Raw genomic sequence first — 57671 nt, forward strand, 5'->3', positions numbered from 1 at the left:
AGCTAATCCGAAATTTATTTTGCTGGATGAGCCTTTCGCCGGCGTAGATCCTATCTCAGTCATCGATATCAAGAAAATCATTCAGCATTTGAGAGATTATGGACTAGGGGTCCTTATCACAGACCACAATGTCCGTGAAACATTGGATGTATGCGAACGTGCTTATATTGTCAGCCAAGGGCATCTGATTGCTCACGGCACACCTAATGATATTCTTAATAATGAACAGGTGAAGCGCGTTTATTTAGGCGAAGGTTTCCGGCTCTAATTCGGCCAGGAGAATTGATTTAACGCTATGAAGCAAAGTTTGCAACTCAGGCTTAGTCAGCAACTGGCTATGACACCACAGCTCCAACAAGCTATTCGTTTGTTGCAACTTTCTACGCTTGAACTCCAACAGGAAATACAACAAGCGTTAGAAATGAATCCTTTGCTTGAACAGGATGAAGAACATCAGGAAATTGGCAATCAGGAACTTCCCGATAACGAAACGGAAGCTATGGATACGCTTGATGCCTTGCAACAAAAGGATATGCCAGATGAGTTACCCCTGGATGTCAGTTGGGATGAAATTTACACCGCTGGCACACCTTCCGGGACACGCAATGACTATAACGACGACGGCGAACTGCCACTTTACCAAGGTGAAACCGTTCAAACCCTGCAAGACTATTTGATGTGGCAGGCAAAGTTGACCCCTTTCACGGAAATAGATGCGGCGATTGCGACATCAATCATTGATGCCGTAGATGACACTGGCTATCTCACTGTACCACTAGAAGATATCCTTGCCAGCCTCGGCGACAACCAACTCACTCTGGCAGAAGTGGAAACTGTGCTCAAGCAGATACAGCATTTCGATCCTATCGGTGTCGCCGCTCGTGATCTAAAAGATTGTCTACTCGTCCAGCTATCAATGTTTCCGCCAGAAACACCTTACCTGAAAGAGGCAAAACTGATCGTTTGCAACCATTTGGAGCTATTAGGTCATTGGGATTTCCGCAATTTAATCCGTCTGAGCCACTTGACAGAAGATACTCTGAAAGAGGCCATAAGTTTAATCCAGTCACTTGCACCAAAGCCTGGCCTGGCAATAAACACTGGCGAATCAGAATATGTCATCCCCGATGTACTGGTTCGAAAAGAAAGTGAACACTGGCAAGTAGAATTGAATACAGATAGTATCCCCCGTTTACACATTAATCAGCATTATGCAGAGCTTGGGCAACATACGCGCAATGAAAGTGACAGTCAGTTTATCCGCAATAACCTACAAGAGGCCAAGTGGCTTATCAAAAGCCTGGAAAGCCGAAATGATACTCTGCTGAAAGTTGCGCGTTGTATTGTAGAACAGCAACAGGAATTTTTTGAACATGGTGAAGAATATATGAAACCGATGGTCTTGGCAGACATTGCTTTCCAGGTTGATATGCATGAATCCACCATTTCCAGGGTGACTACCCAGAAATTCCTGCACAGCCCACGTGGTATTTTTGAATTGAAGTATTTTTTCTCCAGCCATGTCAATACAGAAAGTGGAGGCGAAGCCTCTTCAACTGCAATACGGGCTTTGGTGAAAAAACTGGTAGCAGCGGAGAACTCCGCCAAACCATTAAGTGACAGCAAACTGACGAGCATGCTAGCCGATCAAGGCATCATGGTTGCCCGACGAACTGTCGCAAAATATCGAGAGTCGTTATCCATTCCGCCATCAAACCAACGTAGGCGTCTGGTTTGAAATGAACAGAGAAGGAAGACAATATGCAACTCAAAATAACCGGCCACAATATTGAAATTACTGATGCATTACGCGACATTATCACTGCAAAATGCAGCAAACTGGATCAATATTTCGACAGGATCAACCTGACTCAGGTAATCCTCCGAGTGGAAAAGGTACAACAAATCGCCGAAGCTACTGTACACATTAACGGAGGTGAGTTGCACGCATCATCAGAACATGAAGATATGTATGCAGCAATTGATGGACTGGTCGATAAACTGGCGCGTCAATTAACCAAGCATAAAGACAAACTGAAACATCATTAACAGTTATTTAACAAAAAATGTAGTAACAACAGCAGAGTATTGCTGTAAAACAGTGCGCAAATACAGGATGCCACAGATAACCTATGGCATCCTGTATCAATAAGCACCTAAGTGAATAGGAAAATGAATAATCAAGCAGATTTACTACTAAGTTCGGTGCTTTCCCTCGCATGTACGCGCAATAATGTACATTGTTCGAGCAAAAAACGGGCTTTAGAGATTATCAGTGAGCTAGCATCTCAGCAGCTTAAGTTACCAGAAAATGTCGTATTCGAAGCAATATTGACCCGAGAAAAAGTAGGTACTACTGGAATTGGCAGTGGTATTGCCATCCCCCACGGTAAGTTAGATGAAGAAAGCTCAGATCAAGCGGTTGGCGTTTTCCTAAATCTGGAACAACCTATTGCTTTCGATGCCATTGATAATCAACCAGTCGATTTGCTGTTTGCTTTACTGGTTCCAAACGATCAATGCCAAACACACCTACACACATTGTCATTGATTGCCAAACGTCTTGCAGATAAAAATCTCTGCCGTCGTTTAAGATCGGCACAAAGTGATGAAGAACTATACACAATTATCACTGAATAACTGTTGCAATGCATGGATAGCAATAGAAGCAATAGATAAGAGTGGCTCATAATAACCACTAAAAAATTAAGGGGAGTTGCCTCATGGTGCTGATGATAGTCAGTGGCCGTTCCGGTTCAGGTAAATCCGTTGCCTTACGCGCACTGGAAGATATGGGTTTTTATTGTGTAGACAACTTGCCGGTAGTATTACTACCGGAATTAGCAAATACGCTAGCTGACCGCGATATTTCTGCTGCGGTTAGTATTGATGTAAGAAACATGCCGGAATCACCTGAAGTTTTCGAAGAAGCTCTGACTAAACTACCAGCGAGTTTCTCACCGCAATTATTATTCCTCGATGCTGAACGTAATACATTGATCCGCCGTTATAGCGACACTCGCCGTCTGCATCCGCTATCAAGCAAAAATCTTTCTCTGGAAAGCGCGATTGATCAAGAAAGTGATCTGCTGGAACCCCTTCGTTCAAGAGCTGACCTGATTATCGACACTTCCGAAATGTCAGTCCATGAATTGGCTGAGATGCTAAGAACGCGTCTGCTCGGCAAACGGGAACGTGAGTTGACAATGGTCTTTGAGTCTTTCGGCTTCAAGCATGGCATTCCAATTGATGCCGACTATGTTTTTGACGTACGTTTCCTGCCAAACCCACACTGGGACCCCAAATTACGGCCAATGACCGGTCTTGATCGTCCTGTAGCCGCTTTCCTCGACCGTCATACGGAAGTGCATAACTTCATCTATCAAACCCGCAGTTATCTTGAACTCTGGCTACCCATGCTTGAAACCAATAACCGCAGCTATCTGACCGTTGCTATTGGCTGTACCGGCGGTAAACACCGTTCTGTTTATGTGGCAGAACAGTTGGCCGATTATTTTCGTTCCAGAGGAAAAAACGTACAGTCGCGCCACCGTACTCTCGAAAAGCGAAAATAATGACTGTCAAGCAGAGACTTGAAATCAAAAATCGGCTGGGAATGCACGCCCGGCCAGCAATGAAGCTGTATGATCTAGTACAGCTCTTTGAATCTCATGTCATTTTACGCAATGATAGCCATGTTGAAGCCGAGGCCAGCAGCGTAATTGCTATGCTAATGCTGGATTCAGAAAAAGGCAGCTATATTGAAGTTGAAGCCAGTGGCCCAGATGAAGAGCAAGCTCTCGCAGCTATTATTGATCTATTTAATTCGGGATTTGACGAAGAATAACGTTGCTCACTCACCTGAGGATTATCATGTCCTTCACTGTTTTCATTAGCAGCACAAAACAGTTCGTGATCATGATCTCTTTATTTTCCAGTAAGAACAGCCTACTATCAGGTTAATCATTTTAAATAACACCCCCCTCCTCATGGTGCGGGGTGTTATTTTGTATTGGAATCCATTTGGAGTGTGGTATGACTAAACCAGCAATTATCATCAACGAATTAGACGCAGAACGTTTAGATTCCCTGTTGGAACAGCCAGCGTTTGCAGATACTAGTATCGCTGACGCTTTGAATGAGGAGCTGGATCGTGCAGAGATTGTACCGCCAGCAGAAATTCCATCAGATGTTGTGACGATGAACAGCCGGGTTCGTTTTATTGATCTGACAAGCAATGAAGAACGGGTACGTACTTTAGTTTATCCAGCGTCACTGCAAGACAGTTCAGATCAGCTTTCTGTTATGGCTCCTTTAGGCGCTGCATTATTGGGCCTTCGTATCGGTGACGAAATCAGTTGGGAATTACCAAACGGCGAAGAAACCCGCGTCAAAGTATTAGAATTACTTTACCAACCAGAAGCTGCCGGTGAATATCACAGATAAAACCCTATTAAATCAATACAAAAAACCACTATCGCACAAGTGGTTTTTTGTCTTTGATAACCAAATAGCGACAAAATGGCGACAGGAATTTTATATCTTCAATTACTTTTCAACTAACCACTATACATTATGAGGTAATTATAATGTTCGAAAATAATAACAATCTGTCAATTCTTAAAGAAATAAGAGACACTTAAATATTCATTGGCTCTGATATAGATGAATCAATATCTTCAAGGAGGTTGGATAATACTTTCTGCTACAAGTGGTACAAATCCAGATAACTATCCTATTCACTCAGTTTTATTAGGTTTCATTCCTTAACAACTAATTTCAGCTCTATGTGTTCAGTAAGGCCGCGTCCTACTTGAATTCTTAAAATCAGCGCGGCTTCTGGTCATGATCCTATCTCCCACGTAAAATAGAATTTTTCCTTTAATATCATTATATTGATATTTTTCCCGTGATCCTCTTTTGATCCGAAAACTGAAATTTCCTGAAAATCTTTTCAATCATTTCAGTTTGTGATTCCTCTCACTTCTCCGGTGCTGGCACGGTTTGGCAGCTTGCCTTGTAGGATTTTAAAACTGAAAAAATTTTTTGATCCAAAGCATGCAGGCGGGTGCGGTGTAGTGCCGTTTTCGCCATAAGTTCATTTATTTCGTCATAAGCGCAGCGAGACAAACCGCCACCAGGGTGTTTATTTGATTCTTGCCACCATCAAAGAGGGAAGCAGGAATATGAAAAAAGACTGGCATACCGCCGATATTATCGCTGCGATACGTAAGAAGAATAAAACGCTGGCATCATTATCCAGAGAGCACGGTTTAAGCTCTTCAACATTAGCAAATGCTTTAACGCGCCCCTAGCCTAAAGGGGAATTACTGATTGCTCAGGAAATTGGTGTCACCCCTGCTGAAATATGGCCCAGTCGGTACTTCGACGAAAATAAGCAGCCTATCAAACGAACCGTCCGAAATGATTTACCAAACAATTCTGATATCACATAAGTTATTTCTATATCCAAAAAAGTAACGACAACTTTTAAACCACTAAGCTAATATAACACGCTGAATTATCATTTTTTTATTACACTTACTGCCCATTCTTTAATATCAGAATTGTATTCAAGCTCTATGAAAGTATAAAAAAGCCCGCATGTTGCGGGCGAGATAATTGTATTTCAGACCATCAGAACACGAACCCGTAGCGCTGATTGATACCACATTTAAAAAGGCGTCCTAGCGTTATTATGTGTATGACTCGCGGTAAACTATACTAATCTGTTGTCTATTTCCCCATACTACCGGAACAATAATCGCTTGAACACAGGTTAAAGTCCAATAGGGATTACCAAATTTGAGCTTTTAGATCAGTATCTAAGCCCACTTAAACAAAAGTGGCTTACTTGATCAAAGGCGGTAAATGTTAAAGGCCACCGGGAGGTTACCCCGATGGCCTTAGCTACGTTTCCGTTATCTATTTCAGAAATGCACGGATCAGCTCTAAAAGCGCGATTAACGCTTTGAGAACGATGATAGCAGTGTCAATAAATGCTTTCACCCGCTTGCTCCCGTTAGGAGCACGACTTAACCAGCCATTGCCTTTACGCTGCCTGTCCGGCTGGCCCTCATCTGTGTTAGCAGGAGAATATCGCGCTCTGACCGAGGCACTGAATCAGCACCACCTGTACTCAGCCAGGACTTAAGAAAACTTGCGTCAAAGATACACAGGCCAGAACGCTACCCCAAACTAACAGCCGTTGATTATAGGTTTATTTTCAAATGATTCAATCAATTAAAATGATGAGTAGATAAAAATAAAAAACCAACTGGTGAGGTTGGTTTTTTATTTTAACCCTTGGATAGGGCAGTTTGTCTTTGTGCTATACGAGATTGGTAGCCTCGGTTCTAGCGCGACATTCTCCTGCTAACATAATCAGTCTACACCTTAAAAAAGGTGTTATCAACCTATGTCATAGCGTAAAAAAGCTCATACAAATGGAATGATATTCACCCAATCACAGGCGAATACTTCTGTTTCAGCCCATCCGATTTATAGCCCGTGTTCCTTATCGCGCTGGCGTTCTCCGGTGCACCTGTGTTGTGGTGCGTATGGGCGGCAGTCTGTTCCGCCAGTGCTTTAACCACATCCAACGTCTCTAACATCAAGGTCATGACATTGATTTGCTGGCTGCCCACCCAAACCACGGGCGCGATGATTTCTTGCCTGGCACCGGCGATACTCTGCTTAAGCAGACCCATCTTCTCTATCAGCTTTTGTCCGATTTCGATACTGGCCTCTTTCCCTACGCTGGCAACGAAATTTGATGAGGTCGCCATACTATAGTCACCGTCTGCAATTTGCCGGACAGCGCCCGCCAATAGCGTAGACGTGCCCAAAACCGTGGTTTTATCCGTGGCCTGTATCGTGGTTTCCCGTGCGACTACGTTACGTGTTTCCGTGTCTGCCCTGACTTCACGGTGCATAGACGATTCATTAATGGTCTGGTCAGTCTGACGAATCCAGTTTCCTTCCTGAGTTACCCTCTGAGAAACTTCCGCCCGCTGTTGCTGCAATTGTTCGCCTGGCTTGATATCGGGCAAGGTATTGCCCTGGCTTAATGTCTGCCGGATAAAGGGCTTATCCGGTCTGCCTGCCTCAAAGGCGATTTCAACCACCGTTCCGACTGGCGGATATTGAAACATACCGGATTCACTGCCCGCCATCGGCAAAGGCAGCGGGACAGCATGATAAACAGGAACCGCGGCATCCTGACCATCATCAGCCAATAATTGCACATCAACCGCATAGCGTGGCCGGAATGAGTCGGAGATATCGCCGCTGACCGTATTTTCAGGGTGTGCCTCAATGCGGGCAAATTTGGGTAAATGCAGCCCTGCCGATAATTCGGGGTAGGCGGCATCAATCTGACGCTGCATTGGCGTTTTGGTCTGCGACTGACCGGTCAGTTTGTTGACGGCTTCCCATGTAATGACCATGTTTTCATTGTTCAGATTGACCTTGTTCAGCCGGTACTGATTGATCACTACACCTGGACGCAACGATGGGATCATGGGAATGGTCATCGCATTGCCTGCGGACTGGCACTGGCTAAATGCATTGGGGATCTCTACCGGTTTCCCCGCAAACATCGAATGCGCCCCGCTGCCCACATAAACCGAACCCTCCGGCAACTGATGCCAGAGATAATCCTCAATCGAAAAAACCTGCCCAAGATTAGCCAGCAACTGATAGCCGGTCCCATGATGAGTAAAATGCGGGATGGGTGTCTCCGTATAAGGGGCATCCGGCAATATGAAGGTCAGTCCGCTGTGCTCCTGCAACCAGTCCGCAATCTGGCTCAGTGTTGGATGCTGAAATGAACACGACCATAATCGGTCAAACACACCAACCAGTTCACGCACAAAAAGACGCTGATAACCGTTTTGGGCTGGCTGTGAGCGTGCCACATAACCCGTAAACCAGCGTAATACCAAATCCGTGTAACCCACGTCCAGCCGCACCAGTTTTCCGGTGTAGTCCGTTGTCGTCTCCGCCGTGATAAAGCCACGACCACAGGATGCCAGCTCCAGCATAATATTGGCGTCAACCAGGTGAATTTCATCACCGGAAAGATAGAGCCGGTTAATCGGTGTCATTATTTAGCCGGTCCTATTGTGTCATTAATCGGTTTCAATACTTTGCTTTCAAACCAGCTTAATTTTTCCGGCGCTTCTTTTGCGGCGGCGGCCCCCTGACCTGTTTGCTTTCTGGCCTGAATATTATCGGCAGCACGGGCATCACGTTTCTCAGCAACAGATAAATGTTCACGTAAAGTAAATGTGACCTGCCATGCCTGTTTACCGTCGATCTTACTGGCATCAATGGTATGGGTGAATGTCCCGATGCGAAAGTTGATAGCACCTGCGGTCAGGTTAGCGACACGATAACGTTTCAGACTTCCCTTATCTTTGGCCTCCGCCAGTGCAAACAGGCGTGACAGCGTTTTTTGCTCAGTAAACGGAATGATCCCCGTAACACGTAACTCCTTGGGCTTAATACCTTGCTCCGCTACGGCGGTACTGGATGACTGGCCGCTTTGGTCTGTGTCCTGAAATACCACCGATGGGGTTACGGTCAGACTTTTTAATGGGATGGCCTCGCCATCAAGGGCCAGTGTGATAATTTGGCTCATTGTGTAGCATCCTTTCTAATGCGCGAATATCGTCCCCGGCAAATAATGTCGCCAGCGTGTAAACGGCGTCCTGTTCAGGGATATCCTGACGCAGTTTTTCGGCCAGTAATGCGCCATTCCCTTTCCCTGAGAATGCCCAGACACAGGCCGATTTGTTCCTGACGCCATTCAGAGCGGCAGTCACTTGTTGTAAGGCGTTCTGTCTTACCGTCGTGAAGTTTGTTAATTGTGATTTCAATCCCGCAATGCTGCTGCCGGCGCTAACCTGTGTTTCAGCCTGTGCAATCAATCGCGCATTCACGGCCATGCGGCTGGTTGATGTTGAAAACGGTTGAAATGGAGGCAAACCGCTGTCCGGTTTCCCAGGCAATTGCATTTTGGTGATCGCCAGACGTTCCGCTGTCTTTGCCATACGAGTGACCTGAGAAAATACCGACAACGGCAACACCGCCGAAAATGGGGTTAAATGCTGGATAAATTCATTATGCGTCTTCGCGCAGATCATGAGTACCACGGCGCTCATGTTTCCCGTTCCCCGGATTTTATTTGCCAGATAATTGATGGCGTTTGCCGGACTCAGGTAGTGACCGCTGTCTGCTTTCTGACCGATACCGTATACGAACGGATGGACGGGTAGCATCGAGCAATGCATCCCCGTCATATTCGGGGAGATGCGCATCAATTTCCGTTGCCAATTCATCACGCGGGTTGCTCAGGCCAGTTGATATCGGGGGCAGTAGAAAGGTCCACTCTGTTCACCCGCACACGATATTTTTTCCATTCCACGAGTGCTGATTTTTCGGCATCCGTGGCGATATCCAGATCAATGGCATCCTGTAAGGGTTTAATTGCTGCATCTGCCTGCTGCTGTCGCGCGATATTTTGCTGTTCAGCCTGTTCAGTTTGATGAGATTTTAGGGCTGATTTATCTGTGACCCATTGCTTACTCTCCCACTTATCAAAGGGGGTTTGGGGTGATTGCAGGGTAAGATTATCTGGCAACGCGCCGATGGCGGTAATATTGATCGGCTGGCCTGTATCGGTTACATACGCCGTTTTACCCCGATAGTCAGGCACATGTCGCCAGGATTTTTTATGCTACGACAAATCGCAACATCATGCGTGTCAGGTAATTCAGGCGCATCCAGATACGCATTAGCCGCAACAGAAAAACCGCGGGGCACGCTATCCATATCGGCCCCAATATATTCCCGTGTTTCAGGATGACAACGATAAACCGCAACCCATCCGCTAACAATAGCTAACCCATCCTCATCAAACCGGGCCATTTGAATATTTGCACTATATTTAGACATTATTTTACCCTCGTAATATAAATCACTGATTTGTTAACAGGCCGGTTTTCATTTGCGGTCGGCACCACTCTGGATGCGTCAAATGTCCATGCAATCACCCCACCACCGGCACCGGCTGCCCGACCGCCTGCCTTATACTGGTAGCTGAATGCACCAGACGCGTTGCTCCCGCTCTCAATAGTGGGCTTACCTAATGATCCCGTGATATTTCTGATCGCGTCCCCCTGAACACTCCCTAGCGAACGACCCGAGTCCAGCCCCCGCCCTCTATCTAAACCACGCTTAAACAGCCCCCTGTCATCGGGTAATTTCAGATCGGGAAAAATTTTGGCGAGTTCAGGGTAATCTGCCGCACGGAATGCGCGTCCCTCATTGGGTTCATATCCGGCGGGTATCGGCGCAGTCGAATGCCATTCGATAGTGGCGCCAATCGGGACACCAACCGTAATCTTTTGCTCTACGGCACCGTTAGCATTGAGAAATCTGGTGTGCAACTGTGCATCGGCATCAATCCAAATTTGCCCCGTGTCACCCCCTACACCGATACTCACCCCTTTGGCCCATCCATTTTCCCGACCACAAGAAAATGGCCCAGAATAATGTCTGCCGGGTAGCTCAGTCATATAGGTAGTCTGGTGATAGGCACCAACATCACTCGCCATCAAACTGATATCAGACGATAGCGATTTCCCGTTAATTCTCCTGTCATTCGGTACAGCATTCATTGCCTGTTCGACGGTTTCCACTAAGCCGATGTTTTTGACAAATTCATTTTTATTGGGAATATCTGCGCCGTTCTGGTTTTTAGCCAGGCGACTATCGGCGTTTTCCCTGACAACGGTTAATGCCGCATTAACAGCATAATCCCCTTTCGGCTGTTTCCCATGCAGGCCGCTTTCCAATGCCTGCTGAGTCACATATTCCCGTTTCACGCTATCAATCTCTTGATGAATAGCGGAAATATTACGGTCATTCAATGACCCTTTAATACGCAAATCCATCACATCACCGTGACCATCAACCCCCGCAACCGCAAAGACATAATGCGGATACCCTGCCGCATCGATGTAGTTTTTAAGATCATTGACGGCGACGATATGAACGACGGTTTTCCACTGATTCACCAAATTGCCTTGATAGCTAAAATCCGCATAAACGCGGGTATCGCGCAGGCGGTTAAGTGTTTGGTCAAACGCCAGCTCACCCCGCAACCCGCCGATATAAGCCAGCCCCTTTTTGATCGTGTACCGGTCATCACGACGAACCACGGAAAACCCATCACCGAAAAAAGCCGCCTCACCGTAACTGTCGGTATTCATCAGACGCTGCATTTCATCGATGCCAGATAAACGGGCGGTAAAATCAATCTGCCAGGTTTCCGCCGTGGTCATAATAGCGGCCTCTTTGGCTGCCCCTTCAAACTCCAGTAAAAAAGAGCGCGTCAGCACATTTCCCTGTAATCCGTTCGCGGTCTTAATTTTTTTCTGAGCTGGGGCATGGGTAATCATGCCAATAATGCCAGAAGCCTTATTTATCAGGCCAATCCAGTTAAAATCAAAATGACCGACTTCCGTTCCCAATGTGACACTGTAGGCTACCGCGTTTTCACTCGCTAACCCTGTTTTGTTCACAGCCTGACGATGCACAATATGACTTTCTGCGGGTAATGTCTCATCGCGATTGATGGCAAGAGTGGGATCTAAATCCGGCACATAAGCAAAAACAAACTCATCCAACACCACGGGCTTTCCCGCCGCGGCCTGCTGTGCTTTCCATTTTTCAAAGTCTACTGTAATCACTGACGCCATATTATTTCCTTATAATGATGCACCGTAGGTCATATTAGGTACGGTAATCGCCTTTAAACTGGCGCTATCAAAAACGGACTCACCCGACATGTAACCCACTTTTAATAGCAAAGGCGGCGAGGACATGGCCGCGTAATAACAGCAATATTCCGCGCCCAAACTGCCCACACGCATAAACAGTTTATTATTCGCCATCACTTCAAAACGGTAGCGGCGGCAAGTGCGGCCATACTGACGAATGATGCTCATCAGCAAATCAGGGTTTTCAGCGACTTGTCCGTCACTGACGCGCAAAATAATCACATCCCAATCTATCGCCGGTTGTCGTTCCAATACTTCAACATGGCCGACACCTAAACGTTCAAAGATAGCGATAAATCCCGCGACACTGCCCGCCTCTCTGGCATTAATAAACGCGTATTTCACCCGTTTACGAAATAATGTCAGCGGTTCACCGTTAAAGCGCTGGATATCCCGCTGATAGGCCAACATCGGCAGTAATTCCGCCGAACAAGTTTCCGCGTCCAATTGGGCTAACGGCCATGTCAGCCAGCGGTAAATCATTAACTAGAACTCACGCACGGCCCAAAGCAGTTTGGCGGGTTCTCCCTTATCCATCCATGACGGCAAGGCCAGCCGCTTGAGTCGTTCCCTGAACTCAGACATGCTTCACCTCAATTATCAGTGATTGCAGCCTGGGCACACTTAAATCACTCAAAATGTCACCCAATGAAAAAGTCAGTGATTCAATCTCGGCAAATTCACGGTGTATTTCTCGCCCCAGGTTGGAAAAGGAAAATCGGGCATACGGCCAGGTTTTTTTCACGTGATATTCCCTATTTTCCCGAAAGGCGCAGCGGATCAGGTTTTCAACATCCGTTTTTAATGTTGTTACCTGTTCCTGGCTGTAGTTCGCCAAATTTGCCACAAACAGCGTGACCAATAATTCATGGTGCGTTTCGGGCATCGGCAGACACTGCATATCATCCCCATGCCCATGATGCCCCTGATGGGTGATGTAATCGTTCACCGCCTCAATAAAGGGCTGGCTGATAACCCCAGAATCCAGCAACAAATAGGCGTTTGCTGTTCCGGTGCCATCCTCTTAATCCCACAATACTGTATATTTATACAGTATATATAAATATAATTAACAAGTGAAGTAATTATGTTATGAAATAGTGTGTTATGTGACTTCTATCATTTCTGATTCCATTTTCTTCAACATGTTCAGATAATGGCCTTTTGGGTCACGAATAATTTCATTAGTATCAATCTTGATACCCAATTTTTCACTTAACCTACTCATTATCATTTTTGTTGTTTCAGTATGCGTTTTTTTAACTTTATGTAGATGACCGAACATAGATAAACAATAACGCTGTCCATCTATGGTCATACTCCCCCCCTCCAGTAACGAACGTGCCAGCACATCACTCATCGCCAAACTCTGTAATTTTGCCGATTCATGAACTCGCTGTATTTTTTCCTTCTCACTCATTTGATGCCAACCGTAATAGAATTCATCTAAATACAGATCACTTCCTTGACTAACCGTATTTCGTGCTTCCGTACAGTTATTGATAATTCATTGATAAATATGTATTTAATTGATTTTCTTATGGTATTCACAGGATTAGAATTACTTTACCAACCAGAAGCTGCCGGCGAGCTCCACCGTTAATTCAGCCAGCCCATTTGATCCGGGCTGACTAAAGTCATCGGAAACGAGTATCTCTTATTGACCAGCGATACTCATTTCCGGCAGTAAGACTGAACCACACTGGATATTACTCCGCGTTTCAATATCATTCCCAATAGTGACCATATTGGCCCACATATCCTTTAGATTGCCTGCAATAGTAATCTCGCTGACAGGATACTGAATCTCACCATTTTCTACCCAAAAACCAGCGGCACCACGGGAATAGTCGCCGGTTACTGCACTGACTCCCTGCCCCATCAGTTCAGTGACTACTAACCCAGTTCCCATCTGACGCAGTAAACCTGCAAAATCTTGACCTTGCCCTGCAATGCACCAGTTATGAATCCCTCCTGCATGGCCGGTGCTTGCCATTCCTAGCTTACGGGCAGAATAACTCGTCAGAAGCCAAGTCTGTAATATACCATCCTTGATAATATCCCGGTTGCAGGTAGAAACACCTTCACTATCAAATGGGGAAGATGCCAGCCCCGCCAGCAAGTGTGGCCGCTCTTCAATTGTCAGCCATGATGGCAGGATTTGTTTGCCCAAATGATCAAGCAGGAAAGAGGATTTCCGGTAAATACTGCTACCACTGATAGCACCAACCAAATGACCAAAAAGGCCCGTTGCAACCTCCGCAGCAAACAACACCGGTGCTTTCATAGTCGGTAATTTACGTGGCGACAAACGAGATAATGCACGACGAGCACACTCCTGCCCAACCCATTCTGGCGATTTTAAATCTTCAAAACGGCGATTAATGGTATACGCATAGTCACGCTCCATATCGCCATCAAGTTCAGCAATCACACAACTCGACATTGAATGACGGCTGGAGCAATAACTTTGCAACATACCATGGCTGTTACCAAACACTCTGATACCATAATGGCTGTTAAAACTACCACCTTCAGTATTGGTAATACGCTTATCGGCCTGTAATGCAGTTTGTTCCGCACGAGCAGCCAGTTCAATTGCTTTATCAGCATCCAACTCTGTTGGATGGAACAAATTAAGATCTGGCGCTTCAAATGCCAGTAGCGCTTTATCTGCCGGGCCAGCACATGGGTCCTGAGAGGTATAACGAGCGATATCAACCGCAGCCTGAACAGTGCGAGCAATAGCATCCGGGCTTAAATCTGTTGATGATGCACTACCTTTACGTTGCTGATGGTATACGGTAATCCCCAACGCACCATCACTGTTGAATTCTACATTTTCTATTTCACCAAAGCGGGTGCTGACACTAATACCCGTTGTTTTATTAACCGCAACCTCCGCAGCATCACAACCCGCTTTTGCCAGCTCTAGTGCCTGTGAAACTGCATTTTCCAGTTGTTTGCGTTGTTCCGCAATTTGATCCGTGATTTTCATTACTTACCCGTAATTTGATGAATAAAGGGAAAATCTGTCGGGAAAACAGGACCTTTTTATCCACACAGCCAATGCCGAGTGGTAATCCGGCGTTTTTCCCAGTTACAATACACAATATTAGGATGTTAACACCCACCGGGCTACAGGTCATGCACCAAAAATCAACCTGCCAGCTCCGGCCTTTTTAAAAGGAAAACCACTATGGCGAAGCAGCCTGAAGATTGGCTCAATGATTATCCTGCTGAAGAGGAAGAAGAAGAGATAATCTGGGTCAGTAAAAGCGAAATTAAACGTGATGCCGAAGCATTGAAAAAGCTGGGTACAGAATTGGTTGAGCTCAGCAAAAGTGCGCTTGAACGCGTTCCGTTAGATGAAGATCTGCTGGCCGCCATTGAACTTGCACAGAAGATAAAAAGAGAGGGGCGCCGTCGCCAATTACAATTTATTGGCAAACTGCTGCGTACCCGGGATGTCGAGCCAATTACCATTGCGCTTGATAAACTGAAAAATCGCCATAATCAGCAAATCACTCTGCTCCATAAACTGGAAGAATTACGTGATAAATTGATTGATGGCAATGACGATGTTATTGATGAGGTTGTGGCGTTATTCCCACAAACCGATCGCCAGCAATTGCGTACTTTGATCCGCAACGCCAAAAAAGAAAAGGCGGCAAATAAGCCACCTAAATCTTATCGTCAGATTTTCCAGTATCTTAAAGATATGGCTGAATCCGCTTAACGACCTAAAACCCGGAAGGTTCTAATTTCTGTTAGGGGAAAATATTAAAACTAAGTTCCCCTTCCAGTTCTTCTTCTGCTTCTTCAAACAAAAGCACTAACGAGGAGAAATCACGTTCTTTCTGCTGCGTAAAATGGATGAAATTGACCTCTACAGGTAACTCAATTCCGCCTGTCACAACATCCCACAGAGCATCCAAATTACTACCAAACTCGTCTCCTAACTCAAATTGTTCAGAAAACTGCTGATAGAACATTTTCAGATCAGGGATACGGTCAAAATCAAACTCCACTTTATGCATAGAATTACTCCATTAAGGTAAAACTTCTGTAATGATCCAACGTCAGATAAATCAGACCATCAGATGAATAAAGCAATCTGTCACTCCCTCGGTGCCCACAACGGTAGTTAACATCTGCTTCAAACCACTGACGTTTCGGTTTCATTGGTAGCTTTTTTTCACGATTAGTAAATTTGTCACCACCAATTGCTCTACCCGGCAGAACTTGACATAAATTTCCCTGTTTTGCATTCCAGCCAAGATCGCGGGCCTGCTTCTTAGTAATATAAATATCGGGCAATTTATTATTCTGTCGTAAGTAAGCCACCACATTATTCTGTTCAGTTAGCCCTTCAATCCGTTGTATTGCTGAGGTACTCCTACCTGTTTCTGGCTCCTGCAACAGTGTCTTATCAACACCTTTAGCAAAAGTACCACAAGTCACAGCCAAAACAGTCAGTAACACACCTGCTAGCCAAGTCTTCTTCATGACTATCCTTATAATGATCTATCTCAGATAAACAGCCAAAAATCAGGCTGTTCCTCCAACGGTCAAGTTGTCCAGTTTCAAAGTAGGCTGACCAACACCAACAGGTACGCTCTGGCCCTCTTTGCCACAAACCCCGACACCTTTATCTAGATCAAGATCGTTTCCTACCATAGAGATCTGCTGCATCGCCTCAATACCGGAACCGATAAGAGTTGCACCTTTCACTGGTTTGGTAATTTTACCGTTCTCAATCAGATAAGCCTCCGATGTCGAGAACACGAATTTACCGGAAGTGATATCCACTTGACCACCACCAAAATTTGGCGCATATAAACCATTTTCTACACTACTTATGATCTCTTCTGGCGTGGAATGACCCGCCAGCAAATAGGTATTAGTCATACGAGGCATTGGCAAATGGGCATAAGATTCACGGCGACCATTGCCAGTCGGCGCGACCCCCATCAGACGTGCATTCATTTTGTCCTGCATGTAACCTTTCAGAATGCCATTTTCAATCAATACATTGTATTGTCCAGGAACGCCTTCATCATCAATTGCCAATGACCCACGGCGACCTTTTATCGTGGCATCATCAACCACAGTACAGAGTTCTGACGCGACCTTCTCACCAATCTGACCAGAAAACACCGAAGTACCACGGCGGTTAAAATCACCTTCCAGCCCATGACCAACAGCTTCATGCAGCAATACTCCCGGCCAACCAGCCCCTAGAACAACCGGCATAGTACCAGCAGGTGCAGCAACAGCGGAAAGATTCACCAGTGCCATACGAACAGCTTCACGGGCAAATTGTTCTGCACGGATCTGACCACTAGCCACTTCCAGAAAATATTCATAACCGTAACGGCCACCACCACCGCTGGTGCCGTGTTCACGTTTGCCGTTATCTTCCACCAGTACCGTGACAGATAAGCGAACGAGAGGACGAATATCAGCAGCCAAGGTCCCATCGGTTGCCGCAACCAACACCCGTTCATAGATCCCTGTCAGGCTAGCATTGACTTCCTGTACTCTCGGATCTTCAGCACGAGCCACCTGATCCACACGCTGCAATAATGCGATCTTTTCTTCACGGGAAAAACTTTGCAGCGGATCAATTGCTGCATAAAGCTGAGAATAGGTCACTTCGCCAAAGGTATGAACTTTACCATTCCCATTTTCATGGACGATGCTACGGGCAGCCTGTGCACTTTGTTGCAGCGCATTCAACGTGATCTGGTCTGCATAAGCAAAACCCGTTTTTTCACCACTGATTGCCCTAACGCCAACCCCCTGATCAATATTATAGGAACCATCCTTAATAATCCGATCTTCCAACACCCAAGATTCATGGTAACTGGACTGAAAATAGAGATCGGCATAATCCAGTCGACGTTCAGCCAGTTGACCGAGTACTGAAAACAGATCTTGATGGCTTAATTTATTTGCAGCCAGTAAGTGTTCACTGACAGAAGTTAAACTCATAATTGCTACTCTTTAATTTGCGGTATTTTTTCAATCAAGGAAGTCAACTGCGGCCGGAAGCGGTTATGTTTCACCACTTTCATCTGCTCACGCATAATCTTCAAGCTATCTGCCCTGACATTCAGTTGTAGTGCACTGACTGCATCGGGATTTTTCTTAATCACTTTCCCCCAGCCATCCACTGCCATTGAGTGACCCCACGTCTGACGGGTTCCATGTACACCAACCTGAGCCGGCGCTAACAGAATACACTGGTTCTCAATAGCGCGAGCTCGTAACAGTGGCTCCCAGTGTGCTTTTCCTGTTAAGCGGGTAAATGCCGCAGGAACAGATATCAACTCAGCGCCTTGCTCACGTAGCGCCTGAAATAACCCTGGGAAGCGCAGATCATAACATATGGTCATTCCGAGACGACCAACAGGTGTATCTACAACGGTAATATGTTCCCCACGCTGGAAAACAGATGATTCATTATATGATCCATGTTCATCATTAATATTGACATCAAACATATGGATTTTGTCGTAACGGGCGCAAATCTTACCCTGATCATCAAACAACAGACTACTACTGGTAAGTCGTTCAGGATTTTCACGACTGATAAGCGGCATAGAACCGATTAATAACCAAACACCATAACGGCGAGCAATCTCACTGACAGCTTGCTGCAAAGGCCCATGCCCCTGCTGTTCTGCATGCCTACGATAGCTATCAGCATTAGCAAACAACAATGCATTTTCCGGGGTCATGACAAACTTGATAGTATCCGGCAACTGCTTAATTTGTTGTTCAATTTGCGCCAAATTATGTTTGATATTCTCACCGCTACATAACTGCAAGAGTGCAACATTAACGTTTCTCATGTTCCTCTATTCTCCTTAAGCTGACGCAGAACTTCATCAATTTTCGGTTGTTCAAGATTACCAGTAATCCGGTAACGAATAACGGATATCTTATTCCATAACGGCCCCAAAACCTTGGTCGCTGCGAATAATGCAGCACCTGCCATCGGATTGATGACAAAAGCCGTCGCTACTCCCACAGTAGCAGAAATCTCCGGCGTGACGATGGCTTCTATATTGATCTGTTGGCGAACAAGATCGATCTCACCTTTCGTTATTACATCCGCAATCAACCCATCGACTCGTAAATTTTCAGTCTTGAGTATCCCATTTTTTACTGAAACATCACCACGAATTGAATCAAATTCAAAATCCTGGCTAAAGGTATCGCTGAAATCGAGCTGTAATTTACGTAACAAAGCATCAAAACTGACTAATTTTAGTAATTGGCTAGCACTTCCCCCACCCAATTTTTCAATAGCACCTTTGCCTAAGTCACTCTTAAGATTGCCATTCAGCGTCTGAAAATTGGGTTTCCACGGTGTATCCCACCAATTAAAATCAAAACCGAAGGTAAACGGTGAATTAACAATCGGTACAACTATACCAAGGTAAGATGCCATCTCATCAAACTTTTCACCAGAAAATTGCCCCATAATACGAGTATTATTCCCTACAGCCCCTTCTTGCCAACGACCTGCCAAAGTTAATTTACTGACACTGTTTTCTACTATTCCATCTCTTAATACCAGCGAATTACCTTCTGGAATCAGGGAGCCAGACACCTTCCCAAGTTTCAATCCCATAATCCAACATTCAGAACAGATGATGTCTAATGAAGGCCATTGGTTCAACGAATAACGCAGAGTTGTGCCTGTCTGAGATTGCTTAGGTAAATCCGATTCAGCTTGCTGAGAGCTATGTTGCAGAGGACTATAGTACAGATGGCTCAAATTCATTTGCCAAGAGCCACTATTACGGATATTAAGTTTACCGTTGATTTCCCGACTATTAGCCGTGATCTGCGTTCCCCAAAGCTGTTTTTCCACATCCAACGATAACTGATTCCAACGTTGTCCCCCCGCATCCAATGATGGAAGTGATATATGCAGATGCTGTGGCAACATTGACATACCTGCCAATGAAGAACCAGAAGTCAGAGGCGCAATCAACCCTAACCACTCTTCCCCCTCAACTGCCGGAAGATTCAATTCCAATAGGGATTTTTCAGGCAATTCAGGAATTTTATCGCTGCCTTGTAAAATTCCACGTGACAGTTGAGTGCTTTTCCCTGCCAGACGCCATTGAGTATTAAATGCATACTGTTTATCCAAAGTGCCTTTTACTTGCAACTGCTCCATATCACCATCAGCCAGAATATGAAGAGCACGCGGTTCATCCGCTTTCAGGACAGATAAATAACTATCCACTTGTGATAAATCAACGTCGATTTTCATATCATATTGAGGCTTGCCCTGAAACGGCAAACTGACACCGACCTTCCCTTCCCAATCAACAGAGCCAGAAAACGCTTTAGCAATCGCTGGTGAAAATTTAGATAATTTTGCCACAGCCCAACGCGCATTCAGACCAACATCGACTCGGTAGTTTTTGGGTAAACTTTTAGTAGAAAAATCAACTGTAACAGGCTGCCCAAGCCATTGGGCCGATAATTTTCCGCTTTGTAAATTACCATTATCAAAGCGAAACCGGCCACTCACATTTTTCATTTCGCTATCTAGAGGCTTAATCAACAAGTGATTATTTTTTAAAGTCACCTCGCCACGGGCATCCACATTGCCACCATTGAGTGGAATATCCAAATGCAAATTACCCGCAATCTGACCACCAACCTGCAATATATCCAGCGTTTCACCAACAGAATTTGCTAACGGGCTACGGGTAAAATATTCATGAATATCTTTGCCATCTCCCAAAAGATCAGCGTCGATTAATAATTTCTTGCTACGATAATTAGGAATTACTGCTGAAAGATTACTCGCTTTCACTTCACCAAGTGCCGTTTGCGGAGCAAACATCCATAGACCGTTATTCTGGAAATTAAGATCAATATTGAAATCCAGCAGTGCCGGCCAGTTTGGTTGGTACTGAAAAGTCGCATGACGCAATGGAGCAAAAACTTGAAACTGGCCATTATTCTTTGCAAATGGGAAATCTTTTGGATTGCCTTGAAAAACAAAAGTCGCGTTTTCTATCTGCCCTTTAATAATTGAAGCTGTTAGATAGTCAGTCAGTGGTGTCCCCATCAAAGGTTCTGGAAAATATCTCCAGGCATCACCTGCGTCATAAACCCGTACTCCCGCCAGAATACTTAGCGCCGGAGGCTGTTCTTTAGGCTGTTGATAACGAAAATCACCATTGACCCACAATGATTTCGCCTGCAAATCCAATCCTTGACTCCAAAGTTGTAAACCTCGCCTACCTTGCCGCCAGAGTATTTCGCCATGACTTTGGGATATCTCAAACGGTGCCAGAAACATATCTCGATAATCAACGACACTATTCTTCAATGTAAAACTCAGTTTGCCTTGCCGCAAGCTGCCATTAAAAGCACCAGAAAAATTATCAATAGAAGGCAATTCCTGCCAACGCTGCCAACTGACATTCTGCCATTGCATACTGATTCGGGAATCATCTGCCATTTTAGGTGTAATATCGAGGGCAAGATACTTTACCAATCCTTGTGGCTGACGATGCTGCCAATCCTTCACAATATCAGGGGTCAAAAAAGAAAAAGTCGGTAAAATGCTACTTAGCCGTTCAAGTTGAATGTTTTTTGCCCGGACACGCCAATGATCATGACCATCAACTCTCTTGGCTTCCGGCAAATAGAGCACAGATACTTTTCCTGACGGCCATTGCTGACCATCAGTGATTAAATTTGCCAATTCAGGTGCATCAAACAACCAACCACCATCTTGGCGACGCATCCGTAACACCAGATCACTGACAGAAAGGTTGTGGGATTTGTTAGCAACTTTCCAATTAGCTTTTCCCTGACGGAGTTGCAGTTGACCACCATCAATCCGACCATCTTTCAGCATAATCCAACTAGACAAACTAAACTCAGCATCCTTCAGCCCAGTATTATCCTGCAACCAATGGCTTAACCACGGATGAACATCAACATTATCTGCCTGTAAATAAATAGTACCGTTATCCAATACGCCATTAGTGTCATGCAAATCAAATTTAACTTGTATATCCCCATGCTGATTATTGATCGAAGAGAGGCTAATTTTCCCTTGAGCTCGGTGACGATTATCTTTATTCAGCCAGGTTAATTGTGGTAATAGAAGATCAGCCCGTTCACCAGAAGGAGTAAGGAAAGTAAAACGGCTATCTTGCAGATTAAAATGATCAAACTGCTCCAGAAACAGATCAGAAAATAGATCCGATTGGGAAAACATATTACCGTTTTGATCATTAAACAGCGGTTGATAGTAATCTACTTGTAACTGATAAAAAGTAAGATCGCGGAAATTCCAACGCATTCTTAGTAAAGATAACCAGATATCCAATGCAACCGTGATCTTTTTGGCTTTCACATCTGCATTTGCGGTTTTTACACTGATATCACGTAATTCAAAAACAGGCCCGAAAGATTCCCATTCTCCCGCAATATATCCAGCATCAATAGGTACACCAATAATTGACTCAATTTTAGCGAATAATTGTGGGCGGTAATCATTAATATGTGGCAGGATAAAACGTAATCCACTAACAAGCAAAGCCACAATGATAATGACTATTGCGGCTGTCGCTAATAATACTCCCGGCAGTCGCCTCACACGCATCTCCTTGGTTACCAATGCTGTTATGTCAGCAAATCAGATGGTTACATCATAACTACGTCAAATTGTTCCTGACTGTAGAGCTGTTCTGTCTGAACTTTTACCTGCTTACCGACAAAAATCTCCACTTCCGCCAGTGCATGAGATTCCTCCCCTTTCAGCGCTTCGGACACTGCGGGTGAGGCATAAATAAGGAAACGATCTGCGTCAACGGCCCGGTGCACACGCACGATTTCACGCATAATCTCATAACAGACAGTTTCAACAGATTTCACGGTTCCCCTTCCTTTACAAGTAGGGCAATCGCCGCAAAGTATATGCTCGATACTTTCACGAGTCCGCTTACGAGTCATTTCCACCAGTCCGAGTTGTGAAAAACCATTAATCGTGGTTTTAACACGATCTTTACTCAGCACCTGCTCAAGAGAAGCCAATACCCGTCGGCGGTGTTCCTCGCTATTCATATCGATAAAATCGATAATAATAATACCCCCTAGATTACGCAGCCTTAATTGTCTGGCAATAGCTTGCGTCGCTTCAATATTGGTATTAAAAATAGTTTCTTCCAAATTGCGATGGCCGACAAATGCACCAGTATTAATATCAATTGTGGTCATCGCTTCAGTTTGGTCAATAATCAAATAACCACCTGATTTTAATTCAACTTTGCGATCGAGTGCTCGCTGAATTTCATTTTCTACATCAAACAGATCGAAAATAGGCTGATTACCGTTATAAAGTTCCAATCTGGCTGTCATTTTAGGAATATATTCGCGAATAAATTCCTGTAACTGAGTAAAGGTCAAACGAGAATCCACACGAATACGATCAAGGGCTGCTCCAGCGAAATCACGCAAAATACGATGAGCCAAAGCCAATTCGCCATAAAGTTTATTTTTAGTGACATTGCGCTTTTTACGCTCCATCACCTTACTCCACAATCGTTTCAAGAAAGCCGCATCCTGAGCTAATTCTTCGTCGCCAACGCCCTCGGCAGCCGTCCGAATAATGAAACCACCATGTTCATCACAATAGTCAGCAACAATATTTTTCAGGCGATTACGCTCTTCTTCACTTTCAATACGTTGTGAAACCCCGACATGAGATGCGCCGGGCATAAATACAAGATAGCGGGAAGGTAAGGTAATATCAGTCGTTAGCCGAGCACCTTTGGTGCCAAGGGGATCTTTCACTACTTGAACCATTAAATCTTGTCCCTGGCGAACCAACTCAGCAATATCTTTAACATGAAAGTTCTTTTGCTCCTCACCGGCAATACATTCCGTATGAGGCACAATATCTGAGGCATGAAGAAAGGCGGCTTTTTCCAGCCCAATATCAACAAAAGCAGCCTGCATTCCTGGTAATACCCGACTTACACGACCTTTATAAATATTGCCGACAATTCCCCTTTTGGCTTCCCTTTCTATATGGATTTCTTGCAAAATCCCACCATCAATGTAGGCAACGCGCGTTTCGGATGGTGTGATATTGACTAATAACTCTGCTGTCATGAGTTCCCCTTCCCATCAACTAACGCAAAAAACTTTGTGATTAATTCGTGTGTTTCCACCAATGGCAAACCAACAACTGAGTGATAACTACCATTCAGCGTTTTAACAAAGCAACCCGCTTTTCCCTGAATACCATAAGCCCCCGCTTTGTCCATCGGCTCACCGGTTGCTACATAATCCAAAATTTCCTGTGTGGATAATTGGCGAAAGGTTACATCTGTAATAACTATATCACTTAAAGTACGCTGACTATCTGATATAGCAATAGCTGTAATCACCTGATGACTCTGACCGGAAAGTGCACTGAGCATTGCAACGGCATGTTGCTCGCTACGTGGTTTTTCTAGAACCTTACCATTCAATACAACAACAGTATCCGCTCCCAACACCAGAAAATCCTCCGGTGCAATAGCCACTCCCGCTAGAGATTTATCTTTTGCTAATCGGCTGACATACTGACGCGGAGTTTCACCCTCTTGCCGTTGCTCCTTTACCTGAGGAGAAAGAATTTCAAATTTAAAGTCCAATAATTCAACCAGCTCACGCCGCCTTGGTGAGCCGGAAGCCAGATAAAGGGTTTTCATGATGATATCGTCCTTACTACTACCTATCTCATTAGGCTATTTCATTTGCCATTTTGAGGTTATATACACTACTCATATCCTCAAGTTATTTGGAAAGAATGGCCTGCATCAGTAACGCCTGCTGGAATAAGCTCTGTCAGGACATTAAAAACAGCAATCCGACCACTAATGTACATTAAACTGACGACGGATTTTTCGCATTAACAGGAACAACCACGGCCAAAGAATACCATTGACCAAACTGTTCCAGAACACTTCTGGATGAAAAGCAACATTTGATAACAAAAATTCTGCCCAAAAAACGCTGAAATCCATCAGTACCGATAAAGCAACGACAACCAAAGCCTGCTGCCAAAGTGCCATATTGCGAAATAATTGAAACTTAAATGACACCAAATAACTCACAAGGCTGTAAGCCAAAGCGTTAACACCCAGTGTCGCTCCCTGAATCAAATCTACGATGATCCCCAATATAAAACCGGTACCAACACTGACTCTATGCGGTAACGCCATCACCCAATAAATCAACAATAGTGCCGACCAAGTTGGCCGATACATATAAATTTGCTCCGGCCACGGCATAATTTGCAGCACCATTGCAATCAAGAAAGATAACCAAATGATCCAACGCCCATGACTCCGGTATTGATTCATTAACGATTTCCCGAATTTATAAATTTAGCCGACGTTATTGTCGATTCAGCATCTTTTACTCTTTCTGTTGTCTTGGTTGCTTCATCAGAAACAGACGATGGTGCTGGTGGCCCCATTTCATTTGCATGTGGCAATACCTGAGGCATCATTTGCATTAAACGTTCGTTGGCTACACGATAAACCTCTGATGGCGGCAATGGTTCAGATGGATTATTATCCGCCCCCCACAACAACAACAAATAACGCAAACGCTGTAATTCTGCCGTTGGCCGAGCATGAATCACAGTATAAGCCCGTTGATTATCGACTTTAACTGACGAAACCACAGCAACCGGATAACCTTCCGGGAAACGCCCCCCTAACCCAGAAGTCACCAACACATCCCCAACCCGAATATCTGTGTTGCTTGGTAATAACTCAAACTGCAAATCATCAGTACAACCTGCACCAGCAATAATAGCCCTGATATCATTACGTAAGACCTGGATTGGTAAAGCATGAGTCGTATCACAAATCAGTAATACCCGGCTAGTAAACTGACTGACAGCAACAACCTGACCAACAATGCCTTTATCACTGATAACAGGTTGCCCTTCATAAACACCTTCTCTTGATCCCTTATCGATGACGACCTGATCACTATAAGGATTAGCCCTACCGGAGATCACCTGCGTCACCATCATGTGTTCATCCTGACGTAAAGGTGATCCCAATAGCTCACGCAAGCGGGAATTTTCTTGCTTAAGTTGGCCTAACAACAGCATATCGCTATTTTTCATCAATAATTCTTGGCGTAAAGCACGATTTTCCAATCGAAGTTGTTCACGGGAAGCAAGGGTTTCTGACACACCATCAAGCACTTGACGCGGGCCATTGGCGAGAAAATAAAATGGACTGACTACCGTATCCATATAATTACGGACTTTACTGAGAGCATCAAGGCGGCTGTCTGCCACAACCAAAGCAATGGCAACAATAACAGCAAAGAAAAGTCGTAATTGCAGGGAAGGCCCTCTGCTAAAAATTGGCTTCATAAGCTGCGCTATTCCAAACTGTACTGTTTCATAAACAATGGAATTCCCAGACAGCAATCGCAAGGAGGTCTGAGCTGCCCGTCATTCCCCCCCTCACTTGCAAGTTAACACTCACTCCTCGCTGAAGAGTTCACCGCCATGCATGTCGATCATTTCAAGTGCTTTCCCGCCACCACGAGCAACACACGTCAATGGATCTTCCGCAACAATGACCGGAATACCAGTTTCCTCTATCAGTAAACGGTCAAGATTGCGCAATAATGCACCACCTCCGGTTAAGATCATACCTCGTTCTGAAATATCGGAAGCCAATTCTGGTGGACACTGCTCAAGAGCGACCATGACAGCACTGACAATACCCGTTAAAGGCTCTTGCAGAGCTTCAAGAATTTCATTGGAGTTAAGCGTAAAGCCACGTGGCACACCTTCAGCCAAGTTACGACCACGAACTTCAATCTCCAGCATCTCATCACCAGGATAAGCAGAACCGATCGTGTGCTTAATACGCTCAGCCGTTGCTTCACCAATCAGTGAACCATAATTACGACGAACGTAATTGATAATAGCCTCATCAAAGCGATCACCACCGATACGTACAGAAGATGAATAAACAACCCCGTTCAAAGAGATAACCGCCACTTCCGTAGTGCCACCACCAATATCCACAACCATTGAGCCCGTGGCTTCAGAAACAGGTAAGCCAGCACCAATCGCCGCAGCCATAGGTTCTTCAATCAAAAACACTTCACGAGCGCCAGCACTGAGTGCAGATTCACGGATTGCCCGACGCTCAACTTGCGTTGCACCAACCGGTACACAAACCAAAACTCGCGGGCTTGGACGCATGAAACTGTTGCTATGAACTTGCTTAATAAAGTGTTGCAGCATCTTCTCTGTAACATAAAAATCGGCAATCACCCCATCTTTCATCGGACGAATTGCAGCAATATTACCCGGTGTTCGACCCAGCATTTGCTTTGCTTCTTGCCCAACGGCAGCAACACTTTTCGATGAACCTGCACGATCCTGACGGATTGCGACGACAGAAGGTTCATTCAATACAATACCCTGACCTTTGACGTAAATAAGGGTATTGGCGGTACCCAAGTCAATAGACAAGTCGTTGGAAAACATGCCACGAAATTTTTTAAACATAGCGAAAGGATAATCCTGCAAGCTGGGGACGGAACGAAACCCGTCTACTCTACCAACCACATGAAGCAGCGACAAGGCGCACAAGCACCTGCTTCAATAAAAAAGTGGCTACGTTATTCATATCAACAACGTGATATTCTACGTTACTTCTCCCAAACGGAGCAGAAAAAAACTGCATAAAAATGGGTTAATTTTACCAATTACCGCTTTTTGACCAGTAGTTATTCCGGTAAGTTCACATCAGACCCATGCCTCTGCTCACGATGACCAACACTTAACTACAAGTATGTAGTCTGTGTAGTGAGCAAATTAATGATGTAATAAACTGCGACTAAAATACAATACTTTCTGCTAAAAAATAATAAAAAACAGAATTTTCTGAAATAGAGCGCCATATGCAACTAAACTGGAATATGACAACGAGACTACAGGTAAAAATGCGAATAAATTCTGTTTTATAATCCACCAACACTTTATTTTTTCTTATATACCTTATGTAAATTACCCATTTTTATCTATCCTTATTTAATGACAAAATCAATTACAGAGAACAGAACGATAATGAAAGCCTTGTTACTTAAGCAACAACAGAATCAATTATCAACGTCCATAGAAGAAGTTGATGCTTCTCATCTTCCCGTAGGAGACGTTACCGTCGATATTCACTGGTCAACCCTGAACTATAAAGATGCATTAGCCATCACAGGTAAAGGGAAAATTGTCCGCCAATTCCCAATGATACCGGGTATTGATTTCTCTGGTATTGTACACAGTACCGAAGATCCCCGTTTTCATATCGGTCAGCATGTATTATTAACCGGCTGGGGGGTAGGAGAAAATCATTGGGGTGGACTGGCAGAACAAGCCAGAGTTTCTGGCGAATGGTTGACACCTTTACCTGCCGGTTTGGATAGCAGACAAGCAATGATCATTGGTACTGCTGGCTTTACCGCAATGCTGTGCGTTATCGCCCTGGAACAAGGTGATGTTAAGCCAGAAAGTGGTGATGTTATTGTGACAGGTGCCAGTGGTGGTGTAGGAAGTACGGCGATAGCACTACTCTCACAACTTGGCTATTCCGTTGTTGCCGTTAGCGGTAGACAAGAAAATCATGAATATTTGTTATCCCTAGGGGCAAAAAAGGTTTTGCCACGCCATGAATTTAGCCAACCGCCTCGCCCATTGGAAAAACAACTTTGGGCCGGAGCCATTGACACTGTAGGCGGTAATGTATTGGCAACAATACTGGCCCAAACTCACTATAACGGTACTGTTGCCGCCTGTGGCCTCGCCGGTAATGCAAATCTGCCAACAACAGTGATGCCATTTATTTTACGTAACGTACGTCTGCAAGGCATAGAGTCCGTCACTGTTCCATCAGTCAAACGCCCCGCCGTGTGGCAACGCCTGCAAAAGCTATTACCCGCTTCTTTTTATCAGCAAGCAACCACAGAGATAACGCTGGAACAAACCGTGGAATACGCCAATAAATTGATAGCTAACCAGGTTACAGGACGTACATTGGTAAGAGTTCGTTAAGAATTGTGATTAGCCTCTAAAGTACAGTGGTTTTATTCTTGACATTTTTTCTGATAAGACCAGTATTTAGCTGCTAAATGCTACGATATCATTATAATGTCGCGCTTTGTCGCCGAAATGAACTTGTGGCTGTTATAAAAAGATGACAACTCGTTAATATAGGATTATGTTGGGGCAGTTGTTGACAAATTGCCGGAGATACCAGCACAATGGCAGGAAAGTTTCACATTTTACTCCTTAACGGCCCTAACTTGAATATGTTAGGAACCCGGGAACCTGATATCTATGGCAGCTTAACGCTTGATGATATCGTCAGCAAATTGTCTGAAGAAGCCCATCAATCAGGGGTTAAATTCAGCCATCTGCAATCCAACGCAGAATTTGAGCTGATAAATAGAATTCATTCTGCACAGGGTAATACTGATTTTATCTTGATTAACCCTGCTGCATTCACGCATACCAGCGTGGCACTGCGTGATGCATTGCTGACAGTAAAGATCCCATTTATTGAGATCCACCTCTCCAATGTTCACGCGCGCGAGCCATTTCGTCATCACTCATACCTTTCAGATCTTGCTGTTGGTGTAATCTGCGGTTTAGGAGTAGATGGCTATAGCTTTGCATTACAGGCAGCGGTAAACCGCTTGTCAAAATTCAACTAAATGAAACAGAAGAGTACGGAATCACACTCATGGATATTCGTAAGATAAAAAAACTGATCGAGCTGGTTGAAGAATCTGGCATTTCTGAACTGGAAATTTCTGAAGGGGAAGAGTCAGTGCGCATCAGCCGCGCATTAGCTCCCCAGAGTTTTCCGGCAGCTCAACAATATATTCCCGTTCAAGCACAACAACCTGCGCTGGCTAATGTTGTTGCGCCTTCTCAAGCTCTACCAGAAGCGATCAGCAGCAGATCGGCTGCAATCGACGGTCACGTTGTTCGTTCCCCAATGGTAGGTACCTTCTATCGTACACCTAGCCCAGATGCGAAACCATTTATCGAAATCGGCCAGCGTGTCAATGTGGGTGACACCCTATGCATCGTTGAAGCAATGAAAATGATGAATCAGATCGAAGCCGACAAAGCAGGTGTGGTTAAAAAGATTCTTGTGGAAAGCGGTCAACCCGTTGAATTTGACGAGCCATTAGTCGTCATCGAATAACGAGGCGTTCCCATGCTTGATAAAATTGTAATTGCTAACCGTGGTGAAATTGCCCTGCGTATCCTACGAGCTTGTAAAGAGTTGGGGATCAAAACCGTTGCGGTACATTCCTCCGCGGATCGTGACTTAAAACACGTACTGCTGGCAGACGAAACTATCTGTATTGGCCCGGCAGCTTCTGCAAAAAGCTACCTGAATATCCCGGCAATTATTTCTGCGGCAGAAATCACGGGTGCTGTGGCTATTCACCCTGGCTACGGTTTTCTATCTGAAAATGCAGATTTTGCTGAACAGGTTGAGCGTTCTGGCTTTATTTTTATCGGCCCAAAAGCAGAAACGATCCGCCTGATGGGTGATAAAGTTTCTGCTATCAATGCGATGAAAAAAGCAGGCGTTCCTTGTGTACCTGGCTCTGATGGCCCATTGTCTGATGACACGGAGAAAAACAAAGCCTTCGCTAAACGCATTGGCTATCCTGTCATCATCAAAGCATCCGGCGGCGGCGGCGGTCGCGGTATGCGCGTCGTCCGCAGTGATAAAGATCTGGAACAATCAATCAATATGACCCGTGCGGAAGCAAAAGCTGCTTTCAATAACGATATGGTTTACATGGAAAAATTCCTTGAGAATCCACGTCATATTGAGATCCAAGTATTGGCTGACGGCCAAGGTCAAGCAATTTATCTGGCTGAGCGTGATTGCTCCATGCAACGCCGTCACCAGAAAGTTGTCGAAGAAGCCCCTGCACCAGGAATCACGCCAGAAATGCGTCGCAGTATTGGTGAACGCTGTGCTAACGCATGTATCGAAATTGGCTATCGTGGTGCCGGTACTTTCGAATTCCTGTATGAAAACGGTGAATTCTATTTCATTGAGATGAATACCCGTATTCAGGTTGAACATCCAGTTACGGAAATGATTACCGGTGTTGATCTGATTAAAGAGCAGTTGCGGATTGCCGCAGGTATGCCACTTTCAATTAAGCAGAAAGATGTTGTTATTCGTGGTCACGCTATTGAATGTCGTATCAATGCCGAAGATCCGAACACATTCCTGCCAAGCCCAGGTAAAATTACCCGCTTCCACTCGCCGGGTGGATTTGGTGTGCGTTGGGAATCGCATATTTATGCTGGCTACACCGTTCCCCCTTACTATGATTCAATGATTGGTAAGCTGATTACTTACGGTGAAAATCGTGACAATGCCATTGCCCGCATGAAAAATGCATTGGCAGAATTGATCATTGATGGCATCAAGACAAATATCGAGCTTCAACAGGCGATAATGAATGATGAAAACTTTCAGAATGGCGGTACTAATATCCACTATCTGGAGAAAAAACTGGGGTTACAGGAAACTTAAAACCCGTTTAATAGCATCAATACCTTTGAAGGAGCGCTTAAACGCTCCTTCGGATTGCTGACAAAGTGCGGCTTTTTAGCCGACACTTTGTTTTAATCAAGTTCTGTTCTCCAAACGGAATTTACCACCACGTTAAAACCCACCTTGAGGTAAAATCAGTATGGTTTTAAAATCTGGAAAAAGGGCAAGCGCATCACGAAAAAACCGGTAAAAACGTTAGTCATTAAAGGTAAAACCGAAAGTGATTAAAGATTTTTTAAAGCAGGTAAAAAAACTCGGTACTATACTGATATTAGAAGAGAAAACATCAGGAAAAATGGCTTTTAAATCTATTAACCGCATTAAGAAAATTTTCTCAAACAAAAGATTTTGCATGACTGAAAGACGTTTTCCAAAAATGAAGATAATCGTTAAAAAAAGCTGAGAAGCTTTTAGATTAAACATGGAAAAAAGAACAAAAACGTTTATACCCGCTTAACTTGAAGATGCAGGATTCATAACCTGGAAGTTGTCATTAATACAGCACGACAGGTTCCCGGCAAGTTCCGGTAATATTTCCGTAAAAAAACGATGTATTGCCTGCCTGAATAAGGCCGTCAAGGCGAAATAATGGTTATTCCTGACCTGTTCATTCATCACCTTCCACAGCCTTTCTATCGGGTTCAGATTCGGGCTGTATGGCGGCAAGTAATGAAGCTCAATATTCATCACATAAGCCCAGTCTTTCACCTGCCTGCTTCGGTGGTAACCAGCTCCGTCAAGGATAATATGAACCTTCTGACTGACCGGATAGGTCTCACGGATGGCAATGAAGAACTCGGCGATGTGATAACTGTCGATACGGTCATACTCGCGTACTACCGTTTTGCTAATATCGGCCAGATTCAGGGCCCCCATCAGGTTCAGACGGGTACGGCTTCCCGTGGTTTTCACTGCGGTTTTCTGCCCTTTTCGCATCCAGCCATAAGCCAGTTTCGTCCCTTGCGTGGGATGGACGCCATCAATGAACAGGATAGGCTCATGGTCTCCGGCTTCCTGCTTGAGTTTCCCGTAGGTTTCCATAAAGGCCCGTTGCTGCTCCGCGTTGAACTTGTGTGGCACGCCGGTCGGTTTTTTATAACTAAATCCATTATGGTGCAGCCATTTATTCATGCCGGGAACAGTGTAACTGATATCCCACGCTTCTTTGACAAGGCGGATAACAGCCTGTGTGGTGGGCAGAAGATTCGCGGTCAGATAAGCGATAAGTTCCTGAGTCTGTGTTTCGCTGAGATGGCTCTGAGAGCCGCCATTTTCGGGCTTGATTTTGCGGTGATTAAGGTAATCACTGATATGACGATTAACGGTCGTTTCATGAAGACGCAGGGCCTGAGCGATCATCACTGAACTCCAGCCCTCAGAGGCCAGCAGGACCGCTTTGATGCGATCACACTCTCTCTTATCACGGCAGGTGTGATGGAGGTGTTCAAGTTCGGCTTTTTGTTCATCGGTAATGAATATTTTCATGACTGATACCATGAGCTTCATTTGGGCGAAAATCAAGCAGTTTCAATGAGCACAGGTATATACCCTATGGATTTCAAGATGCATCGCGACGGCAAGGGAGTGAATCCCCGGGAGCATAGGTAACTATGTGACCGGGGTGAGCGAGTGCAGCCAACAAAGAGGCAACTTGAAAGATGACGGGTATAAAAGCATTAAAGATGATTAACTCAGTTATCCATCAATTACCAAATCTGTCATGACCATTTAAAAGCGAAAATACAGAGATATTAAAGCTTTTATATAAAAGGCGGAGGCGGATTTAACTAAATACATGCAACTTTTCAAAAGGAGAGTTAATTATATTTAATCGAAGCCATCAACCATGAATAGAAAGTCGAAAAGAAATCAGCATGCAAAAGAATATTATCCGAACAGATGGGTATTAACGCGCTTTATCATCGTTATTTTATGAAGAAAACCATAAAAACAACGCAATAAAAGAATGGATAAAACGATTAATCTGGCAGGATTAACACCCTGAAAAAAAGGGGGATGATCTGAAAAAACATCAAGGGTAGTGATTTATTAAAACGACTCAGAATTGCCGGTAAAACAGCATCAATAAAGGGTATGATTAACGTTGGTTTAACGTAAAATAAGATATCCTATAGTGATTAAACTTAATAAAAATCAAGTGGTAAAAGTGTAGTGATCACAAACCGTCAAAACACTATACTGATTAAAATCCTAAATTAAAACAGTGACTTTAAATAACAGTTTAAAACCTGCTCATGATAAAACTCAAAGTGGAGCCTGTAATTTAAACTGGCTTTACACTATTTTAACTCGCCAATAATATGGCTTTTCTACAATTCGATTAAACCGTTCCTCTTTATAAAAACCATTGCCCGTCAATTTCACAAATGATTTGGATATTGCTATATCGTTTTTGAAAGCGCGAGCATGATTATGTTCTAGTGGTGTTGTAGTCAAATAATTTCAGCTAGTTTCATAGATCTTTGTTGCAACTTTCCATATTCAACCAACAACGGATAATTATCGTCTTCTCAGTCGATGAATCTAATATCTAATCCGGAGCCAACATCCGCAGTGGATTCAGTAAACAGATATCTCGGATGTGTTCTTCACCAAGGCCAGCGGTTTTAAACCAGCGTTCACTATCGTTCAACCATTGCTTAACATCTGGCTGAACTGGCTGTCCAAGATCGGAGCTATAGACAACATTATTCACCTCCGATAACACTTCAAAAAAATCCTCAGTTGTCTGATAACCAAGATAAACAGTTAATGCCGTTTGCTCCACATAAAGCCAATCATGTTTACCCAACGCCTTAAGATCTTTTGCTTTTAATCCTGTCATAGGACTGGCAGGTTGGTTCAGCATGAACTTACAACCACCAGCAGCGGTAATCGCATCAATAAGTTGCGTAACTTCATAACGTGAAGCATGGCCTGATGACAACACAACATTATGCTGCTGCGCAAAACTAATTAACTCATGGATCTCGTTATGCAACCGCCCATTGCTATCGACAACAGACAAAGGTTGCTGTGCTAAAGTTTGTGCGAAAGCATTTGCCCAAGTACGTTTCATTACACTTTTATGGCTTGTAGGGACAATAGTCGGCAGATGAACCAGCAACCGCGGAACTTTACAGAACTGGTACTGACTCAGTGACTGGATAACAGAGTTAATTGCCAGCCCTCCAGAGGTTGCATTCAATACTACCGAACCAAAAACCGGAAGTCCTGCTTCCTGAGCCAGTGACGACGAAGCAGTAACACTCCCCAAATGGTTTTTAAGTACAACTCCACCACCATGTCGGACATATTCCCTTCCAGCTTCAAGCACATTGTACCTCCGAATGTAACTATCGGGGCGAGCATGATAATGTACATCCAGAAAACGAAGTTTTCTCTCCCAGTATTCTATAAACATCTGACTCATTGCACAGTTTTCCAAGGTACGGCATATCCCAGTTTTTCGCGGGCGTTAACCAGATCTTCTCCGTTAGTTATAGCCTCAATAATAGCTTGTTCAGTTTTGTCAACATTTTCCGCACGCTCAATAACGGTGAGCAAATACTGCTGCGGGATGGCTAACGCACCATTATCATCAGCAAAAATCCAATCTCCTGGAGATATAACTACACCGCCAATATCTAAAGTGCATTGTGTTGCAGCAACCTTGGCACGATTCTTTCCGGATACCATATAAACCCCCGTCGTAAATAAGGGATATTCCAATCTGCGAACCTCAGACAAGTCTCTGGCTGACCCATAAATTACAGAGCCTGCGATTCCTTTTTGTACAGCTTTAAAAGTTAAGATATTACCCCAACTGGTACAATCCGTACGCCCCTGATTATCAACCACTATTACATATCCAGCAGGTACTTCATCAATGTAGTTTCCAGCATTAAGAAACTTGCCCTGTTCCGGAATGATAGGTTCATAACGTACAGTAAAAGCGGGTCCAGCCATTTTAATCCCGACATTACTACGTGGCATAATTCCAGCCAGTCCAGCAGGAATATGCAAACTATCCATTGCATCCGATATGGCCGCGCTGTCAAGCTCCATTAAACGCTTTTTAATTTGATCAATTTGTGTAGTTTGCATTACATTTCCTCTTTCGATGCACGTGCGCACAGGACACTCCAAGCGGCATATTCTGGTATAGATTGTTGCAGTAGCAATTTATTACATGGAAAATCCACCGAATGTTGTCGTCCTTCATCATCTATGGTTGTCAGGGTCATCTGCCCAAGCATTTCTTCACCAGACAAAAATGAACTTATAGAAGGAAACGCAGTAATATTCACCGAAAGAGACTTTGAAGGATTATTTACTGCATATGTTGTGTGTAGATATGTATTTAATTCATCATCATCTGTGAACCAGTTAATACGGTATTGCTCACTGAGTTTTTCCATAGCAGTCATCTGGCAATCACTAACCAATTTGTTTTCAAACATGGCACCAAAATTAACCAATTGCCGTACGGAAAGAGGGGCATCAGCAGGAGTAATAACTTGTACTACTACATAAGGCGCTTTCCACAGATAGTGAATATCACACTCAACACCATCAAAGAATGCGTTCACCATCGTACCGACTTTACTTTCACTAACGCCGATTAGTGTCCAATGGTAGTTTCGCTCTCTCATGCCAGCTACTGGAGGGATAGAATGTTCTTCCGACAACATTAATCGCATTTGGGACGGAGGTCCTGGCAACACAACTATTTTGCTACTATCAACATTAAGACTGAAGCCAGGTGCTGTACCTGTAACATTGGGAATAACCTTTGCTCCAGACGGAAACATGGCTTGGAATCGATTAGAGTGATCACAATATACTCCCAGTTTTTCCAATTGTTTCTGTATTTCCACCCAGACGTTATCACGTATTTCCAAAGGACTACCTGCCACTTTTGCTATCGCCTCACGAGTTTTATCATCCAGTGTCGGGCCAAGACCGCCACACACAACAATGAGAGTATCCTGCCCTAGCCTACGAACCACTGCGGTAGCAATCTGGTTAATATCATCAGCGCAAACCTGATGTTGCTTCACTTTATATCCCTGCTCCGTGAGATATTCACTAATATCCTGAAGATTAGTATTAGGATATTTTCCACTCAGGAGCTCATCACCAACAGTAATAACCGATGCAGAATAGCTAGTGCATTTTTTACTTAGAGTACTAATAATAGCCTGCGCCATTTGTTGGGTTGTTGCGCTACCACCCAGATCATAAGTAACAGTTCGTCCTTCACGTATCACATTATCTACTGCACAGTTAATTTGCTGTGCTGCATCAGCAAAGCCAAGATGTTCCAGTAGTAATGCTATTGTGTAAAACATCGCTGCCGGATTGGCTTTATTTTTACCTGCCATACCAGGCGCACTACCGTGTACAGGTTCAAAGTATGCAATATCACTACCAATATTAGCGCTAGGCGCTAAACCAAGACCTCCCATTACGCCCGCTGCCAAATCAGACAAAATATCACCGAACATATTCTCAGAGACAATGACACCAAATTCATGCGGTTTTTTTACCATCCATAAAGCTATTGCATCTACATTGTGGATATCCGCTTTTATTTCAGGGTAACCTGCCGCAACGGTATCGAAAATACCTTTTGCAAAGTGCCCACTTTCCCTCATTACATTTGGTTTATCCGCAAAGGTTACACGGGAGTAGTTATTTTCCTTTGCATACTCAAATGCAGTGATAAACAAACGTTCTAAACCAAAACGGGTTTGTAGACGGACTGTCCATGCAGCTTCTTCAGGACCATATTTATCTATATTTGGGTGCTGTAACCAAGTCGTTGCCGTAGCGGGAATTCCTTTAAAATCGAACCCTGCATATAGTCCTTCGCTGTTTTCCCTGATAACACAACAGCGAAATGGTTTACGGTCCCCTTCTACATAACGTACTGGGCGGATATTTGCATATAATCCCAAACGCTGGCGTAATTGGATAACAGGTGACACATAATTTCTCGTTTTCACACGCAGATGCGGTGGCAACGCTTGTTGTGCTTCTTCTTTACCTTTACTAGTAATAGCGCCGAGTAACACCGCATCTACTGAAGCTATTTTTTCCCAAGTATTGGCAGGCACTGGGTTACCTTCTCTTTCCCAACAAGTCCAACCAATATCCCCAATTTCCAATGTCACAGGAAGATTTAGAGCCTGAAAAACGGGAAGAGCGGCATCGCATACTTCCTGACCAATACCATCACCAGGTAAAATAAGAATTTTTTTATTCATAAGATTTTTAGCCAATCGTTAATTACATTGTTAATAAATAACGGCTTATCTTCCCAAGGCCGCATTCCTGCTCCATCCACGACAACAAAACAGTGCGTAGGATTAGTATTGACCACCTGATTACATTCTGTGGCTAATTGCGAACGTCCGCCAACTATGCTCAGAAATTTTCCTTTGTAATTGCACAATATTGCTCTGGCATCCAGTTGTAGCAACAGTGAAAATCCCACTATCATACGTTCCCGAGCAGTATTTCTTAAATGACCAGGTATCGCAGGCATTTTAGGAAGTGGAGTCCCACCTTCAGGAATAACAAAGTCATGTAACACAGAAATCGCTTCATCTAGCTGATTTCTATTCAGTAATGCTATTAATTGTTCCAGCTTATTAGTCAGTAACGAATCAGCATACCCAGGACCACTCACTGAGATTACTCCCGTGAGGTTTTTCAGGCGCGACGCAAGCAATTGCGCCAGAGTACCTGACATCGCAAAACCGATAAGCAAATAAGGCTGGAAAAAACGTTGATTAAGTTCAGATTCAATAATATTAATAGCGTAGTCAGGATCAGATGAATTAATTAAGGATAATGTATCAATAATAGACACCTGATATCCCATTTTCTGTAATAATATGCGCAATGGAGTGCAAAAATCGCCATGATCCCAAAACGGCATCACAGGTGCGAGAATTACCGCTTCAAGGCTGAAACATCCAGCATGGTTATTATGCTGTATCATGTCGTTGCTCCTCGCAAAGATTTAACAACCTGAAACGCATAATTAATACCATTTCGTAACCCTTCTTCGAGAGCTGTTTTATTCTCCACACTCAAATTGTACATACCCATCATTATATCGATAAGATCGCGCCTGGAGGCGGCAAAAAAACAATGGGATTGCAGTTCATTGAGTTGATTAAATACTCGTTCAAGGTCATATTGTTTACTATTTTGGCTCAGATTGAGAAATGATAGCCAGCTTTCCAAATTGAGATTTCCGGCACCTTTTCCCATCCCTGATAGAGAACTATCAATAAAATTGACTCCAGCTCTCATAGCTTCAATACTGTTCGCTGTGGCAAGACCCAAATTATCATGAGGATGGAATCCCAATTGCAATTGCGTGGCAGACTTTAACCTATAAAACATCTGCGCTACCTGTTCAGGGAGCAAACTACCATTTGAATCCGCCAGGTAAATAATATCAGCACCCGCTTGTTCACACTGTTTGGCAACTTCAATAATTTTACTGATAGAGAGCTGACTCACTCGTGTAAAATTAATACCCACAGCCATTCCAGTAGTTCGAGCAATCTCGCACAACCCTAAGCATGGCTGCGGGTTATCAGCTTTAATACATAACCTAAGCAAACTAACGCCATTCATCTTCATTGCATAAATATCATCAGCATTGATATTGTGAGGATGAGCAATGACTACCAATCTTGCCTCAGGTACCGATTGATGAATATCTCGGATATAACTATCCGGAGACATACCTGTTAGGCCAATATTAGAGATAGGTTTGAAACCTTCATTCCGCACCTAATTCAGGAATAAACCGCTTTATATTGTGCACCTAATAAACTCAAAAGCTCATGGTGGTAAGATTGCATTCCTGTCACCATTTTATGTTCTTGAAATTCAAAGGTGCTGATCCCTTCAAAGGCCAGAAATACCCAACGCGCGGTGGGGGATTGTGTCGGTTTGTTCTTCATATCGGGGAAAAACGGCACATTTTGTTTCAATTCATGGCGAATTTTATGTTCCAGCGCCGCATAAACCATGAGACAACATGTCATCACCATTAACAGCGCTTCTATCCGCTCCGGTTTTTTCAGGAAAATGGCAGACGTCAGGAATTCCGGACTTTTCAGGAAGCGAAAACCCCGCTCCACCTTTTGTTGTGCCTTATAATTAGCCAGTAACGCCGCCATATCAAGCCGTCCTTCATCCCGTTCATTGGTCGCTAAAATAAACCTCCCGACCCGCAATCTGGCCTGCTTCACCTTGTCTAACCGGGTATAAGCCTGACCGGCTAATTGATAATGAACCGATTTGGGGGGTTGATGCTTGCCGGGTTTCCCGCGCCCCGCATACGCGGTAATCGCCTGAATTTCCGGCGAGGCGATGCCGATAAACTGGCATTGAGACTCAAAATCATGCAGTGCCTGTAAGGCATCCTCCCGGCAGGCAAAGGGCTTTTTGCCCAGTTTGTCGAACTGTTTAGACTCGTTTTCTGTTTCCCTGAGTGTGTTTTTCCGGAAAGTCTGGTTTTCACGTTTTTCTGCCGCCGTACTGTTCACCAGTAACCAACGCTGAGGAACGCCGCCATATGATGACGTCACCCAGCAGCCTGAATAGCCCTCACTGATGGGGCTGAATTGCTCCGCTGTCACGTTCAGGAGAGACTGTTTAGCTTCCTTGATCGTCAGGGGAACACGCGTAATAAATCGTTGTTTTTGCTGATGAAGCGAAGCGATCGCGGCTTCAGTATAAAGGGCGGCATCGGCCACAAAGTAGCGGCTGTTTTGTGCTGCTTTCAGGCATTGAATATGGGTTTTGATCGTCTGGGCAAAGGCTTTGGCATCATTCGTATTCCCGCTCATAGCCTGCATATAGACAGGGATACCTGCCTGATTTTCGCAAATCAGTTCAAGGACAACCTGGTTCAGTTCAGGCCGGTGATCCCGGCTATAACCCGGCACCAGTGCAATACGTTTTGTGTCATCTCCCAATGCGCTGTCATAGTCACCATCGACATGAAAACTCGTGATATCCAAATGAACGGAATCGGGATTTAACCCTAATTTATCAACCACTTGCTCAGCAAGCACCTGATAAACTTCCGACACCCCCGCTTCATATAAGGCATCCAGTGTACGGCCGAGCACATCATCATTAAGGTGTTCAGCTTCAATGTCAGCACCAATTAAACGCGCAATCGGCTTATGTTGAAAAAAGCCGGAAAACATGTGCAATGTCCGGCTGTGAAACCCCAGCCCGTTAAGGATCATCGCCAGAAAAGCGTCGCCGTGAGAGACAGTATGCGATGAATATTTTGGGATAATGGCATCAATCATGCGGGGTAAACCGGCTTCATGACAAAAAGCGGCGATAAGGCCAAGATGATCGAGACGTTTAATGGCAGGTATAGGTGTGGACATATTCGCTTTCCGGCAAATAAAAGTAATAGATCAAAATTGGCGATTACCGTCAACCCCACCGATGTCATCAATACAAAAAACCTGTGTAAGATCACATTATTTTTAAATCAGAAATACGGTGCGGAATGACGGTTGAAAGAACCATTGCGATAACCGATTTCAAACCATTCCACGCCACTTTTAGTCAACGCTTCAACATGCTTTATAGCGTATTCTGTTGTAAAATTAAAATTATTCAGGTATCCACCATCACGTAATGTGACATCTATATTATTAACCATTTTTCATTCCTATTTTAGTTTCTATTATTTGTTTTTACTTACTTATTTTCTTTACCGCCTCTATTACCCGTTATATAAATAATACTACCGACCAAAGAAACAACTGTGATGATAGATGCCACTTTAATAGGTTCATGGTGAGATATATAACCAATAAACAATGATGCCAGTCCTGCACTACCTAATTGCAATGTTCCCATTACGCCGGAAGCTGTCCCAGCCGCTTGAGAATGCGTGGCAATTGCCGATGCAGTACCTAGTGGCAATAAAAAACCATTACCGAAAGTCAATACTGATATTGTTAGCACAGAAGTTATCAATGGGTAGGAACTAAAAAACATTTGTATCGTGAAAGCAATACCTCCAACAACAAAGATGAGATAACCATGAGAAATTGTCTTTCTCACGCCCTGACGACGACTTAATTTTTTAGCAATAAGATTACCCAACACATAACTTAAAGAGAGCATTATATAGGTGTAACCAACATATTTTTCTGGTAATCCCATAGCGGTAAGAATAAATGGAGATTCAATCAAATAAGAAAAATATGCCGTATAAGCGAAGCAAGGTATTGCTGCATAGTAAAGAAATTCTTTATTTATTATCACTTGGTAAGTACTAACCAATACATTTTTAATACTTAATTTTTGGCGTTTATTTATTGGTAGTGATTCTTTCAGAACTAGCAAGCACAATATAAGCGTGACTGTTATAAATAAAGTAAGAAATAAAAAACAGGATCTCCAGCCATAATATTCACTTAACATACCGCCGATCATGGGTGCGATAGCGGGTGACATTCCCACAAAAGGGAAAATAATCAGATACAAATTGGCTGCCTCTTCTTTCTCCATCAGATCACTAATAATGGCACGACTTAATGTAATACCAGCACAAGCGCCTATTCCCTGAAATAAACGCAATAATAGTAACTCACTAATATGTGTACTGTAAAAAATACCGATTGTTGAAATCAACCATATAATCATCCCAGAAATAAGAACCGTTTTTCTTCCTAAACAATCACTTAATGGCCCATAAATAAGTTGAGAAAAGGCTATACCAAATAGAAATATAGTTATTGTACTTTGTATACTAGATTCGCTAACGTGATAATAGTTTCCCATCTTACTCAAGGCGGGTAGAAATATATCCGATGAAACCAACCCCCCCATAGAAAGAAAAGCCATTAAAACGATAAATAATAAAGATTTATTTTTCATGGACCATAACCAATCAATATAATAAATATTATCCCTGAATAAATTCCGTATAAAATAAAAGTCATGTACCAGTTAAATTTACATTAAATGCACACAATCACTTATTTAATGAAAAAACCAATACCTTGCATGTAAGAACAACAAATTACTTTGCATATTATCTTGTGCTGCAAGAATTAAGAACTCTTTATAACAACATAAAGACAAAATCCCACCCATGCTTTAGATTAATAATTTTTTACTCTATAAATACCCCCTCCAAGTATTGAGATACTTTTACACAACTTCTTTAATAATTAACTTTTACAAAAATAAATTCATGTAAATATTAATTAAAAAAATAGTAACACCAACATCACTTTTAGCAAACAAAAAAACATAGAATTTAAGTTCAAAAATGAATAAAAAAAACACAAAACACAACATATAATACTAAAAAAATCATTTTGAAATTCCAGCACGAACATGTACTTGCCCTTTTTGTACCAAGCACAATGCTGTCTGGACATCATTCGTCAGTACGGAGCAGCGCCTGTTGTCATCAGTCAAATTAACGGTCGCGATTATACCGTAGTTAACGTCAATACCTTTGAAGACGTTGACTCTGCGGCTTAAATATTTCCTGAATGAATTCGCATCTTGCCGTACAATCCTTCCCTTCCCATCCTAATTTATTTAATTACCGGAAGAACGAATGGACAGACGATTTGTTCAATCCCATAAAGAAGCACTTTGGGCTGTGTTCCTAACGCTTGCTTACCTTATTGGCTGGCTATTGACAGCCTATTTACCCAGCAATGCTCCCGGTGTCACCGGCTTACCTCGCTGGTTTGAAATGGCATGTTTGTTACTACCAGTTGTATTCATCATCCTCTGCTGGTTAATGGTGAAGTTTATTTTCAAAGAAGTCCCGCTGGAGGATGAGAATGCAAAGTGAAGTTATCTTACCTCTGCTTGGCTATCTTGCACTGGTATTTCTCCTGTCAGTTTACGCTTATCAACGCCACCAGAAAGGCCCCTTCCTGACCGAATATTTCCTTGGCAACCGTTCAATGGGCGGCTTTGTATTGGCAATGACCATTACTGCCACCTATATCAGTGCCAGCTCATTCATCGGCGGGCCAGGAGCAGCCTATAAATATGGTCTGGGATGGGTATTACTGTCGCTGATTCAGTTGCCGGCAATATGGCTTTCCCTGGGTGTGTTAGGTAAAAAATTTGCCATTCTCGCTCGTCGCTATAATGCCGTTACTCTTAATGACATGTTGTATGCCCGTTATGGCAGTCGTTTTCTGGTTTGGTTTGCCAGCCTAAGCCTTTTAGTCGCTTTTGTTGGCGCGATGACCGTTCAGTTTATTGGCGGTGCACGCCTGCTGGAAACTGCTGCGGGTATCCCTTATGGTACTGGATTAATGATTTTCGGTATCTCTATCGCTCTCTATACCGCATTTGGAGGCTTTAGAGCGAGTGTCCTCAATGATGCCCTACAAGGACTGGTCATGTTGTTAGGCACTGTTCTACTGCTGGTAGCGATTATCTATAAGGCGGGAGGTCTGTCAGAAGCGGTCACCACATTACGAACAATTAATCCGGAGCTGGTTTCCGCACAAGGTGCAGACCATATCCTCAACGGGCCTTTCATGGCATCGTTTTGGGTACTGGTCTGTTTCGGCGTAATTGGGTTACCTCATACCGCCGTTCGTTGCATCTCCTACCGCGATAGCAAAGCTGTTCACCGTGGGATCATCATCGGAACCATCGTCATGACGATCCTCATGTTTGGTATGCATTTAGCAGGAGCACTTGGTCGAGCGATTATTCCTGATCTGACCATTCCCGATCAGGTGATTCCAACATTGATGATCACCGTATTGCCACCATTCGCTGCTGGAATTTTTCTAGCCGCACCGATGGCTGCCATTATGTCCACAATTAATGCACAACTGCTGCAATCTTCTGCAACCATCGTCAAAGATCTCTATCTAAACTTGTTTCCACAACAAATCGTGCAGGAAAAAAAATTAGCCCGGATTTCCAGTTTTTCTACCCTGATTCTTGGTTTATTGCTACTTTTAGCCGCCTGGCACCCCCCCGAAATGATTATCTGGCTGAATCTTCTGGCTTTCGGTGGCTTACAGGCCGTATTCCTCTGGCCATTAGTTCTGGGCTTGTATTGGGAAAAGGCCAATGCCTATGGCGCTATCAGTTCGATGATTACAGGGGCAACAAGCTACACTCTGCTTGCTAGTTTCAATATCCATCTATTGGGCTTCCATCCGATCGTGCCATCATTGCTACTTAGCCTATTGGCTTTCTGGATGGGCAATGCCATCGGCCAGCGATTACCGCCAAAAGCCGTCAGACCACACTAAGTTGGTCACTTTTAATCTATTTTCAATTAAGGAGAATTTTTTATGCCCTGGATACAACTTCGATTAAATACTACAGGACAGCTCGCTGAATCCCTTGGAGATGCTCTAATGGAAAATGGAGCAGTATCAGTCACCTTTCAAGACAGCCACGATAATCCCGTATTCGAACCCTTACCAGGCGAGACTCGTTTATGGGGAGACACAGATGTCATCGGGCTTTATGATGCTGAAACAGATATGAAAGCAGTTATCAGCCAGCTCGAACAAGTTCCTGAGTTGGGTGAAAGATTTATTCATAAAATTGAGCAGTTGGAAGACAAAGACTGGGAACGTGAATGGATGGATAACTTCCATCCAATGCGCTTTGGCAACCGCTTGTGGATCTGTCCAAGCTGGCGCGACGTCCCTGATCCAGATGCTGTCAACGTTATGCTGGACCCTGGGCTGGCTTTTGGTACAGGTACTCATCCAACCACATCGTTATGTCTGCAATGGCTAGACAGTCTCAATCTGGAAGGTAAAACGGTTATCGATTTTGGTTGCGGCTCCGGCATACTGGCAATTGCGGCGCTAAAACTCGGTGCAACGCACGCTATTGGCATAGATATCGACCCACAAGCTATTCAGGCCAGCCGAGACAACGCAGAGCGTAATGGCGTTCTGGAGCATTTAACGTTATATTTGGCGAAAAATACACCAACCGATCTTGAATCTGATGTAGTAATTGCTAATATTTTGGCAGGCCCTCTGCGTGAACTTGCCCCTGTGATTGGTGCATTACCAAAACCGGGTGGCCTGTTAGGTTTGTCGGGTATTTTAACGAACCAAGCAGAAAGTGTTATTCAGGCTTATACTGATAAATTCGTAATCGATCCTGTTGCGGAACGGGAAGAATGGTGTCGGATATCTGGGGTAAAAATAGCAACAAATTGAAATTATTTTATTTTGTTATAATCGAAAGTGTAAACTTCAATCACTTATTGATGGTAATCCGTGCTATCAGCAAACTTACTGATAGAAAAATCCTAAGTGATAAACTTTACCAATAACATATAACACCATGTTATTTATGAATAATTATATTTACCCCAGCAGAAAAGTTGGAAAAAAGTTGTAACAAATGACGATTTGCTCAAAGTTTGGCCTTTCATATTTTGCGAAAAATGCGTAATATACGCGCCCTTGCAGTCACAGTATGGCCACTCTTTCTTCGTCTATGCGTATCGGACAATACCAGCTGAAAAACTGTCTTATTGCGGCCCCAATGGCTGGCATAACTGACCGCCCGTTTCGGTCACTATGTTACAAAATGGGTGCAGGTATGACAGTATCGGAAATGCTTTCTTCCAACCCTCAGGTCTGGAAGACAGACAAATCCCGGCTACGTATGGTTCACAGTGACGAACCGGGAATTCGTTCCGTGCAAATTGCTGGAAGTGATCCCGATGAAATGGCAGCGGCAGCGAAGATCAACGTCGCTAATGGTGCTCAGATCATTGATATCAACATGGGGTGTCCAGCCAAGAAAGTGAATCGTAAGCTAGCAGGTTCGGCTTTACTACGTTACCCAGAATTGGTCGAAAAGATCCTTTCTGCCGTTGTAAACGCAGTAGATGTTCCTGTTACGCTAAAAATTCGCACTGGATGGTCGCCAGAAGAACGAAACTGTGTAAAGATTGCCCAATTGGCCGAGCATTGTGGTATCCAAGCTCTGGCGATCCACGGCAGGACTCGTTCCTGTTTGTTTAACGGAGAGGCAGAGTACGACAATATTCGGACAGTTAAGCAGACTGTTGCCATCCCGGTTATTGCCAATGGCGACATTACTGACCCGCTTAAAGCCAGAGCAGTGCTTGAATACACCGGGGCTGATGCCCTGATGATAGGCCGCGCTGCTCAGGGAAGACCCTGGATCTTCCGGGAAATCCAGCACTATCTGGCAACAGGAGAACTGCTGTCACCGATGCCGATTGGCGAAGTGCAGCATTTAATGAACGAGCATATACAGGAATTGCACGACTTTTATGGTCCAAGCAAAGGAGCCCGTATCGCACGTAAGCATGTATCCTGGTATCTCCGGGAGCATGCTCCTGATGACCAGTTCCGGCGCACATTCAACACCATAGAGGATGCCAGCGAACAGCTGGAGGTGTTGGGGGCATATTTCGAAAATTTTGCGTAATATAAAGAAAAGAGCTGACAGAACTATGTTCGAACAACGCGTAAATTCTGACGTACTAACCGTTGCTACTGTAAATTCACAAGATCAGGTAACCCAAAAACCTTTACGTGATTCAGTTAAACAAGCACTGAAGAACTATTTTGCTCAATTAAACGGTCAAGATGTTAATGATCTGTATGAGCTGGTATTGGCTGAAGTGGAACAGCCATTGTTGGACATGGTGATGCAATACACCCGTGGCAACCAAACACGTGCTGCCCTGATGATGGGCATCAACCGTGGCACACTGCGTAAGAAATTGAAAAAATATGGCATGAACTAATCACTAAAGTTAGTTCATTAAAAAAGGCGCTGTACCTCTTGGTAAAGTGCCTTTTTTGCCAAACCAAGAAAAGTAATGCCGAATTTTGGGGGCCTTACGCAACAAAATGCAGATTATTAGGTTGCCTGGCAATCCTAAAATCTGCATCAAGCCTCTTTCTTGCCTATCTCACAGCGATATATACCCGTTATCCTTCAAGTTGCCTCTTTGTTGGCTGCACTCTCTCACCCCGGTCACATCGTTATCTATGCTCCCGGGGATTCGCTCCCTTGCCGCCGCGATGCATCTTGAAATCCATAGGGTATAGAACGGTTTCGTTACTTATTGCCTTACCCTATAATTCCATTTTGGTTAGAGTATGTTAGTGTCCTTTTCAGACATAAAATTTTATTTTAAATACTCTTTTAACCGTAATTTACCAATATTCTTCTCTGATGGCTGACTACTTACAATCCAGAATCCGTCCAACGTCAGCTTATTCCGTAACTGATATATTATTTTCAGTCCTTATTAACATGAAAAAATTGATTATAACTAACAATAAAATAAAACAACCACAGCACATCAAGACAACACCAAGATGTTGGCTCCAACCCGCTAGCGCAAGACCTATGCCTAACATCAAATAATAAAGCAAGCCTAATAGCGCTCCTGCTGTTCCCAATCTATCCGTATAATTAATCAATGCAGAAGCCAAGATATTAGGGACTGCAATTCCGTAAGACACAACAATCAAAACCATAGGCAAGATAAACAACCAGGTATCTTCCAGAACCATTATCATCCCCCCTCCTATCAGGGTGATAATAGAAGCAAGCAACATTAAGTTCGATGAATGCCACCTTTTGTTCAACAAGAATCTATTTAAAAAGGCACCAATACCGGCTCCCAGCGCCAAAAGCAATCCGGTATAACCAAACATCTCAGAGGAAAGTCCCAACCGTTCAAAATCGAATGGGGCCAATTGATAATAGCTAAACAAACATAGATTAAAGAACGCTATTAACAGCGCATTGCACCAAATTGCTACATCCTTAAGCATGATAATCAAAGTATCTATTAACGATATTGTTACCATTGACACTGGGCGGGTTTCAGGCAGACAAATAGCAGACCAACCTGATAGTAATACCGCAAGTAAAGATAAGCCGGAAAAGACACCTTTATATCCCCAGAAGTACACCAAAATAGAACCACTTACCATGCCAACTGCCGGACTTACTGCTAAAGCTACGCCCATGATAGAAAACACACGAGCTAATTCACTTCCTTGATAAGAATCTCTCATTATTGTTTGAGTTCCTACCGAGCCTACTGCGGCACCGAATGCAGATAACATTCTGGCGGCCAGTAATAATTCAAATTGGACGCTGAACAATGCCATTAATGAAGCACCGCTATAGAGTAATAATCCACTCAATATCGTTGGCCGTCTTCCTATGAGATCGCACATACGCCCCCAAACGACTACACCGATAGCAAAAGCGAAAAAATATAAAGATAAAGTTTGAGCGGCTTGCTCAGCACTCACTTTAAATTCCTTTGCGATATTGGTTAATGCCGGGCTATAGATGGTTTCTACAATTTGTGGAAACATCATTAGCGCTGTTGCCAGCGTAAGTCCAAGTTTACGTTGCATTGTATTTTTCTTAATCAATTAGACCATAAAACGTAAATTAGCATGCTCTCAATTGTCGCATTACAATAATAAAGACAATTTATTTATTAAATAGGACATAAATATGACATGGCTTTCTCGTGATGATAGTTTTGATCCTGATAGCTTTGGAGTACCGGTAGTAGGGATTGCGGCTGAACTAGGCCAGCATGACTCAGGATTTCATCAACATGAAATGGGACAATTATTATTTACCCAGCAAGGGTGCATCAATATCACCCTGGCAGATCACTTATGCATACTTCCACCAACTCGGGTTGCCTGGATTCCACCGCGTATTATTCATAGAGCAGAAATAAAAGGCTCCGTCGGGTATCGTTCGATTTATTTAGATGTAAATCGGATCGGATATTTAGCAGAACACGTTGAGGTATTGGAAGTTACACCTCTGTTACGCGAAGTATTAGAGAGAATAGCGCTGGCTCCCTTTAATACAGATTGGTTACAAGGATCTGCTGCTAACCTATTGGCTGTTTGTTTTGACGAAATCCATCTGGCAAAAAGAGAACCGACATTATTACCACTCCCTTTTGACCGCCGTTTGGCCCGTATTCCTATGACCACACTGCCACCAACACTCAAAATACTGGCAATGAATATCGGAGCCAGCGAAAAAACCATCAGTCGGATATTTCGCCGAGAAACAGGACTTAGCTATCAACAATGGCGACAACAGTGGCGTTTAATCAAGTCTATAGAATTACTAGCAAAACAGGGTAATTTGTCATCTGTCGCTAGCGAATTAGAATTTGCCAGTGATAGTGCTTTTGCAATCTTTTTCAAGAAAATGACCGGTCGATCACCAAGAGAATATATGTCTGCTTATAAGGAACGTAGTTATTGAAGTAAATAGTTATTGAAGTAAATAGTTATTGAAGTAAATAGTTATTGAAGTAAATAGTTATTGAAGTAAATAGTTATTGAAGTAAATAGTTATTGAAGTAAATAGTTATTGAGGTGATATACAAAAATTGCCGACATCAAAGGAACCATTCACCATATAAACATAGACGTCGGCAAGTGCATCAAATAATTAAATAAAAGCTAATAACATTCTACGTACATAAAATATACTTGTTAAAAGCTATTATTTTTCATCATCATTTATTAACTGATAAGATACAGCGATATTTGCTGCCTGACCTGCTAATGGGCTGTAATCACTGGACAAATATATCCCTGCAATATAGTGACTTTCACCAACATAAAATTTCCTATATCGAGATGTTCCAGGTGCGCCAAATGACAATGAACGACCATCACTCAAAGTAAAGACCGCTTGATCAACAGCACCATTGCCCCATACTTCCAAACTGGTAATTCGACTGCCATTCAGAGAAATAGATGCCGTCTCACCAGATATTGTACCTAATCGATGGCTATTACCATCATCAAAAACAACGGTCAGCCCTCCGACTCTCGGAGCCCCTCCAATACGCACAATATGCCCCGTTAACGAATCTATCTTTCTTCTTTTTCCTCCATTAAGAGCCGGTTTGAGAGGTGGAGCCATATCTTTCTCTGGAGTCAATGCCTGAATTCTGGCTTTTGCTGTTTGACGATCAAAGAAAGTAGAATAACTTAAAACATCAACATAGATTCTATTATTTACCGACTCGGCTTCACTTAATTTATCCCAAATACTGATATATTCAACCCCATGTAAACGACAGTGACCATGAACAGACATAACATTATTTGCAACAGTGTCAGCCGTCGAGTTATTAAGAGCATCATTAAGCTCTCTATCATATATATTATTAATATAACTATTAGCCTGTTCTACCGTCTTTTTGATTAATCCTCGGACTTTTTCAATATCAATATCACTAAGCCCGATTTCATTTCTTCTCTCTAAACCAGCAACCCAATATGTTATCTGCATCATAACCGTAGTAGAAAACATGGGTAATATTTGATAGTTAACATCATCCGAAAAATTATTAAATTTTTTGTGATAACCATCTATATTTTCTGCCAGATTATTAAAAGCACTCCTCGCTTCTTCAGATCCTGGATGCTTATCAAGAAGGTCAGCAACGGTTGCCATTCGCTCTTGTATATATGCAATATCACCAGCAAGGATACCTTTAATCGTCTTTAACGCAGACTCCTCTATCATCCTCTCAATTTGTTTGACAATCCCTTCCCATATATTTTCTTTCGATTGAGGCCAGAATAAACCGACTAAAAAAGATATAGCAGGGCCAACTGAAGGTATAAAAGATATTCCCCCGATGATTGCATTTTTTACAATATCAGTAACATCCCACTCTACTGCACTCGTTTTTACGGCATATTCATTAGCCACAATGGTTCTTATGTCTAAAACATTTTCTGTATGCATAATGGAACCCTTTAATTAAAATGAGATGTTTAAACCAAATTTGCCGTCACATAAGCAACTTTATCCGTATTATTATAGATAACAAATTTACTATAATAAAAAGAGTTATTAGGCACGTTTAACACCTTCTCTTCTCCTAATCCTACATCTATAGAACCAGACTCAAACCATTCAGAGGTAAAACTATGAGACCAGTAAAATTTAGCCGTGACACTATTTGATAGCCCGGTATTTACAACTCTCAGAGATCTTCTGGATTCTGGAATTATTGGTGTATCTATTCTAAATACTTCCACACTAGCATGAGGTGATATAGTCACATCACTCAAAGGACCAACTGCATTTAAGTCTTTATGTACTGGAACAGGGGAATTAGAATAAAACTCTGCTTTCTGCTCATCTGAATCAACAACAATGGTTATTCTAGACATATTTATTTTCCTCATTAAAATTTAAATAAAATTCACTCAACTTACATATAAATATTTTCAAAACACAGTATTACCACTTAATTAAAGATGCTCTTTAACCATTATAGAACCACTATTTCCTTTGAAATTTAATTCCCCAATATATTACATGGACTTTACATACCACAATAACTCACAAGAATATTAAGATATACACACTATAAGTAATGTCATTAATGAGACATATCTAAAGCAAGTCACAATAATACAAAACTATAGCAGATATATAGTTCATGTCAACGCTCTGCTTCAATGAAATTACTATTATTTAAGAGTTGATGGAATTATATGATATATAAAAAACACATATAAAAACATATATAAAAAATTTAAATATAAATTATTTCCATTACGTTATTAACCTGGATTTATAATATTAATATTAGTTACTGTAGCGCTATATAATTCTATTCTTTATTTTATAAATTTAACTTTATCCAGTGGACTATAATAATTCACCAAATTCATTCACAACGTTAAAATGACAATAAATAAAATAGTCTGGTATCCCAAGAATATATTTCCGTTATATCCGCATCAATAATATTTTTCATTACTAATTGGTTATATCCTCTACAAGATAACGGATGAATATTCTTAAAAACATTCTCTTTCTAATGAAAGAAAATTAAATTAATAGCAAAATAATTTTAACTGTAGATTTTAGCCACTAAAATTATACTGAATACAATTCATTTACCTTTCATTACTCCACCAATAAACTATACCCGTTATCTTTCAAGTTGCCTCTTTGTTGGCTGTACTTCACTCACCCCGGTCACATAGTTACCTATGCTCCCGGGGATTCACTCCCTTGCCGTCGCGATGCATCTTGAAATCCATAGGGTATATATTGCTTAAAATATGACGAGAAAACACAGAAAAAATAAGGGCAGATTTCAAAGTATTTGAAACCACACTCGTTGCCCCAATCTCAGATAATACCAAACTTAAAGCACTATTAATGGCGTAATGGCGTCCTCACCTTGGGAAAAACCACCTTCCCAGTACGACGAGGATAATCAACCATCTGAATTCCCTTCCTGTGAAAAAGAATATCTCTCTATCCCCCCAAATACGCATTTCTCACAGCTTCATTAACCAATAATGCAGACCCGCTGTCTTCTAGTACGATCTGACCGTTTTCCAATACATATCCTCGGTCAGCCAATTTCAACGCCTGATTTGCATTCTGTTCAACTAAAAAGATTGTCATCCCCTCTTCCCTCAACTGCTGGATAGTATCGAAAATCTGAATGATAACTATCGGCGCCAATCCCAATGAAGGCTCATCCAACAACAATAACTGTGGCTGACTCATTAAAGCACGGCCAATTGCCAACATTTGCTGTTCACCACCGGACATCGTTCCAGCCCGCTGGTGACGTCTTTCCTGTAAACGCGGAAATAGATCATAAACCCGCTCAATGCGCTGCTGATACTGAGTCTTATCAGCAAAAAAACCGCCCATTGCCAAATTCTCTTCCACTGTCATACGAGCAAACACTCTGCGCCCCTCAGGAACAATCGCAATGTCCTCACGCATAATACGAGATGTCGGCCATTGGGTGATGTCCTTACCACGAAAAATAATAGAACCTTCGGTTGCTCTGGGTTCACTACATAAGGTACTAAGCAATGTTGTTTTTCCTGCGCCATTTGCACCAATCAGAGTGACAATTTCTCCCTGCTGAATATTCAGGCTAACCTGATGCAACACCTGAACTTCCCCATAGTGGGCAGATACCCGCTTAAATTCCAACATAATTAATACACCTCGCCCAGATATGCCCGGATAACATCCGGATTGTTACGAATCTCTTCTGGCCGTCCTTGCGCCAAAGACATTCCCTGATTAACAACATAGATACGATCTGAAATTCCCATCACCAATTTCATATCATGTTCGATTAACAATACAGAAACTTGATGATGTTCCCTCAGTTCAGCAATTAAAGCATTAAGTTCCTCTGTCTCTTTCGGATTCAGCCCCGCAGCAGGTTCATCCAGCATCAAAATTTCCGGACGAGCTACCATACAGCGGGCAATCTCCAAACGCCGTTGCTGACCATATGCCAGATTACCTGCCTGTCTGTTTGCCAGTGGTAACAAGCCAATCCGTTCTAACCAAGTTATCGCCCAATCTACAGCCTTAGATTCTGCCTGGCGGAATGCCGGCGTTTTAAAAAGACCGGCAAAAAGACCTCTTTTCAGATGCTGATGCTGCGCCACTAATAGATTCTCTATCACTGTCATCTCCCGGAACAACCGCACATGCTGGAATGTTCTGATAACGCCCATACGAGCAATAGCCTGCCCAGATAACCCTTCCAGATGTTTTTCCCGCAGCTTTATCGTACCGCTAGTCGGACAGTAAAATCCTGTCAGACAATTAAAGATCGTGGTTTTCCCTGCACCATTAGGGCCAATAAGAGAAACAATTTCCCTCTGATTTAACCTCAGGGCAACGTTGTTAACCGCCAGCAAGCCACCGAAGCGCATGGTCAGATCGGAAACTTGCAATAATGGTGTTGTACTCATGCTTGCTTTCCTCCCTGTACCTGTCGTTCCAATTTAACATGACGGCGTTTTGTCGGTAGCAACCCTTGCGGGCGCCAAATCATCATCAATACCATCATTGCCCCTAGCAGCAACATACTGTAGGCATTCAGATCACGCATCATCTCACGGGAAACCACCAACAAAATGGCCGCTAGAATCACCGCAGTCTGTGAGCCCATCCCTCCGAGTACTACAATCGCCAACACAAAAGCAGATTCAGCAAAAGTGAAGGACTCTGGGCTAACAAAACCCTGCCGGGCAGCAAATAAAGTACCCGCAAAACCGGCAAATGCCGCACTGATAGTAAACGCAGCCAGTTTAATTCGGGTTGGACTTAAACCAAGAGAGCGACAAGCAATCTCATCTTCACGCAGCGCTTCCCATGCACGACCTAATGGCATACGCAGTAGCCGATTAATAATCAATACTGTCAGTATTACCAACAGTAACACCACCAGATAGAGAAAAATGACCCGATCACTTGGATCGTATTTCAAACCAAAGAAGTTGTGGAAAGTATCCCAACCCCCCTCTTTCACACTACGATTAAATTCCAGTCCGAAGAAAGTGGGTTTTGGGATCTGACTGATACCATTCGGACCACCGGTTATTTCAGTATTATTCAACAGTAGAATGCGAACAATTTCACCAAAACCAAGCGTAACAATTGCCAGATAATCACCTCGCAATCGCAATACTGGAAAACCCAACAACAACCCCGATAAAGCAGCCGTTAACCCCGCCAGCGGCAAACTCTGCCAAAATCCTAATCCATAATAGTGACTTAGCAAAGCGTAGGTATAAGCACCGATAGCATAAAAACCTGCATACCCAAGTACCAGCAACCCCGATAAACCAACCACAACATTCAAACCCAGCCCTAGCATGACATAAATTAATGTCAGCGTAGCGATATCAACACTACCACGGGAGACAATAAACGGCCAGATAATTGCAGCAATAATGACCAATATTGCCAGTAACTTTTGTCCTTTGGTTGAGCCATCGAAATCCGGCAATGACCAGCTTTTAATCGGTACTTTCTTCATTATCTGCTGAACAGCCGGACGCAATAATTGGAACAGAAACACAACCGCACAGCCAATACCAATCCATAACCATCGCACTTCATCGGCATGATGGACGACCAACTGCGTACCATCCAGCGATAACTGCATCCCCATCATAAAGACAGACAACACAAATAAAGCGGCTGAGGCGATAATGGCATTCACCCAATTAGCATGTTTCATACCTTTTCCACCTCTGGACGGCCTAAAATCCCAGTCGGCATAAACAACAGCACAACAATGAGCAGAGCAAAGGAAACGGCATCTTTATATTCTGTACTCAGATAAGCAGAAGTTAGGGCTTCAGAAATTCCCAAGATCAAACCACCAATCATCGCCCCCGGGATACTGCCAATTCCTCCCAATACTGCTGCGGTGAAAGCTTTCATGCCTGCCATAAAACCGATATACGGATTTATTACACCGTAGAACTGCCCCAACAAAACACCGGCTATTGCAGCCATTACTGCACCGATAACAAAGGTTAAGGAAATCACTCGGTTAGTATTGATTCCCAACAAACTCGCCATTTTCACATCTTCCGCACAAGCACGGCAGGCACGTCCCATGCGGGAGTAGCGGATAAACATTGTCAGTATCAGCATGGCAAGAAATGTCACTATCCAGATGGTCAGTTGCATTGCGCTAATACTGGCAGAAAATCCATCACTTTCGCCTAATACCCACTGCCCGGTAATCAGGCCAGGCAATGCCAGATCGCGAGAACTTTGTGACAGACTGACATAGTTTTGCAAGAAAATAGACATCCCAATCGCTGAAATCAGGGCAATCAGGCGTTTGGAATGGCGAACTGGCCTGTAAGCTACTCGCTCAATACTCCAACCATAAGCAGCGGCAATGACAATTGATGTTAAAAAAGCAGCAGTAATCAGCAACCAGCCCAAATCAATTCCCATCATGATCAGAGCCGCAATGACCATAAAGGAGACATAGCTACCAATCATGTAAATTTCACCATGAGCGAAATTAATCATCCCGATAATGCCGTAAACCATCGTATAGCCAATGGCAATCAATGCATAAGTACTACCCAGAGTCACTCCATTTAACATCTGTTGTAAAAAATAGAGAAATTGCTCCGACATACGTTGTACCTCCGGAATAGCAGCTCCTGACAAACAGGAGCTGACGACCGTTCTGATGACCTTACTTCACAGAAGTAGAAGAACCATCTGCATGCCATTCAAAAATACCGAATTCGAACCCTTTTAGATCGCCAACGGCATTCCAGCTTAGTCTCCCCATTACGGTATCCACTGGATTCGCTTTCAGGTCTTGCACCAAATCAGTCGGTTCCATACTACCGGTACGGTTCATTGCCGCAGCCAGAGATTGCAGAGCAGCATAGGTGGTCCAGACAAACGGACCTGTCGGATCGCCTTTCTTTCCTTTGATCGCTTCAACAATAGCTTTATTCACCGGTACCTGATCGTAACGCTTAGGTAATGTGACTAGCATGCCTTCAGAAGCGACTCCGGCGATATTGGATAGCGAGGAGTTACCTACACCTTCCGGTCCCATAAAGCGAATATTCAGACCAGCCTGTTTAGCCTGACGCAGAATTTGTCCCATTTCAGGGTAATAACCACCAAAATAGACAAAATCCACATTCTCTTTTTTCAGGCGGGCAACCAGAGCCGAAAAGTCTTTGTCACCAGCAGTAACGCCTTCAAACAAGACAATATTGGCTCCCGCTTTTTTCAATTTATCAAGAACAGATCGAGCCAACCCTTCACCGTATTGCTGTTTATCGTGAACAATCGCTATATGCTGAGGTTTAATCTTTTCAGCAATATATTTTGCTGCCGTTGGCCCCTGATCAGAATCCAACCCGGTCGTACGCAGAATCATCTGGTAGCCACGAGTTGTCAAATTGGCATTGGTTGCCGCGGGTGTAATCATAATGACGCCTTCATCTTCGTAGATATCAGATGCCGGTTGAGTAGATGAAGAGCATAAGTGGCCGATAACATAACGAATGTTATCATTAATCACTTTATTAGCGACGGCCACAGCCTGTTTCGGGTCACACGCATCATCATATTCAACCCCCACCAGCTTATTACCATTAATACCACCATGAGCATTGATATCTGCAATCGCCTGACGTGCGCCAGTAAATTCCATATCACCATATTGAGCAACTGGACCAGACATTGCTCCTACAATCGC

55 protein-coding genes and 3 pseudogenes (2 of these 58 running past the window's edge) are annotated in these 57671 nt (G+C 43.4%); 20 read left to right on the top strand and 38 right to left on the bottom strand.

Annotated elements, in window-relative coordinates:
• The 8 genes and pseudogenes from lptB to PluTT01m_RS20815 form a co-directional block, all read left to right on the top strand.
• On the top strand, positions 1–268 hold the end of the coding sequence (gene lptB / locus PluTT01m_RS20775) for an LPS export ABC transporter ATP-binding protein (RefSeq protein ID WP_011148169.1). The gene continues 458 nt to the left of window position 1, outside the view; only the last 268 of its 726 coding nucleotides appear in the window; its start codon lies off the left edge, out of view; the stop codon is at positions 266–268.
• A 27-nt stretch (positions 269–295) separates the two neighbouring features.
• A complete protein-coding gene (gene rpoN / locus PluTT01m_RS20780; RefSeq protein WP_011148170.1) occupies positions 296–1738 on the top strand; it encodes an RNA polymerase factor sigma-54 in 1443 nt (480 codons plus the stop codon).
• 23 nt (positions 1739–1761) lie between these two features.
• Positions 1762–2049: a ribosome hibernation promoting factor gene (gene hpf, locus PluTT01m_RS20785; RefSeq protein ID WP_011148171.1), complete on the top strand. Its 288-nt coding sequence runs from the start codon at positions 1762–1764 to the stop codon at positions 2047–2049.
• Positions 2050–2172: 123 nt separating this feature from the next.
• A complete protein-coding gene (gene ptsN / locus PluTT01m_RS20790) occupies positions 2173–2640 on the top strand; it encodes a PTS IIA-like nitrogen regulatory protein PtsN (RefSeq protein WP_011148172.1) in 468 nt (155 codons plus the stop codon).
• A gap of 83 nt (positions 2641–2723) precedes the next feature.
• Positions 2724–3575 (top strand): RNase adapter RapZ, encoded by an 852-nt coding sequence (gene rapZ, locus PluTT01m_RS20795; protein WP_011148173.1) that lies wholly within the window; start codon positions 2724–2726, stop codon positions 3573–3575.
• A complete protein-coding gene (npr, locus tag PluTT01m_RS20800; protein ID WP_011148174.1) occupies positions 3575–3847 on the top strand; it encodes a PTS phosphocarrier protein NPr in 273 nt (90 codons plus the stop codon). Before rapZ ends, npr begins: the two co-directional genes overlap by 1 nt.
• Before the next feature lie 188 nt (positions 3848–4035).
• The gene (rnk, locus tag PluTT01m_RS20805; RefSeq protein WP_011148175.1) at positions 4036–4446 is read left to right on the top strand and encodes a nucleoside diphosphate kinase regulator; all 411 of its coding nucleotides are present in this window, start codon (positions 4036–4038) and stop codon (positions 4444–4446) included.
• Between the two features lie 740 nt (positions 4447–5186).
• A pseudogene (locus PluTT01m_RS20815) lies at positions 5187–5456 on the top strand (helix-turn-helix domain-containing protein).
• Positions 5457–5925: 469 nt separating this feature from the next.
• Here PluTT01m_RS20815 and dinQ read toward each other — a convergent pair.
• Positions 5926–5997, bottom strand: a complete 72-nt coding sequence (gene dinQ / locus PluTT01m_RS28340) for a damage-inducible type I toxin DinQ (protein ID WP_369293964.1) — start codon at positions 5995–5997, stop codon at positions 5926–5928.
• Between dinQ and PluTT01m_RS27025 the strand changes: the two genes are divergently transcribed.
• Positions 5990–6154: a hypothetical protein gene (locus tag PluTT01m_RS27025; protein WP_157866908.1), complete on the top strand. Its 165-nt coding sequence runs from the start codon at positions 5990–5992 to the stop codon at positions 6152–6154. The genes dinQ and PluTT01m_RS27025 overlap by 8 nt on opposite strands.
• 304 nt (positions 6155–6458) lie before the next feature.
• On the opposite strand, the gene PluTT01m_RS20820 is transcribed toward PluTT01m_RS27025, so the two are convergent.
• The 10 genes and pseudogenes from PluTT01m_RS20820 to pmbA form a co-directional block, all read right to left on the bottom strand.
• Positions 6459–8108 (bottom strand): type VI secretion system Vgr family protein, encoded by a 1650-nt coding sequence (locus PluTT01m_RS20820; RefSeq protein WP_011148177.1) that lies wholly within the window; start codon positions 8106–8108, stop codon positions 6459–6461.
• Positions 8108–8644, bottom strand: coding sequence for a baseplate complex protein (locus tag PluTT01m_RS20825; RefSeq protein WP_041380260.1), 537 nt, complete (start codon positions 8642–8644; stop codon positions 8108–8110). The genes PluTT01m_RS20820 and PluTT01m_RS20825 overlap by 1 nt, the downstream gene beginning before the upstream one ends.
• The gene (locus PluTT01m_RS20830; protein ID WP_041380347.1) at positions 8616–9344 is read right to left on the bottom strand and encodes a hypothetical protein; all 729 of its coding nucleotides are present in this window, start codon (positions 9342–9344) and stop codon (positions 8616–8618) included. The genes PluTT01m_RS20825 and PluTT01m_RS20830 overlap by 29 nt, the downstream gene beginning before the upstream one ends.
• Complete coding sequence (locus tag PluTT01m_RS28105) at positions 9344–9721, bottom strand: tail fiber assembly protein (RefSeq protein ID WP_236650483.1); 378 nt, start codon at positions 9719–9721, stop codon at positions 9344–9346. The genes PluTT01m_RS20830 and PluTT01m_RS28105 overlap by 1 nt, the downstream gene beginning before the upstream one ends.
• Entirely contained in the window at positions 9688–9960 is a 273-nt protein-coding gene (locus tag PluTT01m_RS28110; protein ID WP_331469360.1) for a hypothetical protein, read from the bottom strand. Before PluTT01m_RS28110 ends, PluTT01m_RS28105 begins: the two co-directional genes overlap by 34 nt.
• Entirely contained in the window at positions 9960–11768 is a 1809-nt protein-coding gene (locus PluTT01m_RS20840; protein ID WP_011148179.1) for a phage tail-collar fiber domain-containing protein, read from the bottom strand. The genes PluTT01m_RS28110 and PluTT01m_RS20840 overlap by 1 nt, the downstream gene beginning before the upstream one ends.
• A 9-nt stretch (positions 11769–11777) precedes the next feature.
• Positions 11778–12434 (bottom strand): annotated as a pseudogene (locus PluTT01m_RS20845) (phage tail protein).
• Positions 12427–12867, bottom strand: a pseudogene (locus PluTT01m_RS20850) (baseplate J/gp47 family protein); the annotation flags it as partial. The pseudogenes PluTT01m_RS20845 and PluTT01m_RS20850, both read right to left, overlap by 8 nt.
• 87 nt (positions 12868–12954) lie before the next feature.
• A complete protein-coding gene (locus tag PluTT01m_RS20855; RefSeq protein WP_041380349.1) occupies positions 12955–13269 on the bottom strand; it encodes a hypothetical protein in 315 nt (104 codons plus the stop codon).
• A gap of 237 nt (positions 13270–13506) precedes the next feature.
• Positions 13507–14847 carry a metalloprotease PmbA gene (pmbA, locus tag PluTT01m_RS20860; RefSeq protein ID WP_011148183.1) on the bottom strand — a complete coding sequence of 447 codons (1341 nt, stop codon included), beginning with the start codon at positions 14845–14847 and terminating at the stop codon, positions 13507–13509.
• A gap of 201 nt (positions 14848–15048) precedes the next feature.
• Here pmbA and yjgA point away from each other — a divergent pair, with 201 nt between their 5' ends.
• The gene (yjgA, locus tag PluTT01m_RS20865; protein WP_011148184.1) at positions 15049–15588 is read left to right on the top strand and encodes a ribosome biogenesis factor YjgA; all 540 of its coding nucleotides are present in this window, start codon (positions 15049–15051) and stop codon (positions 15586–15588) included.
• 31 nt (positions 15589–15619) lie between these two features.
• On the opposite strand, the gene PluTT01m_RS20870 is transcribed toward yjgA, so the two are convergent.
• From PluTT01m_RS20870 to mreB, 10 genes are all read right to left on the bottom strand, one after another.
• Positions 15620–15889: a barstar family protein gene (locus tag PluTT01m_RS20870; RefSeq protein ID WP_011148185.1), complete on the bottom strand. Its 270-nt coding sequence runs from the start codon at positions 15887–15889 to the stop codon at positions 15620–15622.
• A 4-nt stretch (positions 15890–15893) separates the two neighbouring features.
• Positions 15894–16358 (bottom strand): ribonuclease domain-containing protein, encoded by a 465-nt coding sequence (locus PluTT01m_RS20875; protein WP_011148186.1) that lies wholly within the window; start codon positions 16356–16358, stop codon positions 15894–15896.
• Positions 16359–16400: 42 nt separating this feature from the next.
• Entirely contained in the window at positions 16401–17846 is a 1446-nt protein-coding gene (gene tldD / locus PluTT01m_RS20880; RefSeq protein WP_011148187.1) for a metalloprotease TldD, read from the bottom strand.
• Between the two features lie 5 nt (positions 17847–17851).
• The gene (gene nit1, locus PluTT01m_RS20885; protein ID WP_011148188.1) at positions 17852–18709 is read right to left on the bottom strand and encodes a deaminated glutathione amidase; all 858 of its coding nucleotides are present in this window, start codon (positions 18707–18709) and stop codon (positions 17852–17854) included.
• The gene (gene yhdP, locus PluTT01m_RS20890; protein WP_011148189.1) at positions 18706–22500 is read right to left on the bottom strand and encodes an AsmA2 domain-containing protein YhdP; all 3795 of its coding nucleotides are present in this window, start codon (positions 22498–22500) and stop codon (positions 18706–18708) included. The genes nit1 and yhdP overlap by 4 nt, the downstream gene beginning before the upstream one ends.
• Positions 22501–22547: 47 nt before the next feature.
• Complete coding sequence (gene rng, locus PluTT01m_RS20895; protein ID WP_011148190.1) at positions 22548–24017, bottom strand: ribonuclease G; 1470 nt, start codon at positions 24015–24017, stop codon at positions 22548–22550.
• The gene (locus tag PluTT01m_RS20900; protein ID WP_011148191.1) at positions 24014–24601 is read right to left on the bottom strand and encodes a Maf family protein; all 588 of its coding nucleotides are present in this window, start codon (positions 24599–24601) and stop codon (positions 24014–24016) included. The genes rng and PluTT01m_RS20900 overlap by 4 nt, the downstream gene beginning before the upstream one ends.
• 165 nt (positions 24602–24766) lie before the next feature.
• The gene (mreD, locus tag PluTT01m_RS20905) at positions 24767–25255 is read right to left on the bottom strand and encodes a rod shape-determining protein MreD (protein ID WP_011148192.1); all 489 of its coding nucleotides are present in this window, start codon (positions 25253–25255) and stop codon (positions 24767–24769) included.
• On the bottom strand, positions 25255–26289 hold the full coding sequence (gene mreC, locus PluTT01m_RS20910) for a rod shape-determining protein MreC (protein WP_011148193.1): 1035 nt from the start codon (positions 26287–26289) through the stop codon (positions 25255–25257). Before mreC ends, mreD begins: the two co-directional genes overlap by 1 nt.
• 111 nt (positions 26290–26400) lie before the next feature.
• Positions 26401–27444 carry a rod shape-determining protein MreB gene (mreB, locus tag PluTT01m_RS20915; protein ID WP_011148194.1) on the bottom strand — a complete coding sequence of 348 codons (1044 nt, stop codon included), beginning with the start codon at positions 27442–27444 and terminating at the stop codon, positions 26401–26403.
• Positions 27445–28005: 561 nt separating this feature from the next.
• Here mreB and acuI point away from each other — a divergent pair.
• From acuI to accC, 4 genes are all read left to right on the top strand, one after another.
• Positions 28006–28983, top strand: a complete 978-nt coding sequence (gene acuI, locus PluTT01m_RS20920) for an acrylyl-CoA reductase (NADPH) (protein WP_011148195.1) — start codon at positions 28006–28008, stop codon at positions 28981–28983.
• Positions 28984–29192: 209 nt separating this feature from the next.
• A complete protein-coding gene (gene aroQ / locus PluTT01m_RS20925; protein ID WP_011148196.1) occupies positions 29193–29645 on the top strand; it encodes a type II 3-dehydroquinate dehydratase in 453 nt (150 codons plus the stop codon).
• 29 nt (positions 29646–29674) lie between these two features.
• Positions 29675–30145, top strand: coding sequence for an acetyl-CoA carboxylase biotin carboxyl carrier protein (gene accB, locus PluTT01m_RS20930; protein ID WP_011148197.1), 471 nt, complete (start codon positions 29675–29677; stop codon positions 30143–30145).
• 12 nt (positions 30146–30157) lie between these two features.
• Complete coding sequence (gene accC / locus PluTT01m_RS20935; RefSeq protein WP_011148198.1) at positions 30158–31507, top strand: acetyl-CoA carboxylase biotin carboxylase subunit; 1350 nt, start codon at positions 30158–30160, stop codon at positions 31505–31507.
• Between the two features lie 474 nt (positions 31508–31981).
• Here the strand turns inward: accC and PluTT01m_RS20945 are convergent, their stop codons facing one another.
• The 9 genes from PluTT01m_RS20945 to PluTT01m_RS20980 all read right to left on the bottom strand — a co-directional run bounded on the left by PluTT01m_RS20945 (position 31982) and on the right by PluTT01m_RS20980 (position 42475).
• Positions 31982–33013: an IS630-like element ISPlu8 family transposase gene (locus tag PluTT01m_RS20945; RefSeq protein WP_011148199.1), complete on the bottom strand. Its 1032-nt coding sequence runs from the start codon at positions 33011–33013 to the stop codon at positions 31982–31984.
• 1066 nt (positions 33014–34079) lie between these two features.
• Positions 34080–34961 (bottom strand): DUF6282 family protein, encoded by an 882-nt coding sequence (locus PluTT01m_RS20950; RefSeq protein ID WP_011148200.1) that lies wholly within the window; start codon positions 34959–34961, stop codon positions 34080–34082.
• Entirely contained in the window at positions 34958–35635 is a 678-nt protein-coding gene (locus PluTT01m_RS20955) for an RraA family protein (protein WP_011148201.1), read from the bottom strand. Before PluTT01m_RS20955 ends, PluTT01m_RS20950 begins: the two co-directional genes overlap by 4 nt.
• Entirely contained in the window at positions 35635–37800 is a 2166-nt protein-coding gene (locus tag PluTT01m_RS20960; RefSeq protein ID WP_011148202.1) for an isocitrate/isopropylmalate dehydrogenase family protein, read from the bottom strand. Before PluTT01m_RS20960 ends, PluTT01m_RS20955 begins: the two co-directional genes overlap by 1 nt.
• A complete protein-coding gene (locus PluTT01m_RS20965) occupies positions 37797–38540 on the bottom strand; it encodes an alpha/beta hydrolase (RefSeq protein WP_011148203.1) in 744 nt (247 codons plus the stop codon). The genes PluTT01m_RS20960 and PluTT01m_RS20965 overlap by 4 nt, the downstream gene beginning before the upstream one ends.
• Positions 38537–39298: a hydroxymethylglutaryl-CoA lyase-like TIM-barrel protein gene (locus PluTT01m_RS20970; protein WP_125043788.1), complete on the bottom strand. Its 762-nt coding sequence runs from the start codon at positions 39296–39298 to the stop codon at positions 38537–38539. Before PluTT01m_RS20970 ends, PluTT01m_RS20965 begins: the two co-directional genes overlap by 4 nt.
• Positions 39299–39351: 53 nt before the next feature.
• Positions 39352–40968, bottom strand: coding sequence for an IS1634-like element ISPlu4 family transposase (locus tag PluTT01m_RS20975; RefSeq protein ID WP_011144714.1), 1617 nt, complete (start codon positions 40966–40968; stop codon positions 39352–39354).
• Between the two features lie 107 nt (positions 40969–41075).
• A complete protein-coding gene (locus tag PluTT01m_RS27175; RefSeq protein ID WP_011148205.1) occupies positions 41076–41249 on the bottom strand; it encodes a hypothetical protein in 174 nt (57 codons plus the stop codon).
• 38 nt (positions 41250–41287) lie between these two features.
• The gene (locus tag PluTT01m_RS20980) at positions 41288–42475 is read right to left on the bottom strand and encodes a multidrug effflux MFS transporter (protein WP_011148206.1); all 1188 of its coding nucleotides are present in this window, start codon (positions 42473–42475) and stop codon (positions 41288–41290) included.
• Between the two features lie 694 nt (positions 42476–43169).
• Here PluTT01m_RS20980 and PluTT01m_RS20985 point away from each other — a divergent pair.
• The 5 genes from PluTT01m_RS20985 to fis all read left to right on the top strand — a co-directional run bounded on the left by PluTT01m_RS20985 (position 43170) and on the right by fis (position 47351).
• The gene (locus PluTT01m_RS20985) at positions 43170–43412 is read left to right on the top strand and encodes a YhdT family protein (protein WP_011148207.1); all 243 of its coding nucleotides are present in this window, start codon (positions 43170–43172) and stop codon (positions 43410–43412) included.
• Positions 43402–44847, top strand: a complete 1446-nt coding sequence (gene panF, locus PluTT01m_RS20990) for a sodium/pantothenate symporter (RefSeq protein WP_011148208.1) — start codon at positions 43402–43404, stop codon at positions 44845–44847. Before PluTT01m_RS20985 ends, panF begins: the two co-directional genes overlap by 11 nt.
• A 42-nt stretch (positions 44848–44889) precedes the next feature.
• Positions 44890–45780 (top strand): 50S ribosomal protein L11 methyltransferase, encoded by an 891-nt coding sequence (gene prmA, locus PluTT01m_RS20995; RefSeq protein WP_011148209.1) that lies wholly within the window; start codon positions 44890–44892, stop codon positions 45778–45780.
• 283 nt (positions 45781–46063) lie between these two features.
• A complete protein-coding gene (gene dusB / locus PluTT01m_RS21000) occupies positions 46064–47029 on the top strand; it encodes a tRNA dihydrouridine synthase DusB (RefSeq protein ID WP_011148210.1) in 966 nt (321 codons plus the stop codon).
• Between the two features lie 25 nt (positions 47030–47054).
• Positions 47055–47351 carry a DNA-binding transcriptional regulator Fis gene (gene fis / locus PluTT01m_RS21005; RefSeq protein WP_010847912.1) on the top strand — a complete coding sequence of 99 codons (297 nt, stop codon included), beginning with the start codon at positions 47055–47057 and terminating at the stop codon, positions 47349–47351.
• A 475-nt stretch (positions 47352–47826) separates the two neighbouring features.
• Here the strand turns inward: fis and PluTT01m_RS21010 are convergent, their stop codons facing one another.
• On the bottom strand, positions 47827–48990 hold the full coding sequence (locus PluTT01m_RS21010; protein WP_011148211.1) for a multidrug effflux MFS transporter: 1164 nt from the start codon (positions 48988–48990) through the stop codon (positions 47827–47829).
• 103 nt (positions 48991–49093) lie between these two features.
• Between PluTT01m_RS21010 and PluTT01m_RS21015 the strand changes: the two genes are divergently transcribed.
• Entirely contained in the window at positions 49094–49873 is a 780-nt protein-coding gene (locus tag PluTT01m_RS21015; protein WP_011148212.1) for an AraC family transcriptional regulator, read from the top strand.
• Between the two features lie 243 nt (positions 49874–50116).
• Here PluTT01m_RS21015 and PluTT01m_RS21020 read toward each other — a convergent pair whose 3' ends face one another.
• From PluTT01m_RS21020 to PluTT01m_RS21050, 7 genes are all read right to left on the bottom strand, one after another.
• Entirely contained in the window at positions 50117–51376 is a 1260-nt protein-coding gene (locus PluTT01m_RS21020) for an insecticidal delta-endotoxin Cry8Ea1 family protein (protein WP_011148213.1), read from the bottom strand.
• A 29-nt stretch (positions 51377–51405) separates the two neighbouring features.
• Positions 51406–51807, bottom strand: a complete 402-nt coding sequence (locus PluTT01m_RS21025) for a hypothetical protein (protein WP_011148214.1) — start codon at positions 51805–51807, stop codon at positions 51406–51408.
• Between the two features lie 1102 nt (positions 51808–52909).
• Positions 52910–53611, bottom strand: coding sequence for a high-affinity branched-chain amino acid ABC transporter ATP-binding protein LivF (gene livF, locus PluTT01m_RS21030; RefSeq protein WP_011148215.1), 702 nt, complete (start codon positions 53609–53611; stop codon positions 52910–52912).
• 2 nt (positions 53612–53613) lie between these two features.
• The gene (gene livG / locus PluTT01m_RS21035) at positions 53614–54387 is read right to left on the bottom strand and encodes a high-affinity branched-chain amino acid ABC transporter ATP-binding protein LivG (protein ID WP_011148216.1); all 774 of its coding nucleotides are present in this window, start codon (positions 54385–54387) and stop codon (positions 53614–53616) included.
• Positions 54384–55661, bottom strand: a complete 1278-nt coding sequence (locus tag PluTT01m_RS21040) for a high-affinity branched-chain amino acid ABC transporter permease LivM (protein WP_011148217.1) — start codon at positions 55659–55661, stop codon at positions 54384–54386. The genes livG and PluTT01m_RS21040 overlap by 4 nt, the downstream gene beginning before the upstream one ends.
• A complete protein-coding gene (gene livH, locus PluTT01m_RS21045) occupies positions 55658–56584 on the bottom strand; it encodes a high-affinity branched-chain amino acid ABC transporter permease LivH (protein ID WP_011148218.1) in 927 nt (308 codons plus the stop codon). The genes PluTT01m_RS21040 and livH overlap by 4 nt, the downstream gene beginning before the upstream one ends.
• A gap of 61 nt (positions 56585–56645) precedes the next feature.
• A protein-coding gene (locus PluTT01m_RS21050) for a branched-chain amino acid ABC transporter substrate-binding protein (RefSeq protein WP_011148219.1) crosses the window boundary here: on the bottom strand, positions 56646–57671 show its 3' portion. Its footprint extends 87 nt past the window's final position; only the last 1026 of its 1113 coding nucleotides appear in the window; its start codon lies beyond the right edge, outside the window; its stop codon occupies positions 56646–56648.

Source organism: Photorhabdus laumondii subsp. laumondii, from assembly GCF_003343245.1.
GTDB lineage: Bacteria > Pseudomonadota > Gammaproteobacteria > Enterobacterales > Enterobacteriaceae > Photorhabdus > Photorhabdus laumondii.

Excerpts from the sequence above, each read along its gene's own strand:
- rpoN (WP_011148170.1), top strand. The coding sequence starts at position 296 with ATGAAGCAAAGTTTGCAACTCAGGCTTAGTCAGCAACTGGCTATGACA.
- hpf (WP_011148171.1), top strand. The coding sequence starts at position 1,762 with ATGCAACTCAAAATAACCGGCCACAATATTGAAATTACTGATGCATTA.
- ptsN (WP_011148172.1), top strand. The coding sequence starts at position 2,173 with ATGAATAATCAAGCAGATTTACTACTAAGTTCGGTGCTTTCCCTCGCA.
- rapZ (WP_011148173.1), top strand. The coding sequence starts at position 2,724 with ATGGTGCTGATGATAGTCAGTGGCCGTTCCGGTTCAGGTAAATCCGTT.
- npr (WP_011148174.1), top strand. The coding sequence starts at position 3,575 with ATGACTGTCAAGCAGAGACTTGAAATCAAAAATCGGCTGGGAATGCAC.
- rnk (WP_011148175.1), top strand. The coding sequence starts at position 4,036 with ATGACTAAACCAGCAATTATCATCAACGAATTAGACGCAGAACGTTTA.
- PluTT01m_RS20820 (WP_011148177.1), bottom strand. The coding sequence starts at position 8,108 with ATGACACCGATTAACCGGCTCTATCTTTCCGGTGATGAAATTCACCTG.
- PluTT01m_RS20825 (WP_041380260.1), bottom strand. The coding sequence starts at position 8,644 with ATGAGCCAAATTATCACACTGGCCCTTGATGGCGAGGCCATCCCATTA.
- PluTT01m_RS20830 (WP_041380347.1), bottom strand. The coding sequence starts at position 9,344 with ATGAATTGGCAACGGAAATTGATGCGCATCTCCCCGAATATGACGGGG.
- PluTT01m_RS28110 (WP_331469360.1), bottom strand. The coding sequence starts at position 9,960 with ATGTCTAAATATAGTGCAAATATTCAAATGGCCCGGTTTGATGAGGAT.
- PluTT01m_RS20840 (WP_011148179.1), bottom strand. The coding sequence starts at position 11,768 with ATGGCGTCAGTGATTACAGTAGACTTTGAAAAATGGAAAGCACAGCAG.
- PluTT01m_RS20855 (WP_041380349.1), bottom strand. The coding sequence starts at position 13,269 with ATGAGTGAGAAGGAAAAAATACAGCGAGTTCATGAATCGGCAAAATTA.
- pmbA (WP_011148183.1), bottom strand. The coding sequence starts at position 14,847 with ATGAAAATCACGGATCAAATTGCGGAACAACGCAAACAACTGGAAAAT.
- yjgA (WP_011148184.1), top strand. The coding sequence starts at position 15,049 with ATGGCGAAGCAGCCTGAAGATTGGCTCAATGATTATCCTGCTGAAGAG.
- PluTT01m_RS20870 (WP_011148185.1), bottom strand. The coding sequence starts at position 15,889 with ATGCATAAAGTGGAGTTTGATTTTGACCGTATCCCTGATCTGAAAATG.
- PluTT01m_RS20875 (WP_011148186.1), bottom strand. The coding sequence starts at position 16,358 with ATGAAGAAGACTTGGCTAGCAGGTGTGTTACTGACTGTTTTGGCTGTG.
- tldD (WP_011148187.1), bottom strand. The coding sequence starts at position 17,846 with ATGAGTTTAACTTCTGTCAGTGAACACTTACTGGCTGCAAATAAATTA.
- nit1 (WP_011148188.1), bottom strand. The coding sequence starts at position 18,709 with ATGAGAAACGTTAATGTTGCACTCTTGCAGTTATGTAGCGGTGAGAAT.
- rng (WP_011148190.1), bottom strand. The coding sequence starts at position 24,017 with ATGACAGCAGAGTTATTAGTCAATATCACACCATCCGAAACGCGCGTT.
- PluTT01m_RS20900 (WP_011148191.1), bottom strand. The coding sequence starts at position 24,601 with ATGAAAACCCTTTATCTGGCTTCCGGCTCACCAAGGCGGCGTGAGCTG.
- mreD (WP_011148192.1), bottom strand. The coding sequence starts at position 25,255 with ATGAATCAATACCGGAGTCATGGGCGTTGGATCATTTGGTTATCTTTC.
- mreC (WP_011148193.1), bottom strand. The coding sequence starts at position 26,289 with ATGAAGCCAATTTTTAGCAGAGGGCCTTCCCTGCAATTACGACTTTTC.
- mreB (WP_011148194.1), bottom strand. The coding sequence starts at position 27,444 with ATGTTTAAAAAATTTCGTGGCATGTTTTCCAACGACTTGTCTATTGAC.
- acuI (WP_011148195.1), top strand. The coding sequence starts at position 28,006 with ATGAAAGCCTTGTTACTTAAGCAACAACAGAATCAATTATCAACGTCC.
- aroQ (WP_011148196.1), top strand. The coding sequence starts at position 29,193 with ATGGCAGGAAAGTTTCACATTTTACTCCTTAACGGCCCTAACTTGAAT.
- accB (WP_011148197.1), top strand. The coding sequence starts at position 29,675 with ATGGATATTCGTAAGATAAAAAAACTGATCGAGCTGGTTGAAGAATCT.
- accC (WP_011148198.1), top strand. The coding sequence starts at position 30,158 with ATGCTTGATAAAATTGTAATTGCTAACCGTGGTGAAATTGCCCTGCGT.
- PluTT01m_RS20945 (WP_011148199.1), bottom strand. The coding sequence starts at position 33,013 with ATGAAAATATTCATTACCGATGAACAAAAAGCCGAACTTGAACACCTC.
- PluTT01m_RS20950 (WP_011148200.1), bottom strand. The coding sequence starts at position 34,961 with ATGAGTCAGATGTTTATAGAATACTGGGAGAGAAAACTTCGTTTTCTG.
- PluTT01m_RS20955 (WP_011148201.1), bottom strand. The coding sequence starts at position 35,635 with ATGCAAACTACACAAATTGATCAAATTAAAAAGCGTTTAATGGAGCTT.
- PluTT01m_RS20960 (WP_011148202.1), bottom strand. The coding sequence starts at position 37,800 with ATGAATAAAAAAATTCTTATTTTACCTGGTGATGGTATTGGTCAGGAA.
- PluTT01m_RS20965 (WP_011148203.1), bottom strand. The coding sequence starts at position 38,540 with ATGATACAGCATAATAACCATGCTGGATGTTTCAGCCTTGAAGCGGTA.
- PluTT01m_RS20970 (WP_125043788.1), bottom strand. The coding sequence starts at position 39,298 with ATGTCTCCGGATAGTTATATCCGAGATATTCATCAATCGGTACCTGAG.
- PluTT01m_RS20975 (WP_011144714.1), bottom strand. The coding sequence starts at position 40,968 with ATGTCCACACCTATACCTGCCATTAAACGTCTCGATCATCTTGGCCTT.
- PluTT01m_RS27175 (WP_011148205.1), bottom strand. The coding sequence starts at position 41,249 with ATGGTTAATAATATAGATGTCACATTACGTGATGGTGGATACCTGAAT.
- PluTT01m_RS20980 (WP_011148206.1), bottom strand. The coding sequence starts at position 42,475 with ATGAAAAATAAATCTTTATTATTTATCGTTTTAATGGCTTTTCTTTCT.
- PluTT01m_RS20985 (WP_011148207.1), top strand. The coding sequence starts at position 43,170 with ATGGACAGACGATTTGTTCAATCCCATAAAGAAGCACTTTGGGCTGTG.
- panF (WP_011148208.1), top strand. The coding sequence starts at position 43,402 with ATGCAAAGTGAAGTTATCTTACCTCTGCTTGGCTATCTTGCACTGGTA.
- prmA (WP_011148209.1), top strand. The coding sequence starts at position 44,890 with ATGCCCTGGATACAACTTCGATTAAATACTACAGGACAGCTCGCTGAA.
- dusB (WP_011148210.1), top strand. The coding sequence starts at position 46,064 with ATGCGTATCGGACAATACCAGCTGAAAAACTGTCTTATTGCGGCCCCA.
- fis (WP_010847912.1), top strand. The coding sequence starts at position 47,055 with ATGTTCGAACAACGCGTAAATTCTGACGTACTAACCGTTGCTACTGTA.
- PluTT01m_RS21010 (WP_011148211.1), bottom strand. The coding sequence starts at position 48,990 with ATGCAACGTAAACTTGGACTTACGCTGGCAACAGCGCTAATGATGTTT.
- PluTT01m_RS21015 (WP_011148212.1), top strand. The coding sequence starts at position 49,094 with ATGACATGGCTTTCTCGTGATGATAGTTTTGATCCTGATAGCTTTGGA.
- PluTT01m_RS21020 (WP_011148213.1), bottom strand. The coding sequence starts at position 51,376 with ATGCATACAGAAAATGTTTTAGACATAAGAACCATTGTGGCTAATGAA.
- PluTT01m_RS21025 (WP_011148214.1), bottom strand. The coding sequence starts at position 51,807 with ATGTCTAGAATAACCATTGTTGTTGATTCAGATGAGCAGAAAGCAGAG.
- livF (WP_011148215.1), bottom strand. The coding sequence starts at position 53,611 with ATGTTGGAATTTAAGCGGGTATCTGCCCACTATGGGGAAGTTCAGGTG.
- livG (WP_011148216.1), bottom strand. The coding sequence starts at position 54,387 with ATGAGTACAACACCATTATTGCAAGTTTCCGATCTGACCATGCGCTTC.
- PluTT01m_RS21040 (WP_011148217.1), bottom strand. The coding sequence starts at position 55,661 with ATGAAACATGCTAATTGGGTGAATGCCATTATCGCCTCAGCCGCTTTA.
- livH (WP_011148218.1), bottom strand. The coding sequence starts at position 56,584 with ATGTCGGAGCAATTTCTCTATTTTTTACAACAGATGTTAAATGGAGTG.